Genomic DNA, 57,671 nt, shown 5'->3' with positions numbered 1-57,671 from the left:
GAGTTGTATTCATCCTTCAGATCAAAGCCGACCCCTAGAGGACCGAAAATGTCAATCTTCTCGCCTGCCTTGAATTCCGTCATTTTTGTCGTGCCAAGCCCTTTTACGAGGTAGAGAAATTCAAGCGTCTTCGCCTCATCGTCAATGCGGTACACGCTGAGCGGTCTTCTCAAAAAAGGATAGACGCTTTGTTCACAAAGAATATTAAAAAACTGACCTGGGTGCACCTTCTCGCCGATTTCGCTTGTATCGACTGTCATATGCCAATAACGTTCACTCACTTGTACATTTGTCAGGATCGTGACTTGTTGTGCTTTCATTATGCTTTTCTCCTTTTACTCTTGTTGTTAACTTCAATGGCATACGCTAAAACGGCTTCCTTCATGACTCCAATGCCTGTCACGATATCTCCAGCCTCTGTAAATTCGTCCGGGTGATGGCTAAGCCCATCAACGGAAGGAACAAATAACAGCGCGGTTGGCCAGCGTTTCGCCATATACATCGAATCATGGCCCGCCCCGCTTGGCAAAAAGGAATACGGTATACGCTGATTTTCACAAATCGTCGCCATTTTTTTGACGAGCATCTCATCCATCATGACCGGCTCTTCTTCTGTTTGCCAATCAATCGTCACCTTTACTTTGCGTGACTGCTCCACTCTTGCAATTTCCTGCTTAATCGCGGCAAGGACGCGCTTTCTTGATTCCCCATTCGTGCTGCGGATGTCAATCTTGAGCGATGCTTTTCCCGGAACGACATTCATGGCTCCCGGCAAAACATCGACAACACCAACGGTCGCGACCGTTTCATACTGCTCTTCGGCAAGTGCTGCCTTTTCCACAACCAGTGACAATTCGGCTGCCGCCAGAAAGGCATCGTGCCGGTTCTTCATCCCTGTTGTCCCCGAGTGAGAGCTTTTTCCGTCAATGGTAAGTGATAGTCGCATCGGGGCGGCAATCCCTGTCACGACGCCGATCGTTTTTTTTCGATCGATTAATTTACTGCCCTGTTCAATATGCAGCTCAAGAAAGACTTTAATGTCCTCTTTGCTGCGGGCCGCTTTCGTCATTGACTCAAATTGCAGTCCCTGCTCTGCCACTACTTCTTGGATTGAACGATTATCCTTATCCTTCAAGGACCGAAGCGAATCCAAATCAAGAAAACCTGTCATTGCTTTGCTGCCGAGCGTTGAAGCATTAAACCGCGCCGATTCCTCACAGGCAAAGGCAATGACTTCAACGGGGTGCAGCGTATTGATTTCCTCCTCTGCCAGCATTCTGACGATTTCCAGCCCGGCAATCACCCCAAGTGTTCCATCATACTTTCCTCCGTTATAGACCGTGTCGAGATGAGAACCGACCGCCACAGCAGGGAGGGACGGGTCAATTCCTTCTTTCCGGGCAATTAGATTGCCTGCTTCATCTTCTCTCACCGTCATCCCAAGCTGCTCGCACTGTTCGCGCAAAAATTGCTTGGCCTGTCTTTCCGCCTCCGAATAGGCAATCCGTTCCATGCCATTAGCGGTTGCGCCTAATTGACTAATTTTTTCTAATGTTTGAATCACTCGAATTCTATTCATGCAAAACCACCCTCAATTTATTCGTAGTTGTTTCTCATGCTGTTATACATTCCGTTTTAAGCGGTGGTTAACCTTTGTTCATTCAGATAACAATCCGAACCTTCCACTATCTAAATCGACAGTCACTTTCCAAATATCGGTGAATTTTCAACCCCATGTTCAGCATCAGCTTCTCCTCTGTTTTTTGGAGATTCAAACCGGAAATGGTTTTTATTTTCTGAAGCCGGTACTTCAACGTATTGACGTGAATATACAAATCCTTTGCCGTTTCCGTCAGCGACTCATTATGCTTAAAATACTGTTCAAGCGTTTCAACAAGATTTAATTCACTGTCCAAATCGTTTTTGGCCAACGGTCCGACTGTTTCTTCATAAAACTGCTCCAGTTCGTCCCTGTTTTCAATCAGGGCAATTAAGCGGTAAGCCCCCAGATTCGAGAAATAAATAATCGGCTGATCCTTCCAAAAAACCGGGCCAAACACAACGGCCTGCTCAGCTTCCCGAAAGCTTTTGCGCAACCCATCTACTCCACTGTACGTTCGGCCGACACCGAGAGACACATCGATCTGCACCACCTGTTTAATTCCTGTTGCAAATTGCCCGATCATTTTTTTCAGCTCCGGCTTCGTTCTGTCTTTCACCGGCAGTAGAACGTATAAGGAATGGCGGACAGAGCCAACTACGATATCCTCTTCAATCTGGGTTAAAACACTTTCAATCCGACCTAGTGCGGAAGCAAACATCTTGCCGTCCTCCACTTCCTTGCCGCTGACAGAAATACAGACATATGCTTCCTCCGCCTGGAAGCCGTACATTTTCCCTTTATCCATCAAATCTTGCTTGTTAATAAACTGATTAAAGAACAAATCACGGAAGAAGTCATTGCGATATTGCTGCTCTATGTCGTATTTTACTTTTTTCCGCAGAAACTCTAATGACAATAGCATCGATGCCTTTTCTAAAATTGCCAGCTCCATCTCGATGTATTCAGAACGAGAATGGAAGCTTGAAACCGTCCCTTGCAGCTCCCCATCAATTATAATCGGGGAGACGATGCAATCTTCCAGTTCTTCGCCCTGCTTCCTTCTTGGCATCCGTACAGCCCGTTGGACAACCTTCAGTTCGTTGACCTGCTGAGTCGTTAAAGGAGCAAGCTCATGCTTTTGCGGGGGAACTTCAATATAAGGGGCCAACGCCTCCAAATAAACCTCTGTTTTCGTCAGCAGCGCCAACGTATCCATAAAACTGCTTAACCCGTTTTCATATAGAGAGATTTCACTTAATAAATGACTTGTTTGGTCAAGATCCTCTTGAAGAACCACCTTTTCATCGAAAATCACATTCATGGCCGGAGGGAGAATGTCCAAATAGGAAATTTCCTCCGGGATTTCAAGAAGAGGCATTCCGTATTCATCTGCCTTTCTTTTCATCTCTTCCGGAATCGCCCCAATAAAACGGTTTGGTTTCACCGCCACCGCCGTCGTCCCGACTTCATGCAAACGATCAATCAATTCAAGCTGGGCGACAGGATCATCCTTAATCGGATATAAACTCGTGAGCAGCAATTCGTTTCCCTTTAACCAATTGATGATATCCGGGACTTCCATCACCGTCACATAAGATACAGTCTTCTCAAGGCCTTGATGGCCGGCCACCACCTTACAGTGGCGCAGGCCGCCAATTTTCAGTAATTTTTTCAATGAAGTGGCCATTTTGCGATCCTCCCCTGTTAGCGAGATACATTACAACAGACGCAGTAAGAATAAAGATGCATCCGGAACGTACGTAATGACGAGCAAGGCAAGGACATTGACCGCGAAAAATCGGAGTAAGCCCGGCATCATTTCGCCCATTTTCAACCCGGTAATTCCCTGGGTGACAAATATATTGATTCCAAAAGGCGGAGTGTACATACCAATTGCCAAATTCGAAATCATAATAACCCCTAGATGAACTGGGTCGATTCCCATTGCCATTGCCGTTGGGAAAATAAGCGGCGCGACAATAATAATAGCTGCGACACCCTCCATAAACATTCCAAGCACCAGTAACACAACATTCAGAATTATTAAGAACACAAATGGTGACTCAATCGTATTCGTCATCCAGCCGGCAATTGTTTGCGGTACCTGCCCTCTCGTCAGCATCCAGCCAAGCACTTGCGCCGCAGCGACAAGTACGAGTACCTGAGCTGTTAAAATTCCGGAATCGATGCAAACACGATACAGCTTCTTTAGTGTCATCTCTTTATAGACAAACATACTGATTAATAACGCATACACAGCGGAGACACCCGCGGCTTCCGTCGGAGTGAAAATCCCGCCGTAAATTCCGCCAAGAATAATGACCGGGATTAGCAAAGCCCAACCGGCTTTGTACGTTGTGCTCAGCAATTGCTGCCTTGTAGCGCGTTTATCACGCTCAAGAATATGTTTACGAGCGTAGAAATAAATATAAATAATAGAAGAAAGGCCATAAATGAGACCTGCTCCGATCCCGGCAATAAAGAGCTGCCCGACAGATACTCCTGTCACGGAACCAAAGATAATTAACGTAATACTCGGTGGAATAATCAAGGAAACCGAGCCGGCCGAAGCTAAAAGACCCGCCGCAAACCAGTTATGATACTTTCCTCTAATCATTTCAGGGTACATAATCTTCCCGATCGCCACGACTGTCGCCGGACTGGAGCCGGAAAGCGCACCAAAGAACATACTCGAAACCTGGCTCGTCATCGCTACCCCGCCAGAGATATGGCCGACCATTGCCCGGGCCCAATCCAAAATCCGTTTAGACAGACCGCCGACCTCCATAATATTGGCAGCCAGTATAAAAAACGGCAGCGCCATTAACGCAAATTGATCAAGACCGCCGAACAGCCGCTGTATCAGAATCATCGGGTTAATATCCGTTGTCAAAAGCACCGTCACAAAAGAGGCCAATCCAAGCGCCACAAAAATCGGCGTACTTGAAAACAGAAAGATAAAAATCAAAACAATCAGTACAGTAATCATGGTTGTTTCTCCTCTATCATGTTAGATTGCAGGTCCTTAAACAGCTTGAATGTATGAACGACCAGATGGATAAGCGAAAGAAGCGCCCCGATCGGAATCGCCAAGTAAATATAAAACATCTTAATTTGCAACGAAGGTGTTATCTGTCCAGAATCGATGCTGAATTTTACTAATTCAATGCTGTAATAAAAGATAAACGCCATAAAAATGATTGAAAACAGATTGACCACTAACGCAATGATCGCGCCCCATTTTTTCGATAAATAATCGAGGAAGAAATCAATCCCAACATGAAGACCCCGCCGGAAACAGATCGCGGCCCCGATAAATGTAATCCAGATCATGCCGTAGCGAATAACTTCTTCCGCCCAGTTCGTATTTGCACTGAAGCCGAAGCGAAGCACAATATTAACAAACAACACAATCGTCACAGCGAGTAAACAAATGCCAACAAAAGCTTCCTCAATCCGATTGATCCACTTCATTGTTCATTCTCCTTCTCCTTATACTGAAAGTCTTACGCGGAGTCTTTGCCCTTCTTTCAGAGTGGTGAAACGTCATCAACTCTTCAACTCTAAAAGAACAGGGGATGCCTTTGAAGGATCACTTTTCACCTTTAAAGACAACCCCGATTGGCAAGCGCCGTCTCCCGGCAATGCGGAACATCCTGACGCATATTACTGTTGCAAGCGGAGTGATCATTGACTCGTTACCCACCTGCTGAAGCGGAACCGCATATTGCTTAGAGTAGAGAGGGTGTCCCGAAAGCTTCTGGGACACCCTCCTTAACGTGGCAAGCGCTATACGGAGCCACTACGGGCTTTTAACATTTGTTAACGCCCCGTATTAATTACCTGTTACTTGGTCAATGGCTTCATAAAGCTTGTGAAGCAGTTCAAGTTGTTCAGGTGTATTGTACACTTCTTCATGCATAGGAAGTGATGCTTCGCGGAAGCTTTCGATTTCTTCTTCCGTAAATTCATAATAGTTCGCGCCTGATTCAATAATCGCCTGACGGTACTCGTCTTCTACTTCGCTTAATGCTTCACGTGCAGCAGTACGTCCTTCTTCTTCAGCTTGAGCAATTACTTGCTTTAGCTCATCTGAAAGCCCGCCAAACCAAGCTTGGTTAGCCATTAACACATATGTCATTGTGCCATGGTAACTTTCAATAATATTATCCTGAACTTCATGATAATTATTTAAGTAAATTGTTTGCAATGGATTTTCTTGTCCATCCACAACGCCTTGCTGTAAAGAGTTATAAACTTCGGCATAAGGTACAGGAATCGCATTTCCGCCCCATGTTGCATATTGCTCGATCAAAAGCGGCGATTCCATAACACGCATTGTTAAGCCTTGGAAGTCACTAGGCTCATGAATTTCTTTGTTTCCTGTCGTGAACAATTTAAATCCGCCAGGCCAGTACCCAAGTCCTTCAAATCCACCTTGTCCAAGAGTTGCTAAAACTTCCTGACCCACTTCTCCATCAAGTACTTCATACGTTTGCTCTGCATCTGCAGGCCATAGGTAAGGAAGGTCAATTACTTTAATATCATCAACAAACGGACTGACGACAGCAGTTGGCTGCATCGTAATATCAATTTCCCCCATTTGCGTTCCTTCAACTTGTTCACGTAAGCTTCCAAGCTGTGAAGCAGGGTAAACATCGACTGTTACTTTTCCGCCAGTTTGCTCTTCTACTACTTCTTTAAACTTTTCAGCCCCTACATGTTCCGGGCTTTCAATCGGCTGGTTATGACTAAATGTAATGACTAATTCTTCAAATTCAGCATCCCCGGTTTCTCCCGCTGCTTCTTCACCTGGTGCCGCTTCATCTGTACCTTCATTTGTGTTATCTGAACCACCACAGGCTGCGATGACAAGTAAGAATAACACAGACATTAGTAATACAAGTAATTTTTTCATTTTGATGCCCCTTTTTGAATTTTTTAAAAATTAGTTACAAACAGTTTACCTGCTAACCATTTGTCCATTCGGATAAATCTACATTTGTAATTATGTCCAAAAGAACAAATAAATTTACGACATAATAAAGATAATTTAGCATTCTCCTTTCTTCATGTATGACTTATTCTTCTACATTATATTAGAAACTTTTCTAAAATTCTATACCTTTGTGAGAAAATCTAACAAAGAACTTTCTGAATATATGACAAATTTATGTCAGATATCTGAAAACGCTTTTAATTCAATGTGAGATTACCTACATTGTTTTATTAAAATACTTAACTTAGTTATCTTTTTATTATTTTGAAATAGTATTTTAAGGCGAATGAAAGGCTTGCCCTGCCGTCTCGAGTACGAGACAGGCCGGCAAGCCGGACATTCTTAGCGAATATCAACAATTTGAATTTCCATCTCTCCACCAGGGGTGTTCACCATTACCTTGTCATTAATTGCTTTTCCAAGTAAACTTTGCGCCATTGGGGAATCATTGGAGATCTTTCCTTCAGCAGGATCAGATTCAGCGCTTCCAACAATTGTGTACTCTTCTTCATCTCCGTCCGGAAGCTCGATAAATTTCACTGTCTTCCCTAGCGAGACAACATTTGCCGAACCTTCTTCTTCTTCAATCATAACCGCATTGCGGATCATTTTTTCCAACTGAATAATCCGTCCTTCGACAAACGCCTGCTCTTCTTTCGCTGAATCATATTCGGAGTTCTCCGAAAGATCACCGAAGCTGCGGGCGATTTTAATGCGCTCAACTACCTCTTTGCGCCGCTCTGTCTTCAAATATTCGAGCTCTTCCTCCAGCTTACGCTTTCCTTCCATTGTCATATAATGTTTTTTCTCTTCCGCCATTGTGACTCACTCCTCATCTGCTTGTTCAAATAAAATAGAATTGCTTCACATATGTAGACTAAGAACTCGGCAGTCTCCGAGTTCTTAGTTACTTACATGTATGAAAGAAAGTAAGGCTTACCCCTAAAATGCAACCTCACTTTCCCTATGCTATTACAAAATCGCTTTTTCTTCAATAATTGTGCGAATTTTTGTCACCATTAGATCAATCGCGACACGGTTTTGTCCACCTTCGGGAATGACGATATCAGCATAGCGCTTCGTCGGTTCGATAAACTGCAGATGCATCGGCCTGACAACCGACGTATATTGATCAATGACTGATTCAATCGAACGTCCCCGATCCTGGATATCACGAAGTAGACGGCGGATAATCCGAATATCGGCGTCCGTATCTACAAAAAGCTTAATATCCATCACCTCGCGCAGCCGCTCATCCTCCAGAATCAGAATACCTTCCACGATAATGACATCCTTTGGTTCAATAACAATAACCTTATTCGAGCGGGTATGTGCCTTATAGTCGTAAACCGGCTTTTCGACTCCCTTGCCCGCAGCCAGCAGCTGGAGATGCTCCAGCAGCAAATCATTATCAAAGGCCAATGGATGGTCGTAATTCGTTTTTAACCGTTCTTCAAAGCGAAGTTCACTTTGGTCCTTATAGTAGGCATCCTGTTCAATTAATACGATCGACTGCTCATTAAATTGCTGAAAAATTTCTTTCGCAACCGTTGTTTTACCGGAGCCCGTTCCTCCGGCTACCCCAATTATAATTGGCTTTCTTACCATTATCTTACCTCTTTACGCATCATGTTTTGCGGATGAACCGGGTGATCGACTTTAAAGCGGACAATTTGCAGCGGATGTCGCGCCGCATCGAGTTCCTGCCCGTCTTCATCCCAAATTGTTTCGATTTTTTGTATGAAGTTGCTTATTTCCGGTCCGAAAAATTCAACTTCGTCTCCCGGCTTGAAATGATTACGCTGCTGCAATGTAACGATTGACGTTTCCGGATCATAATCGAGTACCAATCCGGCGAAGTCATACTTTGTCCGCTTCGGATGACTGCCGTACATTTGCTCTTCAAATGTCGGTTCTCCTTCAAAAAACTGCGGAGCGAAATCACGATTCGCGCATTTTTCCAATTCATCAAGCCATGCTTTATCAATTTGGAAATTGTCAGGATCGGCGCAGTAGGCATCAATAACCTTGCGATACACACTTGTGACAGTCGCTACATAATGGATTGATTTCATGCGTCCTTCAACCTTCAAGCTGTCAATGCCGGCTTCAATCAGCTTCGGAATCGCCTGAATCAGATTCAAATCTTTCGGGCTCATCGTATATTGTGGGTCATTTTCCGAGAACAGTGCTTTTTCTCCTTGCTCATTCGTTTCATATAAGTCGTATTCCCAGCGGCATGACTGGCAGCAGCCCCCGCGATTGGAATCACGCGCTGTCATATGATTACTCAGGACACAGCGCCCGGAATAAGAAATACACATCGCGCCGTGAACAAAGCTTTCAATTTCGATATCAACATTTTTCTTCATTTCAAGCATTTCTTCAAGTCCGACTTCGCGGGCGAGGACGACGCGATGCAGTCCTTCTTCCTTCCAATACTTGACCGCTAGCCAATTGCTCAACGACTGCTGGGTGCTTAAATGCACTTCAACTTTCGGAGCTACGCGTTTACACGTTTCAATAATGAGCGGATCGGCGACGATAATCCCGGTCACGCCGACATCCTGCAGGGAGCTTAAGTACTCCTCAAGCCCGTCCATATTTTCGTTATGAGCGTAAATATTCGTCGTGACATATACTTTCGCACCGTATTTCCGGGCGAATTCCACGCCTTCGCGCATTTCTTCTAGCGAAAAATTATCGGCATTGGAGCGCAGACCGAATTCCTGTCCACCAATGTAAACCGCGTCTGCGCCGTAATGGACAGCCACTTTTAATTTTTCCAGACTTCCAGCCGGTGCAAGCAGCTCCGGTTTTTTCGTAATGATCCGTTTTCCTTCTTTTGTACGTTCCGCAATGGTTGACATCTCGTTTCCTCCTTTCTAATAGACCGTTTCTTTAAAGAAAAAGCCGGTATCCAATTTTCGGTTTTGCGGCTGAAGCGCTTCGGCCTCAGAGAGAAATATTTCTTTTTTATCCTCATATTGTTCCTGAACAGCAGTGCAAAGATCAATCGCCTCTCTATAAAGAGCCGTCACCTTTTCAAGGTAGTCCGTCTCCTTGAGGATGCCGTCGATTTTAAAGCTGTCGACTCCCGCTTCGATCATCTCTTCCAGCTCGTCGATAATGCACATATCATTCGGACTCATAATATGCGTGCCGTTCTCGTCTTCAAAAATCGGATAGCGCGCCTCACGCTCGGCATCATATAACCATAATTGGCGGTCTTTTGTCCGGCGCTCGACAGTGAGATTTTTCCCTTGAAATTGCATATAATTGCCGATTAATGTCCGCTTCGACTGGAACATACAGGTCATGCCATGCACCTGCACTTCAATTTCGACTTCGGCATTCTCTTTAATTTCCACAATTTCATCCATGCTCAATTCACGGGCAAGCACAGCCCGGGCCGCGCCTTTCTTCCCCCAGTAATTAGCAGTATACCAATTCGTCGCCGTCGTTTCCGTATTCCAATGCAATCTCATTTCCGGAGCGACCTGGCGCACCGTCATCAAAACAGCCGGATCGCCGAAGACAATCGCATCGACGTCTGCCTCTTTCAAAAAGGCGACATAGTCAGCGAGCTCCGCCACTTTATCATTATGAAATATCGCATTCATGGCAACATAGACCTGTTTTCCTTGTTCATGGGCAATCGTGACAGCAGCCCGTATATCATCGCGTGAGAATTCACCTGCTAACCGCAGTCCGTAGCGTTCTTCGCCGATGATAACCGCATCTGCCCCTGCCGCAAATACCCGCGACACAGCGTCAAGATCCTTGGGCGTCACCAGCAGCTCTGGCTTTTTGTTCATAGCTATCCCCTTCCTGGTCTTCCTTTTTTCACGCTCACTGCAAGGCCGTCCCCGACCGGGATTATTGTCGTCTCATAATCAGGCTGGGACATGAGCCAGCTGTTATACGTTTTAATTTTATTCGTTAATTGGCGCAATCGTTTATTTTCAATATGGTCAGTGGCGACGAGCCCGCGAAACAGAACATTATCCGAAAAAACAACGCCGCCTTCTTTCACATATGAACCATACATCTCAAAAAACCGTTGGTATTGACCTTTAGCGGCATCAATAAATAATACATCAAAAAGGGACTCGAATTCAAGTTTTTGGCTCAATTCAAGGGCATCGCCGTGCCATACGTCAATCCGGTCTGTCAATTTAAGCGCCTGGATATTCGCCAGCGCCTGCTCATAACGCTCGGCATCGCGCTCGATGGTGACAATCGTCGCCTCAGGCAGCGCCAGGGCCATTCTGCCCGCAGAATAACCGATTGCCGTGCCGATTTCCAAAATCCGCTTCGGCTTAATAAGCTTAAGCTGCTGGAGCAGGCACTCCATCCCGATCAGATCCATAATCGGAACCTCATGCTCGCCAGCAAAACGTTCCATCTCGACAATTTTGTCAGGACGGGCCGGCAGTAATGAATGAAGATAATAGGCTAACTCTTTTTCAATCATTCCGATCCTCCAATCCAGTAAGAGAGGGTGTGCCTAAGGAAAACCCTTTTGGCACACCCCGTTTTGGTTTTTGCAAGGCTTTGACAACTGTCCGGGAAGAAGCAGGTGAATCCTGCAGGCGGGTCGCGCTACTGTCCCCTATTCTTCACTTTCTGCTTCGATCCATTCATTACGATACATTTGATGGGTTTCGTTATGCCCTTCGTATGTCTCATTGTAAATCACTTCGCCATTATAACGCGCATAGAAATAAAGATAGTCTGTATCTTCCGGTTGGAATGCCGCCCGGATCGAATCACTGCCCGGACTGGCGATTGGTCCGACCGGAATGCCCGCATACAAGTACGTATTATAAGGCGAGTCCACTTCCAAATCATTGTAGGTTGTCATATAGCGGTGCTCCCCTAATGCGTAAGACACCGTCGGGTCAACCTGGAGTCTCATCCCCTGTTCAAGCCGGTTATACAGCACACCAGAAATTAAATAGCGGTCCTCGGATTGCTGCGCTTCCCTCTCGATAATCGAAGCGAGTGTGAGAATGTTATGTAGCGTATATTCCCCTTCTTCCACCTCGGCGAGAAACGGCTCCACTTCAGCCTCCGTCCGGTCAAGCATCGTCTCGATGATTTGTTTGATCGGCGGGTTCGCCTCAAGAAAATCATAGCGGGCCGGGAATAGATATCCCTCAAGCGGATAACGAATCCCCTCCTGCAACACCTCGTCCGTCAGCATCGCATAACGATGAATCAGACTTTCAATATACTCCCGATCATTGAGCACTTCCATGACCTCTTCAGCGGAATGCTCCGTGTTACCGGCAATGACATTGGCGATATCTTCAAGCCATAATCCTTCCGGTACGGTGAAGACGAGTTCCGCCTCCTGAATCACGCGTCCATCCTTTAACGCCTCGATCATGTCATCCATCGTCATCGCAGTGGAAAGGACATAGTCACCAGCCTGAAAGCCACTCTCGTTCTTATAACGGACAAAATAACGGAATAACGTTCCATTGCGGACAAGACCTTCTTCTTCTAGAATGGTTCCAATTTGACTGGCAGATGAACCGATCGGAATTGTAACTTCAACTTCCTGTGGATTTTCTTCATTCATTGGGCCAAGTGCATTTTTTATATAAAAATACCCGCTTGTAAGCAGGATGGATCCAATTAGAATTAATCCGATTACACAAAAAAAGACGATCTTTCTCACGACTTTAGCCTGAGAAACTCGTTCTTCATATAGATCATTTCGTGGTTTTTCGTTGGAATCAGACATCCTTCTCCCCCTTCCACCGTCTTATTATACTACATTTTCAAAAAAAGAGAACATCCTTAGACCAAAATCTGATCCTTTTGGATGTTCCCGTTTCTTCTTATTGATCTTCTTCCGAAAACGTGTTAAGCATCTCTTCAACGATTTCCCATTCAGCGTCGGTCTCAATCGGGAAGAGTGCGATGTCATTTTCTTCATCGTCACGGTCTTCATAACGAAACGCGAATACTTCTACCTCTTCATCCTCGTCGGCCTCTTCGCCGACAGGTGTAACAAGAATGTAGGATTTCCCGGTCTCGTCCACCGTAAACTTAAACAACTCATCAAATAAATGTTCATCCCCATTTTCATCGGGAATCACAATACGATCTTTTTCTTCTTGCGTCATCGTCGCACCTCTTTTCCTAGTTTCCCTTATGATCCAGATAGCCCTGCAGGATCATAACGGCGGCCATTTTATCAATGACCTTTTTACGTTTCTTTCGACTGACATCAGCTGAAATCAGCATTTTCTCCGCGGCGACAGTCGTTAGACGCTCGTCCCACATTTTCAGCTCACAGCCCGGCACATACGTCTGCAGCTGCTCAGCAAACTGCTCGCTCCGCTCACCGCTCGGTCCGATCGTTCCATTCATATTCTTCGGCATTCCTACTACAATAGTGTGAACATCATATTGCTCCACCATGCGCTTTATTGTTAAAAAGTCCTGGTCGGGCTCCTCTTCGCTTCGCTTAATCGTTTCCAGCCCTTGCGCCGTCCAGCCAAGCTCATCACTTAAAGCCACGCCAATCGTTTTCGTTCCGACATCCAAACCTAATGCTCTCATTCATTCTCCTTACGGTGCTGTGATAAATAGGATTTCACTAACTCTTCAATCAGCTCATCGCGCTCAAGCTTGCGAATGAGGGTACGCGCATCTTTATGACGGGGAATGTACGCAGGATCTCCAGAGAGTAAATAGCCGACAATTTGATTGATGGGATTATAGCCTTTCTCCTCCAGCGCCCCATATACAGAAAGGAGTACCTCTTGGACATCAACATCGACCGAATCATCCGGAAAATTAAACTGCATTGTCTTGTCCATAGAGCTCATCACAAACACCTCTTTCATTTTGCAATAAAAACAATCTCTATTGCTTGTTTACCTTTCATTGTACACCAAAAGCAGGAAATTAGGAAATCGTATCAATATATTCTTGCACATAAGCAAGCGCCTGATCAAGCTGCTCCGGATTCTTTCCGCCAGCCTGAGCCATATCCGGACGGCCGCCACCACCGCCGCCGCAACGTGAAGCGACTTCCTTAACGATCTTTCCAGCATGGTATCCTTCTGATAATAAATCTTTTGTCACCCCGGCAATGATGTTGACCTTGCCGCCTGTCACAGCACCGAGAACGATCACCCCGGAACCGATATCCTGCTTCAGCTTATCGACAATCGCACGCAGGCTGTCCATATCTTTCGCTTCAACCTTTTTCGTCAGCAACTGAACACCGTTCACCGTCACAGCCTCATCGACAAGACTTCCTGCTTCAAGATTGCTCAATTTTTGCGTTAATGATTCATTTTCACGCTGTAATTCCTTGATCTGCTGCTGTGTCGCTTCAATTCTTGCCGGCACATCGACAACGCGCTTCGCTTTTAAACTGGTCGCGGCCTGATTCAGCAGCTGAAGCTGGTCATTCATATATTGATAAGCCGCTTTGCCTGTCACCGCTTCAATCCGCCTTACACCGGCACCGATTCCAGATTCCGTCACGATCTTGAACAGTCCGATTTCCGCTGTATTTCTGACGTGACAGCCACCGCACAGCTCAAGACTATAATCACCAACTTTGACAACCCGAACGATATCGCCGTACTTTTCGCCGAATAAAGCCATCGCGCCCATCGCTCTCGCCTCGTCAATATTCTTCAATGAAATATCCACTTGAAGCGATTGCCAAATCTGTTCATTGACAATTGCTTCAACCTTGGCGATTTCCTCTTCATTCACCTGGCCAAAATGTGAGAAATCGAAGCGGAGACGCTCTTCGGAAACGAGGGAACCGGCCTGGTTAACATGCTCGCCAAGCACATCCTTAAGCGCTTGATGCAAAAGATGAGTGGCGGTATGGTTTTTGACAATTGCCGTCCGCTCGGTTTCTTCGACGATACAGCGCACCTCCGCACCCTGCTTTAGCGTTCCTTCTTTTACCGTCACATGATGAAGATGCTGGCCGTTCGGCGCTTTGCTGACGTCCGTCACTTCAACGAGGACACCCTCTCCGCTCAGAACCCCTTTATCGGCTACCTGTCCTCCGCTCTCGGCGTAAAAAGGCGTTTCATTTAAAATAAGCTGCGCCTGTTCCCCTGCTCCGACAACGTCGACCCTTTTCTTATCATGGATAAGTACTTCGACCTTTGCCGTTGTCGCCAATGTTTCATAGCCGACAAACTTGCTTTCAGTGACAATTTCGCCTAGCAATTCATCCTGAACCTGCATCGAGCCGGATTCCTGTCTTGCCGAGCGCGCTCTTGAGCGCTGGCCTTCCATCGCCTTCTCGAAGCCCTCGCGATCAATCGTTAAACCCTTCTCTTCTACATATTCCTCTGTCAAATCAATTGGAAACCCATACGTGTCATAAAGGCGGAATACATCCTCACCGGCAATCGTTGTTTTCTTGGCGGCTACGGCATCCTCAAGAATTTTCTCAAGAATCGTCAATCCTTCATGAAGTGTTTCATGGAAGCGTTCCTCTTCATTTTTAATGACTTTCTGGATAAAATCGTTTTTCTCTTTGACCTCCGGATAAAAGTCAACCATGATTTCTCCGACAACCGGTACGAGCTGATACATAAACGGCCGGTCAATCCCGATTAACTTCGCATAGCGGACAGCGCGGCGCAAAAGACGGCGCAACACATAGCCCCGACCCTCATTTGAAGGAAGCGCGCCATCACCAACGGCGAACGTGACCGTGCGAATATGATCGGCAATCACCTTAAAGGCGACATCCGTTTCTTCTTTCTTCCCGTATTGAACAGACGTCTGCTGCTCCGTCGCCCGAATGATCGGCATAAACAAATCCGTTTCAAAGTTCGTTGGCACATCCTGAATGACGGAGACCATCCGCTCAAGACCCATCCCCGTATCAATATTCTTTTTCGGAAGAGGTGTATAGCTTCCGTCAGGATTATGATTAAACTGTGAAAAGACAAGGTTCCACACTTCTAAATAACGATCATTTTCTCCCCCCGGGTAAAGCTCAGGGTCATTGGCATCATCGCCGTAGGAAGGGCCGCGGTCATAGAAAATTTCCGTATTCGGCCCACTCGGCCCTTCACCAATATCCCAGAAGTTGCCCTCCAGACGGATAATGCGCTCTTCGGGAATACCGATTTTCTCTTTCCAGTATGCATAAGCCTCGTCATCCTCAGGGTGGACCGTAACAGACAGTTTATCCGCTTCAAAGCCGATCCAGCGTTCACTCGTTAAAAATTCCCACGCCCATTCAATTGCTTCTTCCTTGAAATAATCACCGATGGAGAAGTTGCCGAGCATTTCAAAAAACGTGTGATGGCGCGCTGTTTTCCCGACATTTTCAATATCATTTGTCCGAATCGATTTCTGAGCGTTTGTAATCCGCGGGTTGTCCGGAATTACTCGGCCGTCAAAGTATTTCTTTAACGTGGCGACCCCGCTGTTAATCCACAGCAAGCTGGGATCTTCATGGGGAACAAGCGACGCACTCGGTTCGATATCGTGACCTTTCTCCTTAAAAAAGTCTAAAAACATTTGTCTCACTTGGGCAGATGTTAAAGGTTTCATCTTCTATCATCTCCTTTTTGATATGTATGTAAAACGAAAAATTCGCGCCGCGGCTCCCGCTTGTCCCAAGAGCCGGTGTACGGAAGCGCTCAGGCGGACGGTGTCCTGACCTGTCCAATGTCGGCCAGGCATCAAAAAAACTCCCTTTCCCGGATAAGGGACGAGAGTTATGTCACGCGGTACCACCCTATTTACAGACGACAGCGTCGCCTATCACTTTCGACCATAACGCGGTTAGACGGCAGGATTTGCCTGCACTCAGGAGCAGCTTTCTGAAACCCTTCGCTTCTGGCATCTTCCAGCCTAGGATGCCATTCTCTGTAAACGGTCTGTTTCATACTTGTTCCTTCAACGTATTCTTACTATGTTTATTTGCCCTTTTCATTATAGGAAGCCGCTTGACAAATGTCAATCGTTCATCAGATGAAGGCGCACGTGCCAGAGCGTAACCTTGGCGACTGCCAGCATCGGTACAGCGACGAGCAGACCGATCACTCCTCCTGTCTGAATCCCGACAAGAAGCGCGATAATAATCAGCATCGGATGAAGATGCAAGGTTTTACCGACGATGAACGGGCTGAGGACATTACCTTCCACCTGCTGGATGACGATTAACAGGATAGCCGTAAAGATCGCCAGCTGCCATGATTCCAGCAAAGCGATGATAATCGCCGGGGCAGCGCCGATAAACGCGCCGAAATACGGGATTAAATCCGCCGCCCCGATAAACAGTCCGAGCAAAATCGGATACGGGACACCGAGCAGCCATAAGCCGATCACCGAAAGCACTGCGACCGAAAGGGAAACGAGAAGCTGCCCACGGATAAAGCTGCCGAACGTCTGGTCCAGGTCCTTCAAATAGCGCTGCAACGGTTGTCTCCATTTGCGCGGGGTTATATACCAGGCCGTCTTTTCGACGAGATCATAATCTTTCAGAAAGTAAAACACTAAAAAAGGAATGACGATAAAGGCGAAAACAGAATGCAGCAAAAAGACCGCCACCTTCTCAACCTGGTCCAACGCTTTTCCACTCCACGCTTCAAGCTGGACGGTCCATTCCTTCGAGTGGGACTGTAGTGGTTCTGGCAAGGAGTTGAGCTGATCCTGCAGTCGGTTGACAAGCACGGTTAATTCATTTATTTTTCCAGGAAGCTGGGCAAAGGCATGCTGAACCTGGGCGATCAAAAACGGCAGCCCGACAATCAGGACAAAACTGATCAAACCGATCACAGCCAGAAAGATGAGGGAAACCGCCCATCTTCGTTCCATGCCATTCTGGTGAAGCTTTTCAACGAGCGGATGGAGAAAATAGCTTAACAGCGCAGCAATTCCGACTGGTAAAAGCAATGCCTTTCCGATGAGCAAAAACGGTTCTGCCAGGAAGGATAACCGCGACAGCATGTATAAAATAAATAAGACCAGCAAAACAATCAATAATCGCGCGATCCACTTCTGTTGAGTCTGTCCCATCTCTGCCCCTCCATTTTAAAGCACCTGATAAAAGGGTAGTTTTCATCCTTTATCTAAGGCTTAAAGCAGTGAGCGAAAATCTGCCGTTATGACGCAATCTGTTTGGCAAAGCTGCCCTCATAGCCTTTGAGGGTGTGTCAAAAGGCTTTCATATCCTTTTAACACACCCTCTTATTTATGCTTTGATGATGTTCATTGTTGTTTTCTGTAGTTGCTTCCACGTTTTTTTATCCGTTAATGGCGCAATAAGTGAATCGAATTTTTTCTTCGTTTTCCGATCACTCAGTGAATATGCGGCTGCTCCGATTCCGAATGCGACTAACGAAGTCATCGCTCTTCTCATCTTGTCACCACCTAGATGATCTTACTTACGTTCCATCAAGCTGAAGATCCTGCTCTTCAAACAAATCATCGAGTGAACTTAAGGAGCCATCCTCCTCAACCTGATGAAGAGACAGCTTTCCTTGAGAAATGCTCATTTCAACAAAGCAGTTCCAGCAATAATACTGATTTGTGCCGATTTTTCCAATATCCTTGCTTTGGCAATTTGGACAACGCATCATAGGGCTCCCTTCTATTCCGTCAGGATTGCGCGCCCTCCTCCAATCGTCAGCTTCGCCTCGCTTTTGACAACCTTTCTGCCTTCGAGGATGTCAGCGACCAATCCTTCCGTCACTTCGTACCCTATGATTGTCCCCATTTCCTCATGAAAATATACATCTTCTACCAGTCCGAGCTTCTCGCCCTCTCTCGTGAGCAGCGGCGTCCCCTGAAGTCGGTTGCGACCCGATTTCAGCACCGCTGCTTTGGACTTGTGAAATGGCCGCAGGACATCACTGTCGGCTACCATAACTCCATCCTCGCCAAAGCTGTCCACCACTTCAAGCGGCAGCATCATATGGCGTTTGAACCAGCCCTTTACATCAATGACAAGTCCGGCTACCGCGCCATTATCATACAGCAAATCAACGACATGTCCACACTCTTCTCCCGTTGCCAATGAGAGAACGGGCAGTCCCTCAATCGCCGCAAATGTTCGCAAAGCTCTCGCCACCTTTCCGAACATTCGTAGTGTACCGCAAACACAAACTAGCTATAAGTGTGATTAATTTCCATAAGAAAACCGATACGCAGTTTTCTTTAAAGCGTCGTGCGGAGCCGTTACATTCTTTTGAAGGCTGGCTTTTTGCCAGCCGCGTAACGCGCGAAGCCGACGCTCTTCCTTGAATTGGCGAGTGGAGCCACTGCTCCTGTTTGTAACCACTATTAAAGCGTCGTGCGGAGCCGTTACAAAAAACCCGATGGAAAGCAAAGCCTTTCCATCGGGCCTGTAACGTCCTGCCGCGCATCATTCTGTAAGCTTACTCTGTGTCGGGAGCTGCTGGAGCTTTTCCTTCAGCATTGAATGGCGCAGCAACTCATCCTTTTCCGTAATCGCCGCATACATCGTCCGCAGTTCCCCGCACAGCAATAAAAACTGCTTCGCCCGCGTAATCCCGGTATATAGCAGGTTGCGTCGCAGCATCCGCGAATAGCTGCGGACGACAGGCATGACGACAATCGGAAATTCACTTCCTTGCGACTTATGAATTGAGCAGCAGTACGCATGCGTAATCTGGTTAAGATCTTTTTTCGGATACACGACCTCTGTTCCATCAAAGGAAATGACAAGCTGATCCTGGCGTTCCGCATTTTCCTTCGCATAAAAAACCGCGACGATCTCTCCTCTGTCACCGTTATAGACATTTTCATCCGGGTTATTGACGAGCTGGAGGACAATGTCGCCGGTGCGATAGACGACCTCGCCAAAGCGAAGCTCGCGCCTTTGTTCCGTCGCTGGGTTAAACAGCTCCTGCAGCATGACATTTAACGCCAAGATGCCGGCCGGTCCTTTATACATCGGGGCGAGCACCTGGATGTCCTTCGGCGTATAGCCCTTTTTCAGCGCATTGCCACAAATTTGAGCGACGACATGCTGGACCTGATCGCCGCGGCATGGGAAGAAACGGCGATCCGGTTGTGGTTCAGGGAGATTGGGCGGCATCTTACCCTTTTTCATTTCATGGGCAAGCTCGATGATCGAAGAACCTTCGGCCTGGCGGTAAATATCGGTTAATGGCACGGTTGGAATCATTCCGGAATCAAGAAAATCACGCAGCACCTGACCCGGCCCGACGGATGGCAGCTGATCCTGGTCGCCGACCAGAATGACCTGCATTCCTTTCGGGACGGCCTTTAATAATTGATTCATTAACCAAATATCGACCATTGAGCTTTCATCGACGATCAGCAGCTCCCCTTCAAGCGGCTCGTCATCGCCTTTTTCAAAGCCTTGACCGCCCTTCCAGCCAAGCAGACGGTGAATCGTCGTCGCGGGCAGCTCAGTTGCTTCGCTCATCCGTTTCGCCGCCCTTCCCGTTGGTGCGACAAGTAAAATCGGAAACGGGTTGCCCTTCGTATACGCGCTTGGCTCAAGCGACAGGCCGTGCAGGCGACCGTACAGCTCAACAATCCCTTTTATGACCGTTGTCTTTCCTGTCCCCGGTCCACCGGTCAAAATCATAAAAGGAGAGGAGAGGGCGGTTTGAATCGCTGTTTTTTGCGACGGGGCATATTCAATCTTCATTTCCTCTTCAAGCTGACCGAGCGCCTTCAAAAACTCCGCCTCCGGAAATTCATCCTTGCTGTCCTCGCTTAAGAGCTTGCGTACGCTGGTCACAATCCCTTTTTCAGCAAAATAGAGCGACTTTAAATAAAGCCGTCCCTCCTCTTCAACAACATGTCCTTCTTCATCCATCACGAGCAGCTGTTCGTCAATCTCTTCAGCCGAAATCCGGCAGTCATACGAAGAAAGAAGCCGGCTCGCCTCTTCACATAGTGTCTCCTTATTCAAAAAAACATGCCCTTCCTGCAAGCAAAGCTCCTGAAGCAAAAACAAACAGCCGGCGCGAATCCGCTCGGGATGATTGCCCGTTAAACCGATTGCCGCGCCAAGCTGATCCGCGCGGCGAAAGCCGATTCCTTCGACATCGGTGATCAATTGATAGGGATTGGTCCGAATAATATCGAGGGCCTGCAAGCCGTACGCCTGATAAACCTTCATCGACAGCTCCACGCCAAAGCCATGCTCAGAAAGTGTCATCAATACCTGCTCCACACCTTGCTGATCAATCAGCTGACTGTACAAAGCATCGGCTTTTTCTTTTGAAAGCTTCGGGATTTGATTGAGAGACGAGCGATCCTCGACAATTTTTGTAATCGCCCGCTCACCGAGTGTCTCGACAATCATCTGCGCTGTTTTTTCACCGACACCTGGAAAGCGGCTGCTCGATAAGTACTGAATAATGCCGTGCTTCGTTTGCGGCAAATCGCGCCGGAATTGATCGACCTGATATTGAAGACCGAATTTCGGATGCTCGGCCAGCGAACCGAAAAACAGAAATGTCTCCTCCACTTCCAGCTTTGGCAAAATGCCGACCACGGTTACTTTCTTTTCCTTTATCTCCTCATTCGTAGCCTGAATTTGAATGTAGGCGACTGTATAATGATTTTCTTCATTATGAAAGACAATGTGGGAAACGGTTCCTTTTATGTAGCCCTTCTCAACTTGGCCATGTTCCTCCGTCACGAGCGCTCACCCTAACTCCAGAGCCTTTTCAATCGTCTTCTTCCCATTGGCGGCAAGTGCATGATCCGGCTGAATATCAAGCGCCCGTGTAAAAGCCTTAAGCGCGTCCGTCGTCCGTTCATGATAGGCGTAAGCCACCCCAAGATTGAAATAAGCATCGGCGTGCTGATCATCCAGCTCCACGACCTGCTCAAGCTCGACAATCGCTTCATCAATATATTCAAGCTGCGCCAGACAAAGCCCGTACTGAAAGCGTCCTTCGACATCATGTGGAGCAAGCTCGACCGTTCTCTTGAACGAAGCGAGCGCGTGCGGCAGCGCTCCAAGCTGATAATAGCTCATTCCCAGCATGAAGTGAACATCACTTTCATCAAGCTTGGCGACGAGCGCCTGCTTAAACATTTTTGCCGCTTCTTCAAACTGATCCTGCTTGTAATAAATCGTTCCGGCGCCATAATAAGCGGTCGCCGCCGTTTCATCAAGACCAATCGCTTTATCAAAAAACGTTAACGCCCGTTCATACTCTCCGACAACGCCAAGCAAATTGCCGAAGTTAATAAAGCCGGTCGGGTCGGTCGGTTTTTCTTCAATAGCATCATTAAACATCTTCGCCGCTTCCTCATATTTGCCCTCATTCATATAGGCAATTCCTTGTTCATTCAAGCTCATCTTTCAACCTCCTCCTAACGATTAAGAAAAACGCCACAGGCGCCTTTTCATTGAAGCGCGCGCGGAGCCGTTGCAATCGCTTTGTGGGTAATTGAAAACAGGGCACTTTCAGACATCCGCGCAACGCGCGAAGCTGATGCCCTGCCTCAAATCATTTCCGAAGAAAAACCGCCAGGCAGCTTCACCCGCTGTTTCCTTCTCTTCTGTCACTTACCACTTTTTTATTACTTGATCAATTGTTCCCCCGCCGAGGCAAACCTCTCCATCATAGAGGACGACAGCCTGACCAGGTGTGATCGCCCGTTGTCGCTCATGGAAATAAACCTTCGCCGTACCATCCGCCCGCGGATAAACCGTCACCTGTTGGTCCGGCTGGCGATAGCGGAATTTAGCCGTACAAACGATTTCCTCCTGTACCGATTCCTTGGAAATCCAGTTCATGCCAATCGCTTCAAGGCCTTCAGAGTAAAGTCCTTCATGATGGAAGCCTTGGCCGACAAGGAGTACATTCCGCTCAAGATCCTTGCCGATGACAAACCACGGTTCCCCTGATCCGCCGATGCCAAGCCCTTGCCGCTGACCGAGTGTGTAATACATCAATCCGTCATGATGACCTTTTACCTCGCCGTCAACAGTTTGCATTTCCCCGCGCTGGGCTGGCAGGAACTCACTTAGAAATTCCTTGAAGTTGCGTTCCCCGATAAAGCAGATGCCGGTACTGTCTTTTTTCGTCGCCGTCGCCAGCTCTGCGTCAAGCGCTTTTTGCCGGACCTCGCTTTTCGGCATATTACCGATCGGAAACATTGTTTTAGAAAGCTGCTTTTGCGAAAGAGCGTTCAGAAAATATGTTTGATCTTTGTTATCATCGACACCGCGCAGCAGGTGGAATTCCCCATTTTGCTCCTCAACGCGGGCATAATGTCCGGTTGCGACATAGTCCGCGCCAAGACTCATCGCATGATTCATAAAAGCCTTGAACTTAATTTCTTTGTTACACATTACATCGGGGTTCGGAGTTCTTCCCGCTTTATATTCGTCGAGAAAATAAGTGAACACTTTATCCCAATATTGTTTTTCAAAATTAACGGCATAATAGGGAATGCCGATTTGATTGCAGACGCGGATCACATCCTCGTAATCTTCCGTCGCCGTACAAAATCCGCTCTCATCAGTATCATCCCAGTTTTTCATAAAAATGCCAATGACATCATAGCCTTGCTCCTTTAATAGAAGCGCGGTTACAGAGGAATCGACGCCGCCCGACATCCCGACAACAACCCGCGTATCCTCCGGTCTTTTTTTCATTTTGTTTCACCACCTTTATTTCTAGCTGATAAACTCCTGCTGCTGCTTTAATCGGTTTACAATTTTAGCAGTCTCCTCAGCGACATACTTGATTTGGTCTTCCGTATTGTCAAAGCCGAAGCTGAAGCGAACCGCTGCCTGCGATCTCTCGCTACTCTCACCGAACATCGCGACAAGAACATGGGACGGCTCTACCGAACCTGCTGTACATGCCGAGCCGCTTGAGGCGAAAATACCGGCCATATCCAAATTCATCAATAACGATTCAAGATTAACGCCACGGAAGCTGACATTAACAATATGCGGCAGCCGCTCCGTCTGATGGCCATTTACATAAAAATCAACCTGTTTTTCCGTCCACGTATCAAGCAGCGTATGGGTAAAACGCTGATACTTGTCACGCCGCTCATTAATAGAAGCATTGGAAAGCTGCAATGCCTTGGCAAAGCCGACGATCGAGGCGACATTTTCCGTACCGGCCCGCCGTTTCCGTTCCTGTTCCCCGCCATAGAGCAGTGGACGTAACGTAAGTCCATTCTTTATATAAAGCAGCCCGATTCCTTTTGGCCCATTCAGCTTATGAGCCGAAATGGAGAGCATATCGACGGGAAGCTCCGCGATCTTTACTTCGAGCGCACCACAGGCTTGTACCGCATCCGTATGAAAAACAGCCTGATGCTCCTTGAGCAATTCACCAATTTCCGTGATTGGCTGGACTGTACCGACTTCATTATTGCCATACATGATCGTTACGAGGATGGTGTCATCACGCAGTGCTGCTTCGATGTCCTTCGGGTTCACCTGTCCGTATTCATCAACCTTGACGTACGTCACGTCAAAGCCGCGTGCTTCCAGCTCTTTACATGCATGCAGGACGGCATGATGCTCAATCTGTGAAGTAATGATATGCTTGCCTTTTTCGGCATGCTCAAGCGCATAGCCAATAATAGCCATGTTATCGGCTTCCGTTCCTCCACTTGTAAACACGAGCGTCTGCTCCTTAACAGCAAGAGCGGCGGCTATTTGAGCCCGGGCCTGATCAAGCCCCTGTCTCGCCTGTCTGCCACGCTGATGAATGCTTGACGGATTTCCATAATTCGTTTGCAAATACGGCAGCATCGCATCAAGCACTTCAGGATGAAGCGGAGACGTAGCGGCATGGTCCACATACACCATTTCCACCTTTATTCACCTTCTTTATTGTTCTCACTTTTTCCAAAGCTGTCTGCGACAGCTTTTTTAAATTGCAGCGGCTTCGTTCTGCGCACGCAAGAAGGGAGAAAGCATTCCCTTCTTGCTTTACAATCTTTGCGCAGACTCTGCTCGCTGCTTCGGAGCTGTCTGCGACAGCTCCTTATATATAAAACATATAGTATTCTTGTTCGCCGTCGTCTTCGTAGGTTGCGAGGTCGTGGAGGGTTGTGTGATCAAGTACGTCTTTAACGGCGTCGCGGATTTTGATCCAGAGGTTGCGCTTCGCCGGTTCCTCATCATCCAATACCTCAACCGGGCTGATCGGCCCTTCAAGCACGCGGATAATATCCCCGGCAGTAATCTCTTTCGCATCTTTCGCCAGCATGTACCCTCCGTAAGCACCACGGACACTTTTTACAAGCATCGCATTGCGCAATGGCGCGATTAATTGCTCCAAATAATGTTCGGAAAGATCATATTCCTTGGCGATCGATTTTAATGAGACAGGTCCTTCACCTGATTTTTTTGCTAATGCCATCATAATGGTGAGACCGTAACGTCCCTTCGTTGAAATTTTCATGTTTTGTCCCTCTTTCTATGATAAAGTCAACTAAGTTGTGGCATTGGCGCAAAGTATATCCTACCACGGGCACCAATCCCAAAGCAAAGAAGCCGCATTCTGCCTTACTGAAGTCCCCGAACGGACTCTCTTGATCCCGGGACTCTTTCCTCTTACTGTTCATCTAAGTCTTTGCTATTATAGCACGAAAAAACACAACGTTTACAGTTGAACGGAAAATGAATCTGAATAGTTGGCTTTTCCCAATGGTTCGATTACACTTGTGGTTAGTACAAATCCGTAAACAGAAGGAGGAATTTGCATGAAGCGACAACCGCTCGCCTACAGAATGCGTCCTCAAAAAATTGAAGATCTTATCGGTCAAAAGCATTTGATCGGGGAGGGACAGCTCCTGAAACGGATGGTCGACGCGGACCGCCTCTCTTCGATGATTTTATACGGCCCCCCGGGAATCGGGAAAACGTCAATCGCTCATGCGATTTCCGGTTCAACCGGTACACCAGCGAAAATGCTCAATGCTGTTGTTAATAATAAAAAGGATATGGAAATCGCCGTCGCCGAAGCAAAGATGCACGGTCAGCTCATTTTAATATTAGATGAGGTTCATCGCTTAGATAAAGCGAAGCAAGACTTTCTCCTGCCTCATCTTGAGAAAGGGCTGCTCATTCTGATCGGGGCGACAACCGCCAATCCGTTCCATTCGATTAATCCAGCGATTCGCAGCCGCTGTCAAATTTTTGAGCTTGAGCGCCTGAAGGTCGACGATATTGAGCTTGCCCTTCGACGGGCGTTAAAGGACGAGGAGCGCGGTCTCGGAAAAGAAAAGGTGTCGATTTCCGAGGAGGCGATCCGTCATCTCGCTGAAGCATGCGGGGGTGACGTCCGTTCTGCTTTAAACGCTCTTGAGCTTGCCGTTCTTTCCACATATCCTGCTGCCGACGGAACCAAGCAAATAACGCTTAAAACCGCTGAAGCAAGCATTCAAAAAAAGAGCTTTCAGCATGATAAAGATGGAGACGCCCATTATGATGTGCTTTCTGCTTTTCAAAAGTCGATCAGAGGAAGCGACGTCAATGCCGCTCTCCATTACTTAGCACGGCTGCTGGAAGCCGGCGACTTGATTAGCATCGGCCGTAGGCTGCTTGTCATTGCTTATGAGGACGTTGGACTCGCCAGCCCTCAGGCCGGTGCCCGCACGCTCGCCGCGATTGAAGCGGCTGAACGGCTTGGCTTACCCGAAGCCCGCATCCCGCTTGCCAACGCTGTGGTCGAGCTTTGCCTGTCACCTAAATCAAACTCTGCCTATGTGGCTATTGACGCCGCGCTTGCCGATATTCGCAAAGGAAGAATCGGCGACGTGCCAAAGCATTTGCAGGATGCTCATTACCAAGGGGCAAAGCAGCTTGGCCGCGGTCAGTCCTACAAGTATCCGCATGACTATGAGCATGGCTGGGTCGACCAGCAATACTTGCCGTCTGCATTAAAGCAGGCCCGTTATTATGAACCGAAGCAGACGAGCAAATTCGAACAGACGCTGGCCGAGGTTTACGAACGACTGCAAAAGCGCTAACGTTGACTTCCCAAACAAATAAAGGTGTGCCGCAGAAAATGAAAACAAATCTTCTGCGGCACACCTTTATTCTATGAGAACGGCGGCTTCGTTTGCTGCACGCCGCTTAAGGGCTGACGCCTGTTACCATGGCTGCACTCGTCGAAGCTCTACCAGGCGGTCCAGCCGCCGTCGACCATGACGGTGTGGCCTGTGACAAAATTAGCGGCGGGGCTGGCAAGGTAGACCACTGCTCCGACGACATCTTCCGGGGTGCCAATTCGCTTAATTGGCGTCCGGTATAACACATCCTCACGAAATTCATCATTGGCAAACAGCTTTTCCGTCAACGGCGTCAACAAATAATTCGGGCCGACAGCATTAACGTTTATGCCGTACTCCGCCCAATCGATCGCCAGCACTCTCGTCAAGTTGACGATCCCCGCCTTACTTGAGCAATAAGCCGCCCGTTCATAAAACCCGACGACTCCATTAATCGAAGCGATGTTGACGATCTTGCCGCCCCCATTCTCCTTCATCACCTTGGCGACTTCCTGACTCGTAAAGAAAGTCCCTTTTAAATTCACATCGTGGACTTTATCCCAATCCTCTTCCGTGACTTCGAGCGAAGGCTTGCGGATAATAATGCCGGCATTGTTGACAAGAATATCAATCCGTCCAAAATGAGCCTTTACCTCACTGACCATCTGGCGAATTGTCTCAACCTTTGTCACATCAAGCGTCGTCACGAGCACTTGCTGCCCAAGCTTTTCAATTTCAGCCGCGGTCTCCCGGGCGACCTCTTCCTTGCCCGGCAATTCCGTCACAACGATGCTGGCGCCGCTTTCCGCCAGCCCAAGCGCGATTGTCTTGCCAATTCCTGAACCGCTGCCGGTCACAATTGCCACTTTATTCGTCAAATCAAAGCTGTTAAGTACCATCTTTTTTCCTCCATTTCATTCCGTCATCTAATAGTTTCGTCATCAATCGCCAAATTTCCTCCCTGAAAGAATGATAGAAAAGCGGCGCCAGAACTGTATGTATGCGCTTAATCTGCTCTTGGCGCTTTTTGAGAATACTAGTGTGCGTCAACGGCAAACATCTGGAGTTGTGCCATAGGACATTCAAGGTCTTCATTTTGCACCAAGCCACCCCAAAGAACCGGCTTCTGTACGATTGTGAAAACAAAGCGTAAAGCCGGGCTCTATCATCCTTGTATAAAACAAAGGATTTCTGGAAATGATTTGTAGCAAGACGTATTTAGCGCTAAAAAAAGGAGATGAAAAGAATGAAAGTTAGACAAGATGCCTGGTCGCATGAAGATGATGTTTTGCTTGCTGAAACCGTTTTGACTCATATTAAGGAAGGAAGCACACAATTGCGCGCCTTTGACGAAGTTGGAGATGAATTAAACCGGACGTCGGCCGCCTGCGGATTCCGCTGGAACGCGGTCGTACGAAATCGCTATATAAAAGAGATTGCCGAAGCGAAAAAAGAAAGAAAAGAGCGGAAACGGGCTGCTTCCTTTTCGTATTATCCACCTGTCCGGACGATGTGGAACCCTGCACCCCAATCACGTCCGGCTGGTTCACTAGATAGCGAGATGTCGCTTGAAAAGGTGATTGATTATTTACAGACGCTGACCCACACAAATCAGGAAACGGCAGCGCTGCAGAAAAAAAATGAACGTTTGCAGCAGGAAAATGAGGAGCTGAAGGAACGGAATCAAGAGCTGGAAAAAGAGCTTCAGAAAATGAAGCAGGATAGTAGTATTATTGAAGAGGATTATCAATCTCTTATTCAAATTATGAACCGGGCAAGAAGAATGGCCCTGCTTGAGGAAGAAGAAGGATTACCGGCTTCTACGTTCAAAATGGATAAGAACGGTAATCTGGAAAGAGTGGCAAAATAAATTTTTAGAGCAGCAAGTAACGTCTGCGCCATCCCGAACGGGCTGCGGCGCAGTACGAACCTGCTGTTTTTTTTGCTTTAGCGGTTAATCTCAATCCCGTCAAGAAGGCGGGTAATCACATGACCAGCCATAATCAAACCGGCAACAGAAGGTACGAACGCGTTAGAGGAAGGCGGCATCTTCGCTTTGCGGATCGGACCTTGTTCAGCCGCTTCCGGCACAATCTCCTTACGAATGTCCTCTCTGATTTTGATCGGCTGTTCGTCAGAAAAGACAACCTCAATTCCTTTACGAATCCCGTCTTTCCGCAGCTTCGTCCGAATAACCTTCGCAATCGGGTCATAGCTCGTTTTCGAAATGTCGGCAATCCGCAGCCGGGTCGGATCCATTTTATTCGCCGCGCCCATACTGGAAATAATCGGAATATTACGCTCGAGGCATTGTTTCATTAAATGAATCTTATAGGAAATCGTATCGCTCGCATCGATTACATAATCAAGGCCATAGTCAAAAAACTGCTGATACGTTTCCTCCGTGTAAAACATCTTTAAAGCAATAACTTCGCAATCCGGATTGATATCCTTAATACGCTCCTCCATTAACTCAACCTTCGGCCGTCCGACTGTTGAGAGCAACGCGTGTATTTGTCTGTTCACATTCGTGATATCAACGTCATCCTTATCGACAAGAACGAGACGGCCTACGCCTGAGCGGGCTAAAGCTTCCGCCGAGAAAGACCCGACCCCTCCAATACCAAGTACGGCAACTGTGCTTCCTTTCAACACATTCAGTCCGTCATGACCGATTGCCAATTCATTACGAGAAAACTGATGTAGCATGTCATTACTCCTTCCATCTCACTAGCCAACGTTTATCGAAAATGACTATACCACAGCAAAATGCGGAAGCGCAAGGCTGCATTGGTATTTGGCAACCGAACAAACGCCAGCTGGTATATCTACTGGCGCTTCTCGTAGTCAAGGTTCGGCTCTTCGACCCCTCGCTACCGGGATAGAGGGCACGCTTTCCGCAGGCGGGCGTTGGACGAAACTGAAGCGGCCCGGAAGAAATTCAATGCAGGCGATGCTTGTTTTTGCTGGCATGAATCTGAAGAAAACTGGTGAGATGGCACTGACACCGACAGGGCCACCTCCGGAAAATCATCTCTCAAAGCCGTTTTGTCTACGGTCTGATGCGACAGCAGATATACCCAAAAAGAAGCTGCCTCACAAGGGATAAAACGCCCCTTTAGGCAGCTTCCACACGATTCTTATGTAGGACAAGAATCCCGAAAATGCCGTTTGATCCTTTTGCTTTGAACCTGCATCGGCAGGTGGGTGCCATGTGCTTACCTTTTTACGTCCTTGAAGCAAGGCATGTAATCCAGTAATCAACGGTGGCTCCCGTACAAAAAGTGTTGGCTCAAAACAGTCAGTCTTCACGAACATCTCAGGACTCTTGTTAAATTAATATTATCTTAACAATATCTTACTATCCTGTCAATATAATTTCAGAATTTTCCATAAATGAATCATTCTAATACAAGCAAATAATACAACATCTCCTCGTTGCTTCGCTCTTATAAAACAAACCCTCTACATGCTTTGGTAAATTAAAAATAGGTTGTCATTGATGATTGGAGTACTCCTTATTTTGATTTTCGGAAGGTAGATAATTTAACTCATACAACGAAACGCTTTTATTCTAAAAGAATCATTCAATGAACGATATTTACAAAGGCTAGCCCAATAATCGCCATTGAGATGACATACACCCCATTTAGCTTTAAGCCAACCGAAATCGATGACTCATTTACCGCATTACTTACAATGATGTTTAGTGGGTTAATCGGACTAATAATAGAAGCTATTGACCAAGACGTCATTAAAAGCAGAGCGAATCCAATTGGAGTAATACCTATTAAACTCGGGTCAACCTGTGTTAATAAAACGGTGACGACAACAATTTGGTGTACGCCTAAAAATGTTAACGCGACGATTGTGCCCATTATAGTTAAACAAAATAAAATAAATGAAACACTTGAAATGCTAACAAAAAATAATTGTATCCCAGCTGCAAATGACGTACCAGATAGCGCTCTCCCAAATAAACCCGCGCTCAAGAATAAAACGACTTCATTATTTAGTGATGTAGAAGTCTGAATTTGGTAATCTTTCAAATGTTTTTTTAATTCTTTGAATCTATCATTAAATATTAACCATATTAACGGATAACCTATAGAAAGAAGACAAACTAAAAACATCATGGGCCAATGAGTTACGGATTCCATAAAAAAAACAATCCCCATTAACAAGAGCAATGTAATAAATAAACTTAAAATCTTCTTTTTATTTTTATCCGTTTCTTCTTCACTAGGATGTAAAACTACCTGTTCACTCACGAGCTTATTTCGTTTGATCCAAAGCCAGAAGAGAACATTCCCCACAATAAATTGGACAAAGGCTAAAGTGATTCCAACGGGGATATATTCTGATATAGGAATATTTAAATACAAAAGAACCAGAGCAACGGAAGCAATATAAGGTGACCACAATATCACAGGGGAAAAGCCAGCTAAATAAGACTTCACCAGGATGGCTGGATGAATCTTTAAGTCTTTTATCATTCCATGCAATAATTTGATGGCACCTAGATTTAACACTGGACCTAAAAAAAATAATAGTAGAGTAAGGCCCCCATATATTTTTGTTGGTTTATTCATAATTCTACGCATGAAATATATGACGGAATCAAGATAGCCTTCAATTTTCATGGGGATAGAAATGAGAGGAACAAGAACAAAGAGGGCCAGTAACGGTAAGTTTGCTAGTACCCCGTCTGAAATCATTTCAAAAGAATGGCCCTTTCCTACATAAAGACTTAAACCCGTTATTAACATGCCAAAGCTGAAAATACGTGGAATGAATTGTGCCTTTGACAAACTACTAAAAAATACAATTAAACAAACAACTGAGAGAAATATTTGTAAATTGGGAGATGGAAGGAAAAACTGAACAATATACAAAAGACACATAAAGAAAATTAAATAGCTTTTAAAAAAGGTTTCTTTTAGACTTCTTTTTATATCATTTATTCGAACCCGCTTTTCCATCAATTCATTCACCTTTCAATCCTTCGAACTTCCTGAGCAATAAAAAAAAATAAAAATTATGCTGCTTTTACCTTTTTATTTCTTTTGATTTTGACCCACTTAACAACTGTTGGGCCAAATAAAGTTGCAATAGTAAGGATGATGAGCGCCACTGAAATCGGACGTGATAAATAATAAGTTAAAATTGATTCTGAAGTCATCATAAATGACTGCCTTAACCCTTGTTCAGCTATAGGTCCTAAAATCATCCCTAAAACGACAGGCGCTGGGTGAAACCCTGTCTTTCTCATCAAATAACCAATGATTCCAAAAGCCAGCATAACCCAAATGTCAAAAATATTGTTATTAATCGCATAAGAACCTATCACAGATAAGGCAACAATAATAGGAGCTAAAATTCCATTTGAAACTTTCGCGACTTTTGCAAAGTATTTAGCTGCTAATAACCCAATAATTCCCACTGTAATAGTAGCAATAATAAACCCAAATATCATGGAATATGTGGTAACCGCATGAACAGTAAATAGTTCATGACCCGGGATAAAGCCTTGCATATATAAACCACCTAGTAGAATAGCAGTTGCAGCACTTCCAGGAATTCCTAAAGTTAACGTTGGGATAAGTGCTCCTCCCACAACTGCGTTGTTAGCAGATTCAGGTCCTGCCACTCCTTCTAAAGCTCCTTTACCAAATTTCTCCTTATTTTTCGATGATCGTTTCGCATCATTATAACCAATCCAAGAGCCAATATCCCCCCCAGCTCCCGGCAAAATTCCAACCAGCACCCCAATACCAGAAGAGCGCATTAATGTCTTCAAAATACTTTTAAATTCTTTCCTTGTTGGGAGCACCTCACCTGATATTTTTGCAACTGTTGTCTTTACCTTTTTCTTCCTGCGCTCTTCAGCTAGCATCATCACTTGTGAAATAGAGAATAACCCAATCATCGCGGGGATTAGTGAAATTCCAGCCTCTAAAGATGCTTGACCAAATGTAAATCGAGGGTAACCAGTTAGCATATCAACCCCGATACAGCCGATTACTAACCCAAACCCTGCAGCCGCAATTCCTTTCCCCATCGATTTACCAGCTAATCCCCCTACAATAGTTAACCCGAAAATAGCAATTAGAAAGTATTCGGGAGCACTGAATCTTAATGAAAAGGAAGCAAGTGGTGGGGCTAAAAATAAAAGAGCAATCCCCCCAACGACTCCACCAGTCACCGACGAGATCGTCGCAATCCCAATTGCTTTTGCTCCTTTTCCTTGTAGTGTCAATTGATATCCATCAATAGCTGTTGCTGCTGATGAAGGGGTGCCAGGAGTTTGAAGTAAAATAGCCGCTATAGAGCCCCCATAAACTCCAGCAGTATAGACAGACACTAACAGCACTAAGCCAGTTATCGGTGCCATCCCAAATGTTAAAGGAATGAGCAAAGCAATAGCCATTGTTGCACTTAAACCTGGCAAAGATCCGACAAGCATTCCTCCGATTACACCAATTATAATGGCGACAACTGTTTCCCACAGGAACATGTTACCTAATACCTCTATTAATATTTCCGCACTCATCTTTATATCCTCCCTCATACTGATTTAAGTGAATTAATCCAGTCCTTTACACTTTTCAATCAAATAAAATTCCCGAAGGAAGGAAGACTCTTAATTGCACAATAAATACGAAGTAAATAAAGGTAGAAAAAATCGAGATAATTAGTACGTATTTAACCACCCCTTTAATTCCCATATACAATAAGTAGGCAATGAAAAATAAAACGGTTGCAGGAAAAAAACCGATAAATGTTATTAGTAGAATATAAATAAGTGTAAATAGAGCTACAGTAAGCGGAGACTCCAATATTCTCCAACTCAAAACATCCTCTTCAACTTCTTGCAGGGTTGCCACTTCTTCACCTTTTCTTCTTATTCTTATTCCTCTTATCACAATAGAACAAGATAAAAAGGCCAACAGTATAGACAAGCCAAGAGGAAAAACGGCTGCTTCTCCTCTAACACCAAGTGATAAAGAAAATAAAACTATTGAAAAAATAAATATAATAACCCCTATACATATTTCTTGATTAGCCCATTTCCTCATTATAACCCTCCTTTTTTGGAATGGAGGTCGGGTTCTCACTCCGACCTTCATCATTTACCAATCCAATAGATCCAATAACCCTTCTAACTCTTCTGCCTCTTTGTCTAACATTTCCCTATAATCCACACTGTTTCTGTAATCATTTTTTAACCACATTGCATCCATCTGCTCAATTTGCTCAGGATTTGTAATCGCTCTTTCAAATGCACTTTCTAAAATCTCTAAAACCTCTGGCTCAAGACCAGCTGGAGCACCAATTCCTCTAGCTGACCAAGAATAAACTTTCCCATAACCCTCTTCTTCAAAAGTTGGTACATCTGGTAAATAAGGAGATCGCTCTTCACTTAGAACAGCTAAAATTTCTACTTCTCCATTTTCATGATCACTTACAAGTTCTCCTACATTTGCAAAGAACACATCAACATGCCCCCCAAGGACATTCGCTTTATTTTCACCAAAACCATTTGCGTGAACAGCTTTAAATTGAGTCCCTTGTGCTTGGTTTACCTTCAAGGCTGCAGTATGATCATCACTTGCCACGCCTGTTGAAGTTGTAGTTAATTCATGTTCCTTAGCGTACTCGATTAGTTCGTCTAAAGTCGAAAAACGGTCATCATCTCTTCTTATCGCGATAACGCCAGGATCTGTCATGTGGTTCCCAATCGTTGTAAAGCTATCAAGATCTTCATTTCTTCCTAACTCTGGATTCATATAACCAGTAATCAAATTTGGTGTATTAAGATAACCTATGGTATAACCATCTGGGTTGGCGTTTACTAAATCGGTCCAACCAACCCACCCTCCACCACCGGGTTTATTAACAACGGAAACTGGCACCCCTAAATCTTCTTCAATATAAGAGGCTAACAACCGTGCGCCCAAATCCGTCCCCCCACCAGCTGAAAACGAAACAATTAAAGTGATAGGTTTTTTCGGAAAATCACTTTCACTTACTGTCGTGCCTTGATTTCCATCATTCTCAACTTCTCCTCCTGAAGATTGTGAATCCCCCCCACATGCTGAAAGGATCACCATTGATACGATTAACACTAAAGAAAATGAGCATAATTTTTTCACAAAAAAATCCTCCTCTTTAACGGTTTTCTCTCATTTGTAACGGTGTAATTAAATCAGTAGGGATTTGATATTTAATCGCTAATTCAATGAAATCGTTCCTAATTTCCGGTGACACCGGAATTCCCTTTATTTTACGATCCTTCATTGTTTTATTCTCAATTTCTCCAGGTAAATAAATCCGCTCAACTCCTTCAGCTAGTGGAATCTGTTTAATTTCTTTAACCATTTTATCCATGCTTCTTTTAAATTCTTGTAAGGATTGAAATAAATCTGCACGGGTTACAAAGAAAAAGTGACCCACATTTTGCTTATTTTCAAAGTCCTTATATAAATCACCAATATGAGGACCATACGAAGCACCAGTAAATAAACCAGAAATAACATCTACCAATAAGGCAATTCCATAGCCCTTTGGTCCACCAACGGGTAAGCATAGTCCCTCCAATGCTTCCTGTGGATCCGTTGTTTCTTTTCCCTCTTTTGAAAGTGCCCATCCAATAGGGATCTTTTGATTGTTTTTATGTGCACTTATAATTTTCCCTCTAGCAACTACACTAGTGGCCATATCAAAAACGATAGAAGTTTCACTCCCGGTAGGAATTCCATACGACAATGGATTTGTACCAAAAAACCTTTCTCTCCCACCCCAAGGAGCCATATTGGGCGGAGCATTTGTAGTTGCTAGCGCAATACAATCTTGACGAGCTGCATACTGTGTATAGGCTGCTAACATCCCACAATGATTGGAATTCTTAATTCCAACTAAAGCAATTCCATATTTTTTTGCCTTTTGCACAGCCAGTTGCATTCCTTTTGTCGCAATTGCTATTCCTGAACTATTCTTGGCATCTATTAAAGCTGTAGAAGGGGTTTCTCTTTCAATTGATACCTCTAATTGTTTATTGGTTAACCCTTCTTCTATTCTTTTTAAATAAATAGGAACTCTAATGATGCCATGAGAATCAACCCCCCTTAAGCTCGCAAGTACCAGATGCTGAGAGATCGTATTACTTTGCCAATCATCAAGACCTGCAGCAAGGAAAAGCTTACTAATTAAATCTTCTAACGAATCTTTTTTCATTAGTACCGTTTTTGAATCATACAATATATTCACATCCTTTTTGTTCCAAAGCCCGATCAATCCAACTTCGATCCCATTTCCCTTTATATATTGATTGAATAATCTCTTCTTCCTTTTCTTGGACTTTTTTTGCCTGATCTAACACTTGTATTGCGTCTTCTTTTGCTACGACAACAATCCCGTCATCATCTCCGATAATAATATCTCCAGCGTTTACTGGTACATTTCCACAGCTAATGGTAGTATTAATTTCACCAGGCCCTTCTTTATAAGGACCGCGAGGGGTAGCTCCCTTTGCAAATACCGGATAACCGAGTTCTGCAATCGCTCTCAAATCTCGAATCGGTCCATCGACAATAAAGCCTCCGATCTCCTTAACTTTCGCATAATGGCACATTAGCTCGCCTAAAATTGCATTACCCATATCGCCACAAGCATCAATGACGATAATATCGCCTGGCTTGGCAAGGTCCATCGCTTTATGTACTAATAAATTATCAGATGGATGTGTCCGTACAGTGAAAGCGCTACCAACAATGTGCATACCTGGGTTGTTCACCGATTTAATCGTATGGTCCATCGCCCTAAAACGCCCCATCACATCTCCTATATTTGGAGATGCAATCCCCTTAAAACCTTTAAGAACATCTTCACTCACACGTTCAAAGTCTCTTTTAATTCTAAATCCAACATTTGACATATATTCACCTCTCCTTTTTAAAATCAATTTAACCCTAATTAATCCCTATCTAAAGTTGGACTATTTTTTACTTCCCAAGTTCTTGTTTCGTTATTATAAAGATGGATCCTCATTGCTCTTCGTGCCCCAATAGCATCGCGTTTTTCTATTGCATTGATAATATTCCAATGCTCCTCCAACCCTTCTACGTTCCTCATTGGATTTTTTTTGTTTCTTTGCTTACTTGCCGCAAGTCCCTCCTTGATAAGAGTCGATATCGAGTTAAAAACTTTAATGAAAACACTATTGTGTGTTGATTCAAAAATTAACCGATGAAACTCAAAATCTTCTGCAAGCGCTGTTTCGCCTCTTGAGATTGCGTCTGACATTGCTTGATTAGTTTTTATCAGCCTTTTAATATCATCCTCGACAGCTCTTTCAACAGATAATGAAACCGCCTCGACTTCTAAAGCACGACGAAGTTCAAAAACTTCTATTAAAGGAAATTCATTTAACAGTAGCATAGAAACTACTGGAGTAATCGCATTACTTCCTTCCGCTTCTGTAAGAAAAGTACCGATTCCCGGTTTAACCTCAATTAACCCATTAGATTTAAGAACACTCATCGCCTCCCGAACGGTAGCCTTACTGACAGACAGAGACTTTGAAAGCTCAGCTTCTGAAGGGAGCTTATCCCCAATTTTCAAAACCCCACGCTTAATTAAGTTATTAATCTCAACAATAACTTCTTCATAAATTCTCTTCTTTTTTATTTTTTTTAATTCGTACATTCTATTCTCTCCTAATAATCTTATAGTCATCTGGTGATTGGTCACCAGATGACTGGTCACCAGGTGACCAATAATTAAACAATACCACATTATCAGATAAATTCAACTATTTTTATAATTTAATTTATTTGTAATAATGTTTATTTTCAAAAAATATAAACGATAAACAGGTGACATCAGTAAAGTAAAAACACCTCTACATTAAATCTTTCGCTGCTATTGCAACTTTCGACGAGAGGTGTTTTATTGCTTTCATTTCTAGATCCGTTCAATTGGCATTGAGGGACCCGGTAAGAACATTAGCCTATGAACCTCCCTCGTTGCCTCATTAACCTTCGTTCTAAATTTGGGTTTTCCACAAAGGGTTCTCTACCATGCAACCAAAATTTATTGTTAATAATCACAAGCTGCCCAACTGGTAAACCAACCGAAACGGTCCCAGAACTATTTTCCATTGAATCTTGAATGTCTTTTAAATAGAGAGCTTCTGAAATGGTTTGTGGATGTGTACATTGGTGATTGTATTTTATACAAACCTTATTTTGATCGTAAAAGAAAGATGGGCTATGAACTTCATCTTTAATATTTTTACTACCTCGGTCTGCATAAGAAAACTTAAACTTATGCGCAGCAAGTGGATGTGTTGAAAACTTCCCTAAGTCATCCCAATCATCTAAATGAAGTAGCCGAGATTCTCCCCCAACTGCCCCTTTTTCCGACATTTTCATCATTAATACCCAATCTGTATTTTCTTCAACGAAAGTACCATCGGTATGGAGTTCTAAGATCCTATATGCCTTTCTTAAATACGTATCACTTTCAAACGTATGCTTCACTGTAAAAATCGCATAAAATTTATTCGACATTGCATCATGATTTGGTATCCCTATTAAATGTGTTAATGCTGTAGAAAATTTAATATAATCGTCAGTATTTGTCGTTAGATTATTAACACCTATTGTAAATCCCCCTGTTTCTCGATCATGGAGAATTTCTTTTAGCATCTCTTGGAATGACTCACCCAAAACTTTACGTAACTCTACAGCAAGTGCAAATCTCATAAATGGTACATATTCAATTCTTTCAACATTAAAATGCTTTATATTCTCTAAAAATTGAGTAAGTGCATTGTCGTCAATTTCAATATGTTTTAATCGATGGTGAACAGGGTGAGGAATTGCGTTGAATTTCCCTTTAATCTGAATGGTCATTTAATAGCCTCCTTAAGATTGTTTATTCATCTTTCAAGATTGAAACTTAAATACTTGCAAAGTACCCTCTTTGCCTCATTAACTCTCGATACAAATTAACATCCTCTTTAAATGCATCTCTACCATGTAACCAGAAGTTATTATTTATTAAAATTAAATCTCCAACTGGCAATTTCAAAGCAACTTTATTATCTGTCTTTTCCAAAGATTCAGATATTTTTTGGTGATAAATGGCTTGCTCAATTGTTTTGGGCACACTACATTGATCATTAAATCGAATACACGGTTTATTGTTTTTCATGAAGAATGTCGTATTATACACGTCTTCCTCCACATTCTTACTTGCTCTTCCTTTTTGAGAAAATTCATATTCCTGAGTTGCCAACGGATGGTTGAGAAACTGATTCAGGTCTTCCCAGTCATCTAAGTGAAGCAAAAGAGATTCTCCCCCTACGGCATTTCTTTCTTCTAATTTCATCATCAGAACCCAATCTGTCTGCTCATTTACAAAGGTACCATCGGTATGCAGGTAAAATAATCTGTATGCCTTCCGAAGATACGTATCACTGTCAAACTCATGCTCTACAGAGAATCGAGCGTAATACTTTTTGGACATTCCATCAAAATTAGGCACACCAATTAAATGCGAAAGAGCTGTCGCAAATTTTATATAATTATCAAGGTCATCCGTTTGATTTTGTACGCCGATGGTAAAACCTCCAGTATCTCTATCGTGCAATATATCACGAATTTGTCTTTGGAACTCTTCTCCCATTTGTTTTCTGAATTGATCTGCAAGATAAAACCTCATAAATGGAACGTATTCAATTTTCTCCACATCAATATGACTTACTGCTTCAAAAAAATCATTGACTAACGCCTCATTCATTTTAATGTGGCGCATTCTACTGTGCTCTGGATGAACTTGAATTTCAAAAGCTGCTAATGATTGAGCCTTCATTTTAATTACTCCTCCTTTTTATTTGAAAAATAAGCTGAAGATTAAGCCTTTTACGTAATGGCTTGATAAGAGTGTGTTACATTTTTTATTATAATTGAATAAAGGAAATCGCGATAATTCAATATGTTTATGTTTGCTCATAAAATAATTTAAATTGTATATTGATTACTTTAAAATGCCTTTGTGTTCTTTTATGGGAAAAACACCAGGGTATTTCCCTATTGAATTAGTAGTGATAATATTCTTTTTAGGAGGAGGGGGATTATGGACGATAAAGATTGGCTGATCTTAACCCAAATTGATAAGGAACGAAGCATTTCAAAATTAGCCGTTGATCTCTATACGACTCAACCAGCTCTAACATACAGGATAAAAAAGATAGAAAGCTTTTTTAATACAAAACTATTCTATAGAAATAATCTAGGTCTTCATCCTACCCTTCAAGGTGAATTGGTTATTAAATACGCAAAGCAATTTGTCAAAAATTTGGAGGAACTTAATGAAAAAATTAGTTCTCTTGATGATAAAGTGACCGGCACTTTACATATCGGAGCAACTAGTGCTATATCAAAATATTTATTACCGGAGGTGCTCTCGAAGTTTTTAAAGAAGTATCCTGAAGTTACAGTATCAATTATTACCGGTTTCAGTTCTGATTTAATGAGAAATTTAGCAAGCAACCATGTTCACCTCGTTATTTTAAGAGAAGATATAGAATGGAACCATTATAAAAGATGTATATCTAGCGAAAATGTGTCCTTAGTTTCAAAGTTCCCTATAGTATTTTCAGAGTTATTACAATTACCAAGAATTAATTTTAAAACTAATCCTTCTTTAAAGTCACTAATTGATGAGTGGTGGAAGGAAAATTTCAATGAACCTCCTAATATCGTTATGGAAGTCGATAGCAGTGAAACTTGCGTGGAAATGGTTAAGTCGGGATTAGGATACGCCATCTTACCAGATTTACCTCTTAAAAATAATACTGAGCTAATCTATGCTCCTCTTCTTAATAAGCAAAACTCTACCATAAAGCGCCATACATGGATTTATGGCTCTGACGAAGCCAAAAGTTATATAGCGGTTAGGAAATTTGTCGAGTTTTTAGATGAATATTTCTATGCTGGTTCTAACATATAATTTTTTATGGTGTAGATATACGTAGTTGAAATCATTGACATGCTACACTCGAATAGGTTTCACATACTCTGCTAATTTGAACAGCTCGTGCTCGCCTTCTCATATACAAGGCTCAATAACATAATTTCAGAATTTTCCATAAATGAATCATTTGGTCGATTTTCGATCCTATGGTAAAGTGATAGATAGCCTATACTTTAAGAAAGGAAACTGGTGACTTATGACTCTTCTTGCCATCCAGCGTTGCATCGAAGTCCGGCAGGAAATTGGCTGGACCGAAAAGCGCATTGTTGAAACATCTTTTGATATGAAATTATTTGAGGATCAGATCACCGTCAAAAATGATACGTTTCCGCTGACCTCCATTTTTGATATTTCGTTTCGCAAAAAGCCGGACAAAGGTGCATTTGGCTTTCTCTATTTGCACACAAGCCAGGGCGTGCGTACCTTTTATATTAAAGAAGATCCAAAACAGCTCGTTCAAGCTTATCAACAATTAAAGGCTGAGCGACCTGAGCTGCGTTAAAGCAGCCCGGGCGCACAGCCTTCTTTTTATTTCCTTTATACGTTGACCTTCTCTGCCTTTTGGCCGATCACCGATAAGTTTAAGTCAATCAATTGTTCGACGCTTACTTCACCAGGTGCCTCAGTTAAGAGACAGCTCGCGCTTGCTGTTTTCGGGAAGGCAATCGTATCACGTAAATTCGTCCGCCCGGCAAGCAGCATAATTAAACGGTCGAGACCGAGCGCAATTCCACCATGCGGTGGTGTTCCATATTCAAAAGCATTTAGAAGGAAGCCGAATTGCTCCCGTGCTTCTTCCTCTGAGAAACCGAGCGCTTTAAACATTTGCTCCTGAATGTCGCGCTTGTAAATCCGCTGTGATCCTCCGCCAAGCTCATAGCCGTTCAAGACTAAATCGTAGGCATCAGCGCGTACGCTGTCCGGATCGCTCGCCAGCAGTTCGAGATCCTCCTTCTTCGGACTTGTGAACGGATGATGCAGAGCGACATAGCGTTTTGCTTCTTCATCATACTCAACCAATGGGAAATCAACGACCCAGAGGAAATTGAATTGTGAGGAATCAATTAGATCAAACTGCTTGCCGAATTTTAAACGAAGCGCACCTAAGCTGTCAAATACAACCTGCTTTTTATCTGCCCCAAAGAATAAAAGATCTCCCGGTTCAGCGCCCATCGCTTCACGCAGAGCCTGTTCAAGTTCTCCTTCAAAGAACTTGGCAATCGGTCCTTTCAGGCCGTCTTCTTCGACCTTGAGCCAGGCAAGCCCTTTTGCTCCATATTGTTTCACGAAATCGGTTAATGCATCAATCTCTTTCCGTGACAGCTTGTCTGCTCCTCCTTTAAGATTGAGGCCTTTCACGATGCCGCCGGCGGCAAGTGCCCCCTGAAATACTTTAAACGGAGAATCCTTGACGATCTCGGACAGCTCAATAAGCTCCATTCCAAAGCGCAGATCCGGCTTGTCCGAACCAAAACGGTTCATCGCTTCTTCATATGTTAAACGCGGGAACGGCAATGTCAGCTCGACATTCTTTGTTTCCTTAAGAATGCGGGCCATCATCTGCTCGGTCATCGCCAGCAAATCTTCTTTGTCCATGAAGGATGTCTCAATATCGACCTGAGTAAATTCCGGCTGGCGGTCGGCGCGCAAATCTTCATCGCGGAAGCAGCGGACAATTTGATAATAACGCTCAAATCCGGAAACCATCAGCAATTGCTTGAACAGTTGCGGTGATTGCGGCAATGCGTAAAATTTGCCGTGATGAACCCGGCTTGGTACTAAATAATCACGCGCCCCTTCAGGCGTGCTCTTCGTCAGCATCGGCGTTTCGATTTCCATAAAGGCGGCTTCATCCAAAAAGTCACGAATCAGCTTCGTCGCTTTATGACGCAGCTTGAATGTCTCCTGCATGTCAGGGCGACGCAGGTCGAGATAACGATACTTCAAGCGGACATCCTCTGAAGCGTCTGTATCAGCTTCAATTTGAAACGGGAGCGCTTTGGCGGCATTAAGAATTTCCACCTTATGAGCCTGAACTTCGATCGTGCCTGTCGCGATTTTCTCATTGACTGTATTTGGATCACGCTCAACGACAGTCCCTTCAATATCAATGACATACTCGCTGCGGATACGCTCGGCTGTTTCAAGGGCACCCTTGTCCACTTCTGGACTGAACACGACCTGGACAATGCCGGAACGGTCACGGACATCAAGAAAAATCACCTGACCTAAATCACGTCTCGTTTGAACCCAGCCTTTCAGCTGAACCTTTTCACCTACATGCTCGGGGCGAAGCTCGCCACAATGATGTGTTCTTCCAATCATCTTAATTGCCTCCCTGTGTATGCTGTTTCATATATTGAATAAAGGATTCGAGTTCGACTTCCTCTTGTTCACCTGACTCCATCTGCTTGACAACAATCAAGCCTTTCTCCAGTTCATCATCGCCGAGAATCGCCGTATAACGGGCGTTAAGGCGATCAGCGGCCTTCAGCTGGGCTTTCATTTTTTTGTCGAGGTAATCTTTGTCGCTTGAAATACCGGCAGCACGGAGCTGATAAAGCAGCTCAACCGTTTTGGCTTTAGCCTTTTCTCCCAGAGAGATCAAATAGCAGTCCAGCTCCGTGCTGACAGGCAACGGAACTTCCTGTGCCTTCAAGGCCATAATGACACGCTCGATACTAAAAGCAAAACCGATTCCCGGGGTCGACGGTCCGCCGATATCCTCGACAAGCCCTGTATAACGTCCGCCTCCACAAATTGTCGTAATCGCGCCGAAGCCTTCGCCGTCGATCATCACTTCAAACGCTGTATGGTAGTAATAATCAAGACCGCGGACGAGCGTCGGATCAACGACGTACGGAATGTCGAGCGCATCAAGATACGCTTTCACCTGTGTAAAATAGCTTTGCGATTCCTCATTTAAGTAATCAAGAATCGATGGCGCCGTCCCCATCAGCGGATGTTCGCGGTCCTTTTTACAGTCCAGAATGCGAAGCGGGTTTTTCTCCAACCGTTCCTGACAGTCACTGCAAAATTCCGCAATGCTCGGCTTGAAATGATCAACGAGTGCCTGGCGATGCGCCTGACGGCTTTCCTGATCTCCAAGACTGTTAATGACGAGCTTGACATTCTTCAACCCAAGCTTGGCGTAAATGCTCATCACAAGCGCCAGCACTTCAGCATCAATCGCCGGATCGGCACTTCCAAGCGCCTCGACGCCAAACTGGACAAATTGTCTCATCCGTCCGGCCTGTGGGCGTTCATAGCGGAACATTGGCCCCTGATAAAAAAGCTTCGTCGGCTGATTCGCCTGACCGTACAGCTTTTTCTCGACATAGGAACGGACAACGGCAGCCGTTCCTTCAGGGCGCAACGTAATGCTTCTCCCGCCCCGATCTTCAAATGTGTACATTTCTTTTTGAACAATATCAGTCGTATCGCCGACTCCGCGCTGAAATAAATCCGTATGTTCAAAGATTGGCGTCCGGATTTCGTGATAATTATACTGCCGGCACACTTCCTTTGCCGTCGCCTCAATATACTGCCAAATTTCTACTTCACCGGGGAGAATATCCTGGGTTCCCCGTGGAATTTGAATGCTCATTGACTTCCTCCTTTTAAGAAAACCGCGCAGTGGCTTTTCTTATAAATCTAAAAAAACTCCCATCCCCGATGATTAATCATCAGGGACGAGAGTTATACCCGTGGTGCCACCCTAATTGGAGCCAAGCGGCTCCCACTTTACACAGTTAACGCCTGCCTACGTCTTTTCCTACTAGTACCCGTTCAGAAAAACTCCTCAAAGGTGTTCATCACTAAGCAGATAGGGAAGGCTTTCAGCCACGGCCTCTCCTCTCTTTACTACCTGTTCTCTTAACGACATGCCTCGTCTTCGGAATGGTTTTACATATAAGTTCATAACAATCATACGGATCTTCGGGATCGCTGTCAATAGCTTAATTACGGTTCAATTTCTTTTTGAGAAGCTGTACTTCTCGTAATGATAAGCCGAATTCGTTTGCCAGTTCGAGATGACTGGCCTGTGCTTCTTGATCAAGAAAGCTGTGATAATCAATTGAAAAAATCGAATGCCTCTGACTGCCATGCATTTGTTGACGGTGATTCGCCCGCACGTCCATTCACCCTCTTCTTGACTTTTTCTATTATCATAGCCAATAACAGCAAAAATCTTACATAGCGAACAGACGAAAGGTACGTCTTTATGGAGTCACTGAAAAACTTCCTTTTTCGTAACTTAAAAATGAAAGCACTTTTTCATCAGCTTCGTAGTTATCTGCTTTCGAGAATTAACGTCACCGGTCCATCATTGACGAGCGCGACATTCATCATTGCTCCGAAGCTTCCCGTCTCGACATGAAGCCCGCGCTGCCTGAGAGCATTGTTGAAATACTGATAAAGCGGCTCGGCCTGCTCCGGCTTGGCCGCTTCCATGAAATTAGGTCTTCTCCCCTTCCGGCAATCGCCGTACAGCGTAAATTGAGACACGGACAAAATTTGTCCGCCGGCCTCCAAAATAGAATGGTTCATTTTCCCGTTTTCATCCTCAAAAATCCGCAAATGAGCAATTTTCTCCGCTAAATAATCAGCATCGTCATTCGTATCTTCGTGGGTGATCCCAACGAGAAGGGTCAGCCCGGCCTCTATGCTGCCGACCACTTCATTGTTCACTTCAACAGAGGCCTGCTTCGTCCGTTGCAGCACAACCTTCATCTTACCAATCCTCTCATTCCTTTAATGCATCACGCGCCGGACGGAATAAATATCCTGAAGCTGCTTAATTTTCTCGACGACCTTATGAAGATGGTCGATATTTCGAATTGAAATTGACATATGAATCATCGCCAGCTTCTGCCGGTGATCGGAACGCCCGGAAACAGCATTGATGATCGTGCGCGAATCCGTCACTGCGTGGAGCACTTCATTTAAAAGACCGTTACGGTCATAGCCTGTAATCTCAATATCCACATTATAGGACTTGTTTTGTTCGGTCGTTCCTTCCCATTCCACCGGAAGCAGACGGCCTTTTACCTCCTCATGTTGCACGTTCGGACAGTCGGCGCGATGTATCGAGACACCGCGTCCTTTCGTAATGTACCCGATAATGTCATCACCGGGTACGGGCGTACAGCAGCGTGACAGCCGTATCAGCAGATTATCGACACCTTTGACGGTGACGCCCGAGTTTACTTTTTTCTTCGGACGGTACGTCGTCTGCACATCTGATAACGCCTCGGCCAATGACTGGTCATCCTGCTCCTGATCGAGTTGCTTGCGGAGCTTCTCCGTCAGGCGGTTGACAATTTGCTTGACGCTGATGCCACCGTAGCCGACTGCGGCAAACATATCTTCTTCACCGGCAAAGCTGAACTTGTTGGCCACCTCTTGAATCGCTTCGGCAGTCAGCACTTCCTTCGGCTCAAAATCAAGCGCCTTGATTTCCTTTTCAATCATCTCCCGGCCTTTTTCCACATTCTCTTCTCTGCGTTCTTTTTTAAACCACTGCTTTATTTTGTTTTTCGCATGCGATGATTTCGTAATCTTCAACCAATCCTGACTCGGTCCGTAGGAATGCTTTGAAGTCAGGATCTCGACAATGTCGCCTGTTTTCAGCTTATGGTCGAGCGGAACCATTTTTCCGTTCACCTTGGCTCCGATACAGCGGTTGCCGATTTCACTGTGAATGCGATAGGCGAAATCAAGCGGAACAGAGCCTGCCGGCAGCTCGACAACATCTCCCTTTGGCGAGAAAACGAACACCATATCCGAAAAAAGATCAAGCTTGAGCGATTCCATAAATTCCTGGGCATCATTCGTCTCGGTCTGCTCAATCACATCGCGGAACCAGTTCAGCTTATCTTCAAATGTATTTTTATTGGGAGAGACCGTTTTGCCTTCCTTGTAAGCCCAGTGTGCCGCCACCCCGAACTCAGCGATGCGGTGCATTTCTTCCGTTCGGATTTGCACCTCGAGCGGATCGCCGTGAGGGCCGACAACGGTCGTGTGCAGCGATTGATACATGTTGGCCTTCGGCATCGCGATATAGTCTTTGAACCGGCCAGGCATCGGCTTCCAGCACGTATGGATAACCCCGAGCACGGCATAGCAGTCCTTGATGCTTTTGACGATAATTCGCACAGCGAGCAGATCATAGATTTCATTAAACTGCTTGTTTTGCAATACCATTTTTCGATAGATGCTGTAAATATGCTTCGGGCGACCTGATAATTCCGCTTCGACATTGACATCTGTTAAATGATCGGCGATCTTATCCATCACTCCTGATAAATACTCCTCGCGCTCCGCCCGTTTGCGCTTCATTAAATTGACGATCCGATAATACTGCTGCGGATCCAGATAGCGAAGGGCGATGTCCTCCAATTCCCACTTGATCGTCGAAATCCCGAGACGGTGGGCGAGCGGCGCGAATATTTCCAGCGTTTCATTCGACGTGACGCGCTGCTTTTCAGGCGGCATAAATTTCAACGTTCTCATATTGTGCAGCCTGTCCGCCAGTTTAATCAGGATGACGCGGATGTCCTTGGCCATCGCAATCAGCATTTTCCGATGGTTTTCCGCCTGCTGCTCTTCCTTGGATTTATATTTAAACTTTTTCAACTTGGTCACGCCGTCAACGAGCATCGCGACCTGGTCATTAAAGCTCTCTGTAATTTCTTCGACGGTGACGTCCGTATCTTCTACGACGTCATGAAGAAAGGCTGCCGCTACCGTGTTTGGATCGAGCTCAAGCCCGACAATGATGCCCGCCACCTGAATCGGATGTAAAATATAAGGCTCTCCCGATTTCCGGTATTGTCCTTCATGGGCCTTCTCCGCATATTCATAAGCCTTTCGTAAAAAAGCGACATCTTCCTCATTCAAGTAAAGACTCGCTTTTTCCAACACTTGATCTATCGTCATGGAATCACCTATTTACGATTCAATATTTCCTTATATTATGGGTAAGTTTTCGCTGTATGTAAAGGGGAAAGAACGAAAATTGTCGATAGAGACATGCTAATTCAGCCAAATTCTAGCAGTGCGGTCCGCTTATCCTCATCAAGACCGCAGAAAAAGGCTGTCCCGCCGGGTTAAACCGCAAACCCTTCGAGACAGCCCTGAAAAAAATCTATTTCTGCTTCGGTCTTATTGAAACGTCATTAACGAATATAGATCGTACTTATCCAGACGCTCTCTTCCATCAAGATAGCCAAGCTCAATCAAAAAGGCAATGCCGACAACGATCCCGCCAAGCTGTTCCACGAGCTTGATCGTCGCTTCAATCGTGCCTCCCGTTGCCAGTAAATCATCGGCAATCAGGACGCGCTGCCCTTTTTGAATCGAATCAGCGTGAATCGTTAGCTGATCTTTTCCGTATTCAAGTCCGTAATCAACGGAAATCACATCACGCGGCAGTTTACCGGCTTTACGGACAGGAACGAAGCCGACTTCAAGGGCGACGGCCATTGGACAGCCGACGACAAAGCCGCGCGCTTCGGGTCCGACGATCACATCGACCTGCTTGTTGCGGGCAAATGACGCCATTTCGTCAATCGCTGCCTTATAGACAGGACCATTTTGCATTAAGGTCGTAATATCCTTAAAACGGATTCCTTCCTTCGGGTAATCTTCAACAATCGTGATATGCTTTTTGAAATCCATATATACCGTCTCCTTGCTCTCTTCTTTTTCGGGGTCAGTTCTTCTTACTTACTTCTATCGTCCAAAGCCGTTCATCCTGGTGCTCTCTTAATTAGAAATGCTCTGTCAGCTCATGCTGTTCTTCCTTCTCCTGCATCAATGTTTCTGCAAACCACTGTCTCAGCTCTTCATAGGAAGAATAGACAAGCTCATTTTCGATCTCGGCCTCTTCCTGCTTCTGCCTGAACGTCTCTGAGGCCTCGAGGCTTTTTTTCTCCGGATTTGCGGCGACGGTAACGATCCCATCGGTCACCGTAACAAATCCAAGCTCGGCAAACACCTTTGTCATAAAGTCGATCGTATGCCTTGACCAGCCCTTATAGCCGGCCAGCTCCTGACTATGTTTCGTTAAATCGAACGTTTTTCGTTTGGCGAGAAACGCATAATACCACTTAAATTGTTCACGATTCGGCTGGGTTGTAAAGAATGAATCGCTATCCTGAAAGAATACCGTATAAATCCGGCTCGGCTTTCCATGCTGGATGAGCAGCTGTCTTAGCTGATCCCGTGATTGCGGCACATCAAGCAAAACAAGAAAGCGTTCGGCGCAGGCTGGCAGCGAACCTTCCGTTGCATCATATACGTCTTCCCCAGTCAGCTTGAGCTTTGACGGTGTGTCACGCTTAAATGTCACAAGAATTCGCCTGTCAGCCGGAAGAGCCAGCAGTTTATCCGCCAGCCGTTCCTTCTGGACACTGCGCCAATCGAAGAGCTGCCAGTCTTTTATCGCGATATCCTCCAGCACGAGCTGCGGCTTCACATGACCATTCCATTCATTGACAGACAGCGTGCCGACAGCAGATACTTTCGCCTGATTGGTCATCTCATCATGCAAATAACCGCATTGAAAGCCGATACCTTCCAGCTGGGCGCCACCCTGAGCAAAGCTGATTTTTAAATGATTGGCCTCGGCACCGATTCTTCTCATTTCCTGAATGTGCACATCCTCAAGCATCACCTTCGGCTTCGGATTCTCGACACCGAACGGTGCGAGCTTATCCAGCTGCTGAATGACCGCTACGGAAATATCTTCAATTCCAGCAACAATATCAATCGTCGTCAGCGGCTTGAAGTCCTCCGGCGAGAGCACCTCTTTCGCCTGAGCGCAAAGGCGGGTGCGCAACGTATCAACATCGTCTATTTTCATCGTTAAACCGGCCGCCATCGGATGTCCGCCGAAATGTGGTAAAATGTCGCGGCTTTTCGAAAGTTCTTTAAACATATCAAAGCCGACTATGCTGCGGGCCGAGCCCTTAGCCAGTCCTTTCTCCGAATCGAGGCTCAGGACAATCGTCGGCCGGTAAAAGCGCTCGACCAACCGTGAAGCAACGATTCCAATCACTCCTGCGTTCCAGCCCTCGCCGGCAATAATCAAGACATCATTATCATCAGGCGGGAACTGCCTTTCAACGACGGCAATCGCTTCTTCAGTGATTGAGGCAACAACGGTCTGCCGCTCGCGGTTCAAACCGTCGATTTCCGTCGCCAACAGCTCCGCTTCTTCTTCGCTTGCTGTTAACAGTAGTTCGACAGCCGGATCAGCAGAATCGAGCCGACCGGCGGCGTTAATACGCGGACCGATGCCAAATCCGACATGATCAGCCTGAACCTGATCCTGAATGCCACATTTTTTCTTTAAGGCAATTAATCCCGGCTTATCGGTTGCCTGTAAAGCATGCAGCCCTTCCATGACGAGCAGCCTGTTTTCATCAACAAGCGGCACCAGGTCGGCAATCGTGCCTATTACGGCGATATCGAGCCATTCAGCCGGCAGCCGCCCGAGCAGGGCATGGGCAACTTTAAAGGCGACACCTACTCCGGCCAGTCCTTTAAACGGATACGGACAGCCCGGCTTTTTTGGATTAACAATCGCATAGGCGTCGGGGAGAACAGGAGGCGCTTCATGGTGATCCGTAATAATGAAATCAAGACCGATTTCCTTGGCAACCTCAGCCACCTGTAATGCGGCAATTCCGGTATCAACCGTAACAATCAGCCCGTAGCCATCCTCTTTCGCCCGTCTGATCGCCGGCTCATTGGGCCCGTACCCTTCTGTAAAACGATTTGGTATGTAGTAATCGACCTCTGCCGATAATGACGTCAGCGCGTTGTACATCAACGCCGTACTGCTCACACCATCAGCATCATAGTCACCAAAAATAAGGATTTTCTCTTTATCGGCAATCGCCGCCTTGATCCGGGTCACAGCCTGCTCCATTCCATCAAGCAAAAAAGGGTCATGATAGCTCATTTCCTCTTTAAAAAGGAAACGCTTTGCTGTGTCAACCGTCTCCAGGCCGCGATGAACGAGCAATGTCGCGACTAACGGCGATATGTGCAACTGTTCAACGAGCTCATCAATTCGATCTGAATGCTGCTCTTTTATTTTCCATCTAGCCTTAGGCTTTAGCATAAAATAACACCCCTCGACCTTCCTATTATACAGGAGCAATCCAGGGGTGACAATGACAAACTCAACCCGGCTGCCGCGGCGGCTGAGCGCCGATGCAGCAAGCGGTTAGAGGAATTATTTACTGGTTCGTTTCTTTTCTGTATTGGGCCCGCGTCTTTGGCGATTCATCCTTAAAGTTGCCCTTCACTTCAAGCGCTCCATCCGTCTGTTCTTCCGGCAGGGTTTCGTTAAGTCCGGCATTTGTGGTGCCCGCCCGCAGGCGGCGCAATTCAGCCTGCAAACGGTAAATCCGTACCATTCCCAGCGCGCCGGCAATAATCGCACCCATGAAAACAGAGCCTAAAATAACAAGAATGAGCGGCCATTCTGCTGTTCCAAACAGATAATTGACTCTGACTCCATCGACATTAATCACCGCAAACACAGCAATAATAATAGCGGCAAGCAATCCAAATATAAGTCCTGATTGTCCTTTCATCAACCTGCTCCTCCCTTCTTATTTCTCTTTATATGGATTAATATGAACAAGCACATCCTGCACATACTTTTCCTCAAGCAGACGTTCCTTCACTCTTTTGCCGATAGTATGGCCTTCTTCGACAGTGATGTCAGGATTCACAGCGACTTTAATATCAATGATGACGTAATGGCCGTGCTCCCGCGCGAAAAATTCATCAATATTCAGTACGCCGTCCACGTTGCTGGCGGCACGCTTCATCTCAACCGTATCTTCCTCATGAAGCACATGGTCAAGCGCATTGTGAATGGACTGTTTGCCAAGGCTCCAGGCCATCTTTCCAATTAAAAAAGCGACAAAAGCACTCGCTGCCGCATCCCCGTAAACGAGCCAGGAGATTTGCAAATAGTCTCCGAGCAGGGCAGCTCCGATCCCAATTAAGGCGGCAATCGAAGAAAAGACATCTGAACGATGATGCCAGGCATCCGTCATTAAAGCATCGCTTTTATACTTTTTACCCAAATGATATTTATAACGAAACATCAGCTCTTTTGCCAAAATAGAAAAGAGAACGGCGTAAATCGCCAGCACTTTCGGGACCTCGACCGGCTCAAAGAACGATCGTCCCGCGCTCAGGGCAATTTCAAACCCAACTAGAAACAGCAGCACCGAGACAATAATCGCCGCAACAGATTCTGCTTTTCCATGTCCATATGGATGATCCTGATCAGGAGGTAATTTCGCTGCCCGGACGCCGATCAGCACGACGACCGAACCAACGACGTCTGAGGCTGAGTGAACAGCATCGGCGACTAAAGCACGACTGTTCGCCATAATACCGGCAACGGCTTTGATGATTGCCAGAATCACATTGCCGACAATCCCGACCCAGGCGGCAAAACGGACCTTTTTATAACGTATATCTGCTTCCGTCACTTCAACACCCACTTTGTTGTTATTTGATGAATGCTGTCCTTTTAAGTTTACCATTATTTACACCCGTCATTCACCCTTTTTGTATGCCGCCAACGACAAAAGAGGTGTGGCAAAAGGAGAAACACTCCTATTGACACACCCCCCGGCACTTGAGATAAAAGGGGTGTTTCTCCCCTTTCTCAAGCCAAGCTTTACACAGTCGGTTCGCTTTCCGGCTGCTTCGCTGGTTGAAATTTCTTTTTCGCAAGCTGCTTTGATTTCCAAATCAGCCACAGCTGTGAAGCAAGGAACATGGACGAATACGTTCCGGCGACAAGCCCGATTAACAGCGCCAACGCAAACGAGCGAATCGCTTCCCCACCGAAAATAAAGATAGCCGCAGCGGCGAACACGACGGTCAGCACGGTGTTGATGGAACGGGCCAGCGTCTGTACCAGACTTTTGTTGACGATCTCAGCCAAATCGTCGAACCCTTTCACCCGTTTCGCAAGCTTCATATTTTCCCGAATCCGGTCAAAGGTCACAATCGTATCATTGATCGAATAACCGACAATCGTCAGCACCGCTGCAATAAACGGTACATTCACCTCAATTTGCAGCAAACTGAACACGGCAATAATGAAAAAGGCGTCATGTAATAAAGCGACAATTGCTGCGATTCCGTACAGTAATTCAAAGCGGATCGTCACATAAATAATGATCCCGACCGAAGCAATGAGTACTGAGATTAAGGCGTTGCGCGCCAGCTCCTGTCCAACCGTAGGCGAGACAGTGCTAACATTCGGCTCCGATCCGGTCGTTTCCAGAAAATGAGTTTGAATCTCTGAAATCTCATCAGGGCCGAGCACGCCGATAAACCCGACACTGGCAATCCGGTTATTATCGGCAAACGTAATGTCATCCGGCGCGTAGCCGGCGCCGATACTGGCAAATTCTTCGGTAATCACCTCAGCTGTGACCGTCTCCGGAGAAGCAACCGGGACCTCTACGCGTGAACCACTTTTAAAATCAATTCCGAGATTCAATCCCATTGTCAACAGCAGAATCAATCCAATAAGGGTAAAGACGGAAGAAAAAATAAAAAACTTTTTCCGGTGTTTGACGAAGTCGATGTTTTTTTCTTGGAAATTAAAGCTCATTTATTTCACCTTCCTTTACACCAAACAAGCGGTACTTTTTATTTAAAGCACGGCTGTTCACCCATAAACCAAGCAGCACCCGTGAGCCGTATACCGCTGTTATAAAGCTTGTCAGAATACTGACGATCAACATGACAGCAAAGCCCTGCACCGAGCTTGTCCCATAAGAGAACAGTACAGCCGCTGCTAAAATCGTTGTAATATTGGCATCAAGAATCGTCGACAAGGAACGTCGGCTTCCCGCCTTAAAGGCAGACATGATCGATTTCCCTGCTCTGATCTCTTCTTTTACCCGTTCATACGTAATAATATTGGCATCAACAGCCATCCCGACCCCGAGAATTAACGCAGCAATCCCTGGAAGCGTTAAGACAGCGTTCATCCAATTAAAGATTAGCAAAACGAGATAAATGTATGTTGTCAATGTAATAATAGCGATCATACCCATAAAGCGGTAATAGAACAGCATGTAAACAAAAATTAAGGCAATGCCGATAAATCCGGCAAAGACTGTTTTTTCCATCGCCTGCTCACCCAGTGAAGCACCGACAGAGTTATTGTAAAGCTCCTCAAGCTGCACAGGTAGCGAGCCCGCATTCAGCACCTCGGCTAGAAACTGCGTCTCTTCGACCGTAAAGCTTCCTGAAATTGTCGCTGTATTAGATGGAATGACCTCATGAACGACAGCAGCTGACAAATATTTCGGATCAGGCTTGCCAGCTTCATTAGCATAGGAGTCGACCCCTTCCTCAAAATCAAGCCAGATGACAAGCAGATTCTCCGAAGCAGGACGTGACAGCATATCACGGGTAATTTCCTCCATCTTTCTCGCATCGGATAACGTCAACGTGACAATCGGCTCATTTGTATCCGCGCGGAAAGAGGCGCTTGCCCCATTTTGCCGCAAATCGCTTCCATCGACGAGTACATTATCATGAACATCACGAATCGTTAAATCCGCTTCCGTAGCCAGCAGTTCTCGCGCCGTTTGCTGATCTTCTACACCAGCGAGCTGGACGCGAATCCGGTCTTCCCCTTCGATCCGGATATTAGGCTCTGAAACCCCGAGCACATTGACCCGTTGATTGAGCGCACTTACCGTCGCCCGCAACGTTTCATCGGTAATCTCTTCCTCCGTACCCTCGGCATTTTTTACTTCATAAAGGATCTCAAATCCGCCCTGCAGATCGAGTCCCAGTTTAATTTCTTTTGTAATTCCCATCGCTGTTTGCCCGATAATGCCAGCAAGAATAGCGACAATCACAAAAAAAGCGACAATCCGCCCTTTTTTAACCATGTTCCTTTTCTGCCTCCTTCATATCCCTGGCGCCGGTTGGCGCCAGGTCTTACCAACTGCAAACTTCCAGCATCGCTATAAACATCAATATGCAATAGTGCCATTATAGCTTTTTATCGAAATAGCAGTCAATTTTCTCACTAAGATTTTGAAAATTCGTCTATTTTTCCGCTTCATATTCCGCGAACCAATCAGTAGGCTCCTGATACGATTTTAGCGTGAGCCAGTTCATGTAGGTTTGCGGCTTCAATGTCATCAATTGATTGACAAACGCATGTAAATGAAGAAATTCCTTTTGTTTGCGAAGCTGGTACAATACGCATTCCCAGATCTCTTCTACCGTCACGCGCTCATACCCGAGAAAATGAAATTCATCTAATTTACTAATCAGGGCCGGTTCTACATCTTCGCGCCACAATTCAAATTGCTGTTTCTCCTTCATGCATCATCCGCCTCCTTTTAGAAAATCGTATACATCACGCTCGTCACTCCGAAGCCGACGATAACGACCCCTGCAAAAATCGCCAAAAATGCAGACTGAAGCGGGATAAAAAATAGAATTGCCGCTAAACAAGCGGAATAAGCTCCCGTCGTCGGCAACGGCACCGCAGTGAACAAAACTAAGCCGAGCGCCCCAAACTTCTCGACATTGTCACTTTTTTTCATCGTGCGATCATAGAGCCAATGATAGAAGCGCTGATAGCCGCCAAAACGCAGCATCCATGAGCTGACCGGGCGAAACAGCACTAAAATCGGGATGATTGGCAAAACATTTCCAACGATACCGTACAGCAAGGCTTCAACATACGAGAGTCCAAGCTGATGCGCCACAATGATCCCGCCGCGCAGCTCTAAAATCGGCATCGCCGAAATGAGCAAAACAACGAGCTCGGCAGGCAAGAAACTGAACGTTTGCACGAGAAATTCCCTCATATCATCAGACAAAATTCTTCGCCCTCTCTCTATGATTCTCTGTCATGCTTGGCCCACTACTAAGCATATAGATAATAGCAGAAAATATCCATCATTTTTTATGAAAGTAGGGCTGTTCATGACGAAGCAAACCTTTCTGAAAGGAACGCTGATTCTTATCATAGCAGGGCTGATCACTAAATTTCTCGGCTTCGTGAACAGAATTGTCGTAGCGAGAATCATGGGAGCGGAAGGAGTCGGCCTTTATATGATGGCTGTGCCGACACTTCTTCTCGTTATTACCATTACGCAATTGGGACTTCCAGTCGCGATCTCCAAACTGGTCGCCGAAGCTGAAGCAAAAAATGATCAAGCACGGATCAAACGGATTTTAGTCGTTTCCTTGGCGATTACCAGTGTGTTAAGCCTTGTCTTTACTGCGGCAATGATCGGCTTTGCTCCCTTCGTCGCCCATACGCTGTTAACGGATGAAAGAGCCTATTATCCGCTGATTGCAATCTCGCCAATTGTTCCCATTGTCGCTTTATCCTCGATCATGCGCGGCTATTTTCAAGGGAAGCAGAATATGAAGCCTACCGCGTATTCTCAAGTGCTGGAGCAGGTCGTCCGCATCACCCTCGTCGCGGTAATGACGAGCGCCTTCCTTCCATTAGGAGTGGAGTACGCGGCCGCCGGGGCGATGATCTCAGTCGTGTTTGGCGAGTTGGCTTCCCTCGTTTATATGATCATCTTGTTTAAACGGAATAAGTCCTTTCGTGTCCGCCGCCGCTTTTTCAGCTATGTAAAGGAGGGGCGGCATACCCTGCACGATCTGCTCTCGATCGCCTTGCCGACGACGGGAAGCCGCTTAATCGGCTCGCTTTCTCTCTTCTTTGAGCCCATCGTCGTCGCGCAAAGTTTGGCTTTGGCCGGCGTTACGACCGTACTGGCAACGAAGCAATATGGAGAGCTGGCTGGCTTTGTCATTCCTCTTCTCCTGCTGCCAACATTCATTACAAGTTCGTTATCGGTCTCGCTCGTCCCGGCAATTAGTGAAGCTTCCGCCCGCAAGCATTACAAAACGATTCACTACCGCCTCAATCAGGCATTGCGGCTTGCGTTATTGTCCGGGGGGATGGCTGTCGTCGTCCTCTATGTACTGGCAGAGCCGATTATGTCTTTAATGTACAATGCGCCTACCGTGGCGACATACGTAAAGCTGATGGCCCCGTTCACCATCTTTCTTTACTTTCAGGGTCCGCTTCAGGCGACGTTGCAGGCGTTGAACCTTGCAAAGGCGGCGATGATGAACAGCCTGTTCGGCGCCGTGATCAAAATAGCCGCGATCTTCGCTCTCGCTTCACAGCCGGCTCTCGGAATTATGGGAGCGGCGCTTGCTGTCGTGATCGGCATGGTGCTTGTCACCCTGCTTCACTTTGCTTCCGTCGTGAAAACGATCAGCTTTACGATTGAAACGAAAATGTTCATCAAATCTGTTTTTCTAATTGTAACGACGGCCATGCTTGGCCTGTTCCTGAAGAACCAATCATTTTTCACACTGCCCCTTATCGCCGATACGCTCGTGATGATCGCGCTCCTCTCCCTCTTCTACACCTTGCTGATGCTGCGCCTCGGTTTAATTAAGCGCGAGGAGCTGCTGCGCCTCCCGATTATCGGAAAAAGCCTGCTGTTCCTGCTTCCACGCTCATAAGAAAAACCGCATAGCGGCTTTTCTTATGTCAGCTCGTTAGAATCACCTCAACGCTTTGCACTGGAGATCGCCCAAAGGGAAAACCACCCTTTTTTATTGCGGCGGTTTCTCTCTGCGTTCTGGGCTTGAGACAAAACTAGCTTTGACCTTTTAGCAAATGGCTCCACTCGCCACAAGTCCGTTGTGAAAAACCCACTCACCACGGACTTTAACAGATCGTGGCGGCTCCGCTCCTTGCTTCGGTGATGGACCAAAGGCAAGACCACCCTTTTTTATTGCGGCAGTTTCTCTCTGCGTTTTGAGCTTGTGACAAAACTAGCTTTGACCTTTTAGCAATGGCTCCACTCGCCACAAGTCCGTTGTGAAAAACCCACTCACCACGGACTTTAACAGATCGTGGCGGCTCCGCTCCTTGCTTCGGTGATGGACCAAAGG

54 protein-coding genes, 1 other RNA gene and 2 other annotated features (1 of these 57 running past the window's edge) are annotated in these 57,671 nt (G+C 45.6%); of the genes, 5 read left to right on the top strand and 50 right to left on the bottom strand.

Going from position 1 to position 57,671, the window contains the following annotated elements; genetic code table 11:
* The 25 genes from M3212_RS16265 to cymR all read right to left on the bottom strand — a co-directional run.
* Positions 1-320 carry the start of a dihydroorotate dehydrogenase electron transfer subunit gene (locus M3212_RS16265; protein ID WP_251195034.1) on the bottom strand. 466 nt of this gene lie to the left of the window's left edge, so the window shows 320 of its 786 coding nt (coding positions 1-320); its start codon is at positions 318-320; its stop codon lies beyond the left edge, outside the window.
* Complete coding sequence (locus tag M3212_RS16260) at positions 320-1,579, bottom strand: Zn-dependent hydrolase (protein WP_251195033.1); 1,260 nt, start codon at positions 1,577-1,579, stop codon at positions 320-322. The genes M3212_RS16265 and M3212_RS16260 overlap by 1 nt, the downstream gene beginning before the upstream one ends.
* A 106-nt stretch (positions 1,580-1,685) precedes the next feature.
* Positions 1,686-3,290: a PucR family transcriptional regulator gene (locus M3212_RS16255; RefSeq protein ID WP_251195032.1), complete on the bottom strand. Its 1,605-nt coding sequence runs from the start codon at positions 3,288-3,290 to the stop codon at positions 1,686-1,688.
* Between the two features lie 30 nt (positions 3,291-3,320).
* Complete coding sequence (locus M3212_RS16250) at positions 3,321-4,592, bottom strand: TRAP transporter large permease (protein WP_251195031.1); 1,272 nt, start codon at positions 4,590-4,592, stop codon at positions 3,321-3,323.
* Complete coding sequence (locus M3212_RS16245; RefSeq protein ID WP_251195030.1) at positions 4,589-5,077, bottom strand: TRAP transporter small permease; 489 nt, start codon at positions 5,075-5,077, stop codon at positions 4,589-4,591. Before M3212_RS16245 ends, M3212_RS16250 begins: the two co-directional genes overlap by 4 nt.
* A 361-nt stretch (positions 5,078-5,438) precedes the next feature.
* Positions 5,439-6,521, bottom strand: a complete 1,083-nt coding sequence (locus tag M3212_RS16240) for a TRAP transporter substrate-binding protein (protein ID WP_251195029.1) — start codon at positions 6,519-6,521, stop codon at positions 5,439-5,441.
* Between the two features lie 423 nt (positions 6,522-6,944).
* Positions 6,945-7,421 carry a transcription elongation factor GreA gene (gene greA / locus M3212_RS16235; RefSeq protein WP_251195028.1) on the bottom strand — a complete coding sequence of 159 codons (477 nt, stop codon included), beginning with the start codon at positions 7,419-7,421 and terminating at the stop codon, positions 6,945-6,947.
* Positions 7,422-7,574: 153 nt separating this feature from the next.
* Positions 7,575-8,210 (bottom strand): uridine kinase, encoded by a 636-nt coding sequence (udk, locus tag M3212_RS16230; RefSeq protein ID WP_251195027.1) that lies wholly within the window; start codon positions 8,208-8,210, stop codon positions 7,575-7,577.
* Positions 8,210-9,472, bottom strand: a complete 1,263-nt coding sequence (locus tag M3212_RS16225; RefSeq protein WP_251195026.1) for a peptidase U32 family protein — start codon at positions 9,470-9,472, stop codon at positions 8,210-8,212. The genes udk and M3212_RS16225 overlap by 1 nt, the downstream gene beginning before the upstream one ends.
* Positions 9,473-9,487: 15 nt before the next feature.
* Positions 9,488-10,420 carry a peptidase U32 family protein gene (locus M3212_RS16220; RefSeq protein WP_251195025.1) on the bottom strand — a complete coding sequence of 311 codons (933 nt, stop codon included), beginning with the start codon at positions 10,418-10,420 and terminating at the stop codon, positions 9,488-9,490.
* A 2-nt stretch (positions 10,421-10,422) separates the two neighbouring features.
* Complete coding sequence (locus M3212_RS16215) at positions 10,423-11,079, bottom strand: O-methyltransferase (protein WP_251195024.1); 657 nt, start codon at positions 11,077-11,079, stop codon at positions 10,423-10,425.
* Positions 11,080-11,217: 138 nt separating this feature from the next.
* A complete protein-coding gene (gene mltG / locus M3212_RS16210) occupies positions 11,218-12,357 on the bottom strand; it encodes an endolytic transglycosylase MltG (RefSeq protein ID WP_251195023.1) in 1,140 nt (379 codons plus the stop codon).
* A gap of 97 nt (positions 12,358-12,454) precedes the next feature.
* Positions 12,455-12,742, bottom strand: coding sequence for a DUF1292 domain-containing protein (locus M3212_RS16205; protein ID WP_251195022.1), 288 nt, complete (start codon positions 12,740-12,742; stop codon positions 12,455-12,457).
* A gap of 16 nt (positions 12,743-12,758) precedes the next feature.
* Positions 12,759-13,181, bottom strand: a complete 423-nt coding sequence (gene ruvX, locus M3212_RS16200) for a Holliday junction resolvase RuvX (RefSeq protein ID WP_251195021.1) — start codon at positions 13,179-13,181, stop codon at positions 12,759-12,761.
* Complete coding sequence (locus M3212_RS16195; RefSeq protein ID WP_251195020.1) at positions 13,178-13,450, bottom strand: IreB family regulatory phosphoprotein; 273 nt, start codon at positions 13,448-13,450, stop codon at positions 13,178-13,180. Before M3212_RS16195 ends, ruvX begins: the two co-directional genes overlap by 4 nt.
* Positions 13,451-13,529: 79 nt before the next feature.
* Positions 13,530-16,169, bottom strand: coding sequence for an alanine--tRNA ligase (alaS, locus tag M3212_RS16190; RefSeq protein ID WP_251195019.1), 2,640 nt, complete (start codon positions 16,167-16,169; stop codon positions 13,530-13,532).
* A gap of 153 nt (positions 16,170-16,322) precedes the next feature.
* Positions 16,323-16,530: a binding site (T-box leader), on the bottom strand.
* Between the two features lie 47 nt (positions 16,531-16,577).
* Positions 16,578-17,639 carry an AI-2E family transporter gene (locus M3212_RS16185; RefSeq protein ID WP_251195018.1) on the bottom strand — a complete coding sequence of 354 codons (1,062 nt, stop codon included), beginning with the start codon at positions 17,637-17,639 and terminating at the stop codon, positions 16,578-16,580.
* A gap of 175 nt (positions 17,640-17,814) precedes the next feature.
* Positions 17,815-17,982, bottom strand: a complete 168-nt coding sequence (locus M3212_RS16180) for a DUF3918 family protein (protein WP_251195017.1) — start codon at positions 17,980-17,982, stop codon at positions 17,815-17,817.
* A 25-nt stretch (positions 17,983-18,007) separates the two neighbouring features.
* Positions 18,008-18,202 (bottom strand): hypothetical protein, encoded by a 195-nt coding sequence (locus M3212_RS16175; protein WP_251195016.1) that lies wholly within the window; start codon positions 18,200-18,202, stop codon positions 18,008-18,010.
* An 11-nt stretch (positions 18,203-18,213) separates the two neighbouring features.
* Positions 18,214-18,681 (bottom strand): PRC-barrel domain-containing protein, encoded by a 468-nt coding sequence (locus M3212_RS16170; protein ID WP_251195015.1) that lies wholly within the window; start codon positions 18,679-18,681, stop codon positions 18,214-18,216.
* Between the two features lie 306 nt (positions 18,682-18,987).
* Positions 18,988-21,267: an SF1B family DNA helicase RecD2 gene (gene recD2 / locus M3212_RS16165; RefSeq protein WP_251195014.1), complete on the bottom strand. Its 2,280-nt coding sequence runs from the start codon at positions 21,265-21,267 to the stop codon at positions 18,988-18,990.
* A gap of 6 nt (positions 21,268-21,273) precedes the next feature.
* Entirely contained in the window at positions 21,274-21,936 is a 663-nt protein-coding gene (locus M3212_RS16160) for a tetratricopeptide repeat protein (RefSeq protein ID WP_251195013.1), read from the bottom strand.
* Between the two features lie 210 nt (positions 21,937-22,146).
* Positions 22,147-23,241 (bottom strand): tRNA 2-thiouridine(34) synthase MnmA, encoded by a 1,095-nt coding sequence (mnmA, locus tag M3212_RS16155; RefSeq protein WP_251195012.1) that lies wholly within the window; start codon positions 23,239-23,241, stop codon positions 22,147-22,149.
* Between the two features lie 21 nt (positions 23,242-23,262).
* The gene (locus M3212_RS16150; protein WP_251195011.1) at positions 23,263-24,423 is read right to left on the bottom strand and encodes a cysteine desulfurase family protein; all 1,161 of its coding nucleotides are present in this window, start codon (positions 24,421-24,423) and stop codon (positions 23,263-23,265) included.
* A gap of 172 nt (positions 24,424-24,595) precedes the next feature.
* On the bottom strand, positions 24,596-25,015 hold the full coding sequence (cymR, locus tag M3212_RS16145) for a cysteine metabolism transcriptional regulator CymR (protein ID WP_251195010.1): 420 nt from the start codon (positions 25,013-25,015) through the stop codon (positions 24,596-24,598).
* Positions 25,016-25,316: 301 nt separating this feature from the next.
* Here cymR and M3212_RS16140 point away from each other — a divergent pair, with 301 nt between their 5' ends.
* On the top strand, positions 25,317-26,585 hold the full coding sequence (locus tag M3212_RS16140; RefSeq protein ID WP_251195009.1) for a replication-associated recombination protein A: 1,269 nt from the start codon (positions 25,317-25,319) through the stop codon (positions 26,583-26,585).
* Positions 26,586-26,734: 149 nt separating this feature from the next.
* Here M3212_RS16140 and M3212_RS16135 read toward each other — a convergent pair whose 3' ends face one another.
* Positions 26,735-27,505: an SDR family NAD(P)-dependent oxidoreductase gene (locus M3212_RS16135; RefSeq protein ID WP_251195008.1), complete on the bottom strand. Its 771-nt coding sequence runs from the start codon at positions 27,503-27,505 to the stop codon at positions 26,735-26,737.
* Between the two features lie 347 nt (positions 27,506-27,852).
* On the opposite strand from M3212_RS16135, the gene M3212_RS16130 reads away from it, so the two are divergent.
* Positions 27,853-28,476 (top strand): RsfA family transcriptional regulator, encoded by a 624-nt coding sequence (locus M3212_RS16130; protein WP_251195007.1) that lies wholly within the window; start codon positions 27,853-27,855, stop codon positions 28,474-28,476.
* A 77-nt stretch (positions 28,477-28,553) separates the two neighbouring features.
* Here M3212_RS16130 and M3212_RS16125 read toward each other — a convergent pair whose 3' ends face one another.
* The 11 genes from M3212_RS16125 to glaH (M3212_RS16075) all read right to left on the bottom strand — a co-directional run bounded on the left by M3212_RS16125 (position 28,554) and on the right by glaH (M3212_RS16075) (position 39,485).
* Complete coding sequence (locus M3212_RS16125; RefSeq protein ID WP_251195006.1) at positions 28,554-29,315, bottom strand: tRNA threonylcarbamoyladenosine dehydratase; 762 nt, start codon at positions 29,313-29,315, stop codon at positions 28,554-28,556.
* A 442-nt stretch (positions 29,316-29,757) separates the two neighbouring features.
* Positions 29,758-29,935: non-coding RNA, 6S RNA (ssrS, locus tag M3212_RS16120), on the bottom strand.
* 258 nt (positions 29,936-30,193) lie between these two features.
* Positions 30,194-31,588, bottom strand: a complete 1,395-nt coding sequence (locus tag M3212_RS16115; RefSeq protein ID WP_251195005.1) for a hypothetical protein — start codon at positions 31,586-31,588, stop codon at positions 30,194-30,196.
* 56 nt (positions 31,589-31,644) lie between these two features.
* Positions 31,645-33,159, bottom strand: coding sequence for a tripartite tricarboxylate transporter permease (locus tag M3212_RS16110; protein ID WP_251195004.1), 1,515 nt, complete (start codon positions 33,157-33,159; stop codon positions 31,645-31,647).
* Positions 33,160-33,214: 55 nt separating this feature from the next.
* Positions 33,215-33,685, bottom strand: a complete 471-nt coding sequence (locus M3212_RS16105; protein ID WP_251195003.1) for a tripartite tricarboxylate transporter TctB family protein — start codon at positions 33,683-33,685, stop codon at positions 33,215-33,217.
* A gap of 54 nt (positions 33,686-33,739) precedes the next feature.
* Positions 33,740-34,762, bottom strand: coding sequence for a tripartite tricarboxylate transporter substrate binding protein (locus M3212_RS16100; protein ID WP_251195002.1), 1,023 nt, complete (start codon positions 34,760-34,762; stop codon positions 33,740-33,742).
* A gap of 16 nt (positions 34,763-34,778) precedes the next feature.
* Positions 34,779-35,867: an Ldh family oxidoreductase gene (locus tag M3212_RS16095; RefSeq protein WP_251195001.1), complete on the bottom strand. Its 1,089-nt coding sequence runs from the start codon at positions 35,865-35,867 to the stop codon at positions 34,779-34,781.
* Entirely contained in the window at positions 35,860-36,543 is a 684-nt protein-coding gene (locus M3212_RS16090; protein ID WP_251195000.1) for an RraA family protein, read from the bottom strand. The genes M3212_RS16095 and M3212_RS16090 overlap by 8 nt, the downstream gene beginning before the upstream one ends.
* Positions 36,544-36,581: 38 nt before the next feature.
* Positions 36,582-37,313, bottom strand: coding sequence for a FadR/GntR family transcriptional regulator (locus tag M3212_RS16085; RefSeq protein WP_251194999.1), 732 nt, complete (start codon positions 37,311-37,313; stop codon positions 36,582-36,584).
* A 299-nt stretch (positions 37,314-37,612) separates the two neighbouring features.
* Positions 37,613-38,524 carry a glutarate dioxygenase GlaH gene (glaH, locus tag M3212_RS16080; protein ID WP_251194998.1) on the bottom strand — a complete coding sequence of 304 codons (912 nt, stop codon included), beginning with the start codon at positions 38,522-38,524 and terminating at the stop codon, positions 37,613-37,615.
* Positions 38,525-38,570: 46 nt separating this feature from the next.
* Positions 38,571-39,485, bottom strand: a complete 915-nt coding sequence (gene glaH, locus M3212_RS16075) for a glutarate dioxygenase GlaH (protein ID WP_251194997.1) — start codon at positions 39,483-39,485, stop codon at positions 38,571-38,573.
* A gap of 264 nt (positions 39,486-39,749) precedes the next feature.
* Between glaH (M3212_RS16075) and M3212_RS16070 the strand changes: the two genes are divergently transcribed.
* Together M3212_RS16070 and M3212_RS16065 are read left to right on the top strand one after the other, a co-directional pair.
* Positions 39,750-40,625 carry a LysR family transcriptional regulator gene (locus tag M3212_RS16070; protein WP_251194996.1) on the top strand — a complete coding sequence of 292 codons (876 nt, stop codon included), beginning with the start codon at positions 39,750-39,752 and terminating at the stop codon, positions 40,623-40,625.
* Positions 40,626-40,845: 220 nt separating this feature from the next.
* A complete protein-coding gene (locus tag M3212_RS16065) occupies positions 40,846-41,151 on the top strand; it encodes a hypothetical protein (RefSeq protein ID WP_251194995.1) in 306 nt (101 codons plus the stop codon).
* Positions 41,152-41,186: 35 nt separating this feature from the next.
* Here the strand turns inward: M3212_RS16065 and aspS are convergent, their stop codons facing one another.
* The 13 genes from aspS to M3212_RS16000 all read right to left on the bottom strand — a co-directional run bounded on the left by aspS (position 41,187) and on the right by M3212_RS16000 (position 55,558).
* The gene (aspS, locus tag M3212_RS16060; RefSeq protein ID WP_251194994.1) at positions 41,187-42,974 is read right to left on the bottom strand and encodes an aspartate--tRNA ligase; all 1,788 of its coding nucleotides are present in this window, start codon (positions 42,972-42,974) and stop codon (positions 41,187-41,189) included.
* 1 nt (position 42,975) lies between these two features.
* A complete protein-coding gene (hisS, locus tag M3212_RS16055; protein WP_251194993.1) occupies positions 42,976-44,256 on the bottom strand; it encodes a histidine--tRNA ligase in 1,281 nt (426 codons plus the stop codon).
* 78 nt (positions 44,257-44,334) lie between these two features.
* Positions 44,335-44,554: a binding site (T-box leader), on the bottom strand.
* Positions 44,555-44,608: 54 nt separating this feature from the next.
* Entirely contained in the window at positions 44,609-44,791 is a 183-nt protein-coding gene (locus M3212_RS16050; protein ID WP_251194992.1) for a hypothetical protein, read from the bottom strand.
* A 151-nt stretch (positions 44,792-44,942) separates the two neighbouring features.
* The gene (dtd, locus tag M3212_RS16045) at positions 44,943-45,383 is read right to left on the bottom strand and encodes a D-aminoacyl-tRNA deacylase (protein WP_251194991.1); all 441 of its coding nucleotides are present in this window, start codon (positions 45,381-45,383) and stop codon (positions 44,943-44,945) included.
* A 21-nt stretch (positions 45,384-45,404) separates the two neighbouring features.
* Entirely contained in the window at positions 45,405-47,591 is a 2,187-nt protein-coding gene (locus M3212_RS16040; protein ID WP_251194990.1) for a RelA/SpoT family protein, read from the bottom strand.
* A gap of 225 nt (positions 47,592-47,816) precedes the next feature.
* A complete protein-coding gene (locus M3212_RS16035) occupies positions 47,817-48,332 on the bottom strand; it encodes an adenine phosphoribosyltransferase (RefSeq protein WP_251194989.1) in 516 nt (171 codons plus the stop codon).
* Between the two features lie 91 nt (positions 48,333-48,423).
* Positions 48,424-50,784: a single-stranded-DNA-specific exonuclease RecJ gene (gene recJ, locus M3212_RS16030; RefSeq protein ID WP_251194988.1), complete on the bottom strand. Its 2,361-nt coding sequence runs from the start codon at positions 50,782-50,784 to the stop codon at positions 48,424-48,426.
* A gap of 118 nt (positions 50,785-50,902) precedes the next feature.
* Positions 50,903-51,262: a LapA family protein gene (locus M3212_RS16025; RefSeq protein WP_251194987.1), complete on the bottom strand. Its 360-nt coding sequence runs from the start codon at positions 51,260-51,262 to the stop codon at positions 50,903-50,905.
* 18 nt (positions 51,263-51,280) lie between these two features.
* A complete protein-coding gene (locus M3212_RS16020) occupies positions 51,281-52,231 on the bottom strand; it encodes a cation diffusion facilitator family transporter (RefSeq protein WP_251194986.1) in 951 nt (316 codons plus the stop codon).
* Between the two features lie 137 nt (positions 52,232-52,368).
* The gene (gene secF / locus M3212_RS16015) at positions 52,369-53,316 is read right to left on the bottom strand and encodes a protein translocase subunit SecF (protein ID WP_251194985.1); all 948 of its coding nucleotides are present in this window, start codon (positions 53,314-53,316) and stop codon (positions 52,369-52,371) included.
* Positions 53,306-54,613: a protein translocase subunit SecD gene (gene secD, locus M3212_RS16010; RefSeq protein WP_251194984.1), complete on the bottom strand. Its 1,308-nt coding sequence runs from the start codon at positions 54,611-54,613 to the stop codon at positions 53,306-53,308. The genes secF and secD overlap by 11 nt, the downstream gene beginning before the upstream one ends.
* Before the next feature lie 160 nt (positions 54,614-54,773).
* Positions 54,774-55,055, bottom strand: coding sequence for a post-transcriptional regulator (locus tag M3212_RS16005; protein ID WP_251194983.1), 282 nt, complete (start codon positions 55,053-55,055; stop codon positions 54,774-54,776).
* A gap of 17 nt (positions 55,056-55,072) precedes the next feature.
* Positions 55,073-55,558 carry a COG2426 family protein gene (locus tag M3212_RS16000; RefSeq protein ID WP_251194982.1) on the bottom strand — a complete coding sequence of 162 codons (486 nt, stop codon included), beginning with the start codon at positions 55,556-55,558 and terminating at the stop codon, positions 55,073-55,075.
* Between the two features lie 106 nt (positions 55,559-55,664).
* Here M3212_RS16000 and spoVB point away from each other — a divergent pair, with 106 nt between their 5' ends.
* Positions 55,665-57,236 (top strand): stage V sporulation protein B, encoded by a 1,572-nt coding sequence (gene spoVB, locus M3212_RS15995; protein ID WP_251194981.1) that lies wholly within the window; start codon positions 55,665-55,667, stop codon positions 57,234-57,236.
* Positions 57,237-57,671: the final 435 nt, after the last annotated feature.

The organism is Halalkalibacter oceani (genome assembly GCF_023715705.1).
Lineage (GTDB): Bacteria > Bacillota > Bacilli > Bacillales > Bacillaceae_D > Halalkalibacter > Halalkalibacter oceani_A.
Note: the sequence above shows the minus strand (reverse complement) of the source record. Positions and strands in the feature narration are given on the sequence as shown.

Excerpts from the sequence above, each read along its gene's own strand:
- ruvX (WP_251195021.1), bottom strand. The coding sequence starts at position 13,181 with ATGAGAGCATTAGGTTTGGATGTCGGAACGAAAACGATTGGCGTGGCT.
- M3212_RS16185 (WP_251195018.1), bottom strand. The coding sequence starts at position 17,639 with ATGGGACAGACTCAACAGAAGTGGATCGCGCGATTATTGATTGTTTTG.
- M3212_RS16135 (WP_251195008.1), bottom strand. The coding sequence starts at position 27,505 with ATGGTACTTAACAGCTTTGATTTGACGAATAAAGTGGCAATTGTGACC.
- cymR (WP_251195010.1), bottom strand. The coding sequence starts at position 25,015 with ATGAAAATTTCAACGAAGGGACGTTACGGTCTCACCATTATGATGGCA.
- udk (WP_251195027.1), bottom strand. The coding sequence starts at position 8,210 with ATGGTAAGAAAGCCAATTATAATTGGGGTAGCCGGAGGAACGGGCTCC.
- M3212_RS16090 (WP_251195000.1), bottom strand. The coding sequence starts at position 36,543 with ATGTCAAATGTTGGATTTAGAATTAAAAGAGACTTTGAACGTGTGAGT.
- greA (WP_251195028.1), bottom strand. The coding sequence starts at position 7,421 with ATGGCGGAAGAGAAAAAACATTATATGACAATGGAAGGAAAGCGTAAG.
- M3212_RS16180 (WP_251195017.1), bottom strand. The coding sequence starts at position 17,982 with ATGAGAAGAGCGATGACTTCGTTAGTCGCATTCGGAATCGGAGCAGCC.
- M3212_RS16005 (WP_251194983.1), bottom strand. The coding sequence starts at position 55,055 with ATGAAGGAGAAACAGCAATTTGAATTGTGGCGCGAAGATGTAGAACCG.
- M3212_RS16240 (WP_251195029.1), bottom strand. The coding sequence starts at position 6,521 with ATGAAAAAATTACTTGTATTACTAATGTCTGTGTTATTCTTACTTGTC.
- secF (WP_251194985.1), bottom strand. The coding sequence starts at position 53,316 with ATGAGCTTTAATTTCCAAGAAAAAAACATCGACTTCGTCAAACACCGG.
- M3212_RS16245 (WP_251195030.1), bottom strand. The coding sequence starts at position 5,077 with ATGAAGTGGATCAATCGGATTGAGGAAGCTTTTGTTGGCATTTGTTTA.
- M3212_RS16115 (WP_251195005.1), bottom strand. The coding sequence starts at position 31,588 with ATGGAAAAGCGGGTTCGAATAAATGATATAAAAAGAAGTCTAAAAGAA.
- M3212_RS16110 (WP_251195004.1), bottom strand. The coding sequence starts at position 33,159 with ATGAGTGCGGAAATATTAATAGAGGTATTAGGTAACATGTTCCTGTGG.
- M3212_RS16085 (WP_251194999.1), bottom strand. The coding sequence starts at position 37,313 with ATGTACGAATTAAAAAAAATAAAAAAGAAGAGAATTTATGAAGAAGTT.
- M3212_RS16025 (WP_251194987.1), bottom strand. The coding sequence starts at position 51,262 with ATGAAAGGACAATCAGGACTTATATTTGGATTGCTTGCCGCTATTATT.
- M3212_RS16035 (WP_251194989.1), bottom strand. The coding sequence starts at position 48,332 with ATGGATTTCAAAAAGCATATCACGATTGTTGAAGATTACCCGAAGGAA.
- alaS (WP_251195019.1), bottom strand. The coding sequence starts at position 16,169 with ATGAAACCTTTAACATCTGCCCAAGTGAGACAAATGTTTTTAGACTTT.
- recJ (WP_251194988.1), bottom strand. The coding sequence starts at position 50,784 with ATGCTAAAGCCTAAGGCTAGATGGAAAATAAAAGAGCAGCATTCAGAT.
- M3212_RS16105 (WP_251195003.1), bottom strand. The coding sequence starts at position 33,685 with ATGAGGAAATGGGCTAATCAAGAAATATGTATAGGGGTTATTATATTT.
- M3212_RS16250 (WP_251195031.1), bottom strand. The coding sequence starts at position 4,592 with ATGATTACTGTACTGATTGTTTTGATTTTTATCTTTCTGTTTTCAAGT.
- M3212_RS16065 (WP_251194995.1), top strand. The coding sequence starts at position 40,846 with ATGACTCTTCTTGCCATCCAGCGTTGCATCGAAGTCCGGCAGGAAATT.
- glaH (WP_251194998.1), bottom strand. The coding sequence starts at position 38,524 with ATGACCATTCAGATTAAAGGGAAATTCAACGCAATTCCTCACCCTGTT.
- M3212_RS16225 (WP_251195026.1), bottom strand. The coding sequence starts at position 9,472 with ATGTCAACCATTGCGGAACGTACAAAAGAAGGAAAACGGATCATTACG.
- M3212_RS16130 (WP_251195007.1), top strand. The coding sequence starts at position 27,853 with ATGAAAGTTAGACAAGATGCCTGGTCGCATGAAGATGATGTTTTGCTT.
- spoVB (WP_251194981.1), top strand. The coding sequence starts at position 55,665 with ATGACGAAGCAAACCTTTCTGAAAGGAACGCTGATTCTTATCATAGCA.
- glaH (WP_251194997.1), bottom strand. The coding sequence starts at position 39,485 with ATGAAGGCTCAATCATTAGCAGCTTTTGAAATTCAAGTTCATCCAGAG.
- M3212_RS16125 (WP_251195006.1), bottom strand. The coding sequence starts at position 29,315 with ATGCTACATCAGTTTTCTCGTAATGAATTGGCAATCGGTCATGACGGA.
- M3212_RS16220 (WP_251195025.1), bottom strand. The coding sequence starts at position 10,420 with ATGAACAAAAAGCCAGAGCTGCTGGTGACGCCCAAGGATCTTGACGCT.
- M3212_RS16195 (WP_251195020.1), bottom strand. The coding sequence starts at position 13,450 with ATGAGCTCTATGGACAAGACAATGCAGTTTAATTTTCCGGATGATTCG.
- secD (WP_251194984.1), bottom strand. The coding sequence starts at position 54,613 with ATGGTTAAAAAAGGGCGGATTGTCGCTTTTTTTGTGATTGTCGCTATT.
- M3212_RS16070 (WP_251194996.1), top strand. The coding sequence starts at position 39,750 with ATGGACGATAAAGATTGGCTGATCTTAACCCAAATTGATAAGGAACGA.
- mnmA (WP_251195012.1), bottom strand. The coding sequence starts at position 23,241 with ATGAAAAAAAGACCGGAGGATACGCGGGTTGTTGTCGGGATGTCGGGC.
- M3212_RS16160 (WP_251195013.1), bottom strand. The coding sequence starts at position 21,936 with ATGAGCTTGAATGAACAAGGAATTGCCTATATGAATGAGGGCAAATAT.
- M3212_RS16020 (WP_251194986.1), bottom strand. The coding sequence starts at position 52,231 with ATGGTAAACTTAAAAGGACAGCATTCATCAAATAACAACAAAGTGGGT.
- dtd (WP_251194991.1), bottom strand. The coding sequence starts at position 45,383 with ATGAAGGTTGTGCTGCAACGGACGAAGCAGGCCTCTGTTGAAGTGAAC.
- mltG (WP_251195023.1), bottom strand. The coding sequence starts at position 12,357 with ATGTCTGATTCCAACGAAAAACCACGAAATGATCTATATGAAGAACGA.
- M3212_RS16215 (WP_251195024.1), bottom strand. The coding sequence starts at position 11,079 with ATGATTGAAAAAGAGTTAGCCTATTATCTTCATTCATTACTGCCGGCC.
- M3212_RS16255 (WP_251195032.1), bottom strand. The coding sequence starts at position 3,290 with ATGGCCACTTCATTGAAAAAATTACTGAAAATTGGCGGCCTGCGCCAC.
- M3212_RS16140 (WP_251195009.1), top strand. The coding sequence starts at position 25,317 with ATGAAGCGACAACCGCTCGCCTACAGAATGCGTCCTCAAAAAATTGAA.
- M3212_RS16050 (WP_251194992.1), bottom strand. The coding sequence starts at position 44,791 with ATGGACGTGCGGGCGAATCACCGTCAACAAATGCATGGCAGTCAGAGG.
- M3212_RS16040 (WP_251194990.1), bottom strand. The coding sequence starts at position 47,591 with ATGACGATAGATCAAGTGTTGGAAAAAGCGAGTCTTTACTTGAATGAG.
- M3212_RS16175 (WP_251195016.1), bottom strand. The coding sequence starts at position 18,202 with ATGATGCGTTGTCCAAATTGCCAAAGCAAGGATATTGGAAAAATCGGC.
- M3212_RS16205 (WP_251195022.1), bottom strand. The coding sequence starts at position 12,742 with ATGACGCAAGAAGAAAAAGATCGTATTGTGATTCCCGATGAAAATGGG.
- M3212_RS16260 (WP_251195033.1), bottom strand. The coding sequence starts at position 1,579 with ATGAATAGAATTCGAGTGATTCAAACATTAGAAAAAATTAGTCAATTA.
- aspS (WP_251194994.1), bottom strand. The coding sequence starts at position 42,974 with ATGATTGGAAGAACACATCATTGTGGCGAGCTTCGCCCCGAGCATGTA.
- hisS (WP_251194993.1), bottom strand. The coding sequence starts at position 44,256 with ATGAGCATTCAAATTCCACGGGGAACCCAGGATATTCTCCCCGGTGAA.